The organism is Halobaculum saliterrae, from assembly GCF_009831625.1.
Taxonomy (GTDB): domain Archaea; phylum Halobacteriota; class Halobacteria; order Halobacteriales; family Haloferacaceae; genus Halobaculum; species Halobaculum saliterrae.
In genome coordinates this window covers 52,552-106,763 of sequence record NZ_WUUS01000010.1, presented here as the reverse complement: position 1 = coordinate 106,763, position 54,212 = coordinate 52,552, and the positions used below count along the sequence as shown (strand labels likewise).

The 54,212-nt window shown below is 69.2% G+C and carries 60 protein-coding genes and 1 other RNA gene (2 of these 61 only partly in view); 35 read left to right on the top strand and 26 right to left on the bottom strand.

All coding sequences use genetic code 11. The features are described 5' to 3' along the window. A protein-coding gene (locus GRX01_RS15480; RefSeq protein ID WP_159669600.1) for a carbon-nitrogen hydrolase family protein crosses the window boundary here: on the top strand, positions 1–179 show its 3' portion. Its footprint begins 601 nt before the window's first position; 179 of the gene's 780 nt are visible here — the last part of the coding sequence; its start codon lies off the left edge, out of view; its stop codon occupies positions 177–179. 120 nt (positions 180–299) lie between these two features. Continuing rightward, positions 300–848 (top strand): DNA starvation/stationary phase protection protein DpsA, encoded by a 549-nt coding sequence (gene dpsA, locus GRX01_RS15475; RefSeq protein ID WP_159669597.1) that lies wholly within the window; start codon positions 300–302, stop codon positions 846–848. A 124-nt stretch (positions 849–972) separates the two neighbouring features. On the opposite strand, the gene GRX01_RS18935 is transcribed toward dpsA, so the two are convergent. Further along, entirely contained in the window at positions 973–1,146 is a 174-nt protein-coding gene (locus GRX01_RS18935; RefSeq protein WP_201289620.1) for a hypothetical protein, read from the bottom strand. A 114-nt stretch (positions 1,147–1,260) separates the two neighbouring features. Then, complete coding sequence (locus tag GRX01_RS15470; protein ID WP_159669594.1) at positions 1,261–2,100, bottom strand: hypothetical protein; 840 nt, start codon at positions 2,098–2,100, stop codon at positions 1,261–1,263. A gap of 225 nt (positions 2,101–2,325) precedes the next feature. On the opposite strand from GRX01_RS15470, the gene GRX01_RS15465 reads away from it, so the two are divergent. Beyond that, positions 2,326–3,423: an NADH:flavin oxidoreductase/NADH oxidase gene (locus tag GRX01_RS15465; RefSeq protein WP_159669591.1), complete on the top strand. Its 1,098-nt coding sequence runs from the start codon at positions 2,326–2,328 to the stop codon at positions 3,421–3,423. Positions 3,424–3,502: 79 nt separating this feature from the next. Then, positions 3,503–4,519, top strand: a complete 1,017-nt coding sequence (locus tag GRX01_RS15460; protein WP_159669588.1) for a DUF7547 family protein — start codon at positions 3,503–3,505, stop codon at positions 4,517–4,519. A gap of 169 nt (positions 4,520–4,688) precedes the next feature. Here GRX01_RS15460 and GRX01_RS15455 read toward each other — a convergent pair whose 3' ends face one another. Beyond that, on the bottom strand, positions 4,689–5,126 hold the full coding sequence (locus GRX01_RS15455; protein ID WP_159669585.1) for a nucleic acid-binding protein: 438 nt from the start codon (positions 5,124–5,126) through the stop codon (positions 4,689–4,691). Then, on the bottom strand, positions 5,123–6,280 hold the full coding sequence (locus GRX01_RS15450; protein WP_159669582.1) for a thiolase family protein: 1,158 nt from the start codon (positions 6,278–6,280) through the stop codon (positions 5,123–5,125). The genes GRX01_RS15455 and GRX01_RS15450 overlap by 4 nt, the downstream gene beginning before the upstream one ends. 147 nt (positions 6,281–6,427) lie before the next feature. Here GRX01_RS15450 and GRX01_RS15445 point away from each other — a divergent pair, with 147 nt between their 5' ends. From GRX01_RS15445 to GRX01_RS15435, 3 genes are all read left to right on the top strand, one after another. Further along, positions 6,428–6,841 carry a DUF7548 family protein gene (locus GRX01_RS15445; protein WP_159669579.1) on the top strand — a complete coding sequence of 138 codons (414 nt, stop codon included), beginning with the start codon at positions 6,428–6,430 and terminating at the stop codon, positions 6,839–6,841. A 74-nt stretch (positions 6,842–6,915) separates the two neighbouring features. Beyond that, positions 6,916–7,230, top strand: an RNA gene (gene ffs, locus GRX01_RS15440) — signal recognition particle sRNA. 117 nt (positions 7,231–7,347) lie between these two features. Next, positions 7,348–7,620, top strand: coding sequence for a DUF7111 family protein (locus GRX01_RS15435; protein ID WP_159669577.1), 273 nt, complete (start codon positions 7,348–7,350; stop codon positions 7,618–7,620). A gap of 68 nt (positions 7,621–7,688) precedes the next feature. On the opposite strand, the gene GRX01_RS15430 is transcribed toward GRX01_RS15435, so the two are convergent. After that, a complete protein-coding gene (locus GRX01_RS15430; RefSeq protein WP_159669574.1) occupies positions 7,689–9,083 on the bottom strand; it encodes an NAD(P)/FAD-dependent oxidoreductase in 1,395 nt (464 codons plus the stop codon). Between the two features lie 134 nt (positions 9,084–9,217). Here GRX01_RS15430 and GRX01_RS15425 point away from each other — a divergent pair, with 134 nt between their 5' ends. After that, the gene (locus tag GRX01_RS15425; protein WP_159669571.1) at positions 9,218–10,222 is read left to right on the top strand and encodes a zinc-dependent metalloprotease; all 1,005 of its coding nucleotides are present in this window, start codon (positions 9,218–9,220) and stop codon (positions 10,220–10,222) included. A 68-nt stretch (positions 10,223–10,290) separates the two neighbouring features. Here GRX01_RS15425 and GRX01_RS15420 read toward each other — a convergent pair whose 3' ends face one another. Both GRX01_RS15420 and GRX01_RS15415 read right to left on the bottom strand, forming a co-directional pair. Beyond that, on the bottom strand, positions 10,291–10,512 hold the full coding sequence (locus tag GRX01_RS15420; protein WP_159669568.1) for a hypothetical protein: 222 nt from the start codon (positions 10,510–10,512) through the stop codon (positions 10,291–10,293). Continuing rightward, positions 10,512–10,904, bottom strand: a complete 393-nt coding sequence (locus GRX01_RS15415; protein ID WP_159669565.1) for a nuclear transport factor 2 family protein — start codon at positions 10,902–10,904, stop codon at positions 10,512–10,514. The genes GRX01_RS15420 and GRX01_RS15415 overlap by 1 nt, the downstream gene beginning before the upstream one ends. Before the next feature lie 101 nt (positions 10,905–11,005). Between GRX01_RS15415 and GRX01_RS15410 the strand changes: the two genes are divergently transcribed. Further along, positions 11,006–11,404, top strand: coding sequence for a hypothetical protein (locus tag GRX01_RS15410; RefSeq protein WP_159669767.1), 399 nt, complete (start codon positions 11,006–11,008; stop codon positions 11,402–11,404). Positions 11,405–11,589: 185 nt separating this feature from the next. Here GRX01_RS15410 and GRX01_RS15405 read toward each other — a convergent pair whose 3' ends face one another. The 4 genes from GRX01_RS15405 to GRX01_RS15390 all read right to left on the bottom strand — a co-directional run bounded on the left by GRX01_RS15405 (position 11,590) and on the right by GRX01_RS15390 (position 16,138). Further along, the gene (locus tag GRX01_RS15405) at positions 11,590–13,107 is read right to left on the bottom strand and encodes an RtcB family protein (protein WP_159669562.1); all 1,518 of its coding nucleotides are present in this window, start codon (positions 13,105–13,107) and stop codon (positions 11,590–11,592) included. A 35-nt stretch (positions 13,108–13,142) separates the two neighbouring features. After that, positions 13,143–14,318, bottom strand: a complete 1,176-nt coding sequence (locus tag GRX01_RS15400; protein WP_159669559.1) for a DoxX family protein — start codon at positions 14,316–14,318, stop codon at positions 13,143–13,145. Positions 14,319–14,389: 71 nt separating this feature from the next. After that, positions 14,390–14,869 (bottom strand): archease, encoded by a 480-nt coding sequence (locus GRX01_RS15395; protein WP_321168150.1) that lies wholly within the window; start codon positions 14,867–14,869, stop codon positions 14,390–14,392. Between the two features lie 36 nt (positions 14,870–14,905). Continuing rightward, positions 14,906–16,138: a DUF502 domain-containing protein gene (locus tag GRX01_RS15390; protein ID WP_159669556.1), complete on the bottom strand. Its 1,233-nt coding sequence runs from the start codon at positions 16,136–16,138 to the stop codon at positions 14,906–14,908. A gap of 139 nt (positions 16,139–16,277) precedes the next feature. Here GRX01_RS15390 and GRX01_RS15385 point away from each other — a divergent pair, with 139 nt between their 5' ends. Next, entirely contained in the window at positions 16,278–16,751 is a 474-nt protein-coding gene (locus tag GRX01_RS15385; RefSeq protein WP_321168149.1) for a GNAT family N-acetyltransferase, read from the top strand. 242 nt (positions 16,752–16,993) lie between these two features. On the opposite strand, the gene GRX01_RS15380 is transcribed toward GRX01_RS15385, so the two are convergent. Next, positions 16,994–18,106: a pyridoxal-phosphate-dependent aminotransferase family protein gene (locus tag GRX01_RS15380; RefSeq protein WP_321168148.1), complete on the bottom strand. Its 1,113-nt coding sequence runs from the start codon at positions 18,104–18,106 to the stop codon at positions 16,994–16,996. A 194-nt stretch (positions 18,107–18,300) separates the two neighbouring features. Here GRX01_RS15380 and GRX01_RS15375 point away from each other — a divergent pair, with 194 nt between their 5' ends. Together GRX01_RS15375 and asd are read left to right on the top strand one after the other, a co-directional pair. Further along, the gene (locus tag GRX01_RS15375) at positions 18,301–19,482 is read left to right on the top strand and encodes a cystathionine gamma-synthase (protein WP_159669547.1); all 1,182 of its coding nucleotides are present in this window, start codon (positions 18,301–18,303) and stop codon (positions 19,480–19,482) included. A gap of 189 nt (positions 19,483–19,671) precedes the next feature. After that, the gene (gene asd / locus GRX01_RS15370; protein ID WP_159669544.1) at positions 19,672–20,712 is read left to right on the top strand and encodes an aspartate-semialdehyde dehydrogenase; all 1,041 of its coding nucleotides are present in this window, start codon (positions 19,672–19,674) and stop codon (positions 20,710–20,712) included. A 21-nt stretch (positions 20,713–20,733) separates the two neighbouring features. Here the strand turns inward: asd and GRX01_RS15365 are convergent, their stop codons facing one another. The 3 genes from GRX01_RS15365 to GRX01_RS15355 all read right to left on the bottom strand — a co-directional run bounded on the left by GRX01_RS15365 (position 20,734) and on the right by GRX01_RS15355 (position 21,580). Next, positions 20,734–20,913 (bottom strand): hypothetical protein, encoded by a 180-nt coding sequence (locus GRX01_RS15365; protein ID WP_159669541.1) that lies wholly within the window; start codon positions 20,911–20,913, stop codon positions 20,734–20,736. A gap of 93 nt (positions 20,914–21,006) precedes the next feature. After that, the gene (locus GRX01_RS15360) at positions 21,007–21,330 is read right to left on the bottom strand and encodes a hypothetical protein (RefSeq protein ID WP_159669538.1); all 324 of its coding nucleotides are present in this window, start codon (positions 21,328–21,330) and stop codon (positions 21,007–21,009) included. A gap of 70 nt (positions 21,331–21,400) precedes the next feature. Next, a complete protein-coding gene (locus GRX01_RS15355) occupies positions 21,401–21,580 on the bottom strand; it encodes a hypothetical protein (RefSeq protein ID WP_159669535.1) in 180 nt (59 codons plus the stop codon). A 91-nt stretch (positions 21,581–21,671) separates the two neighbouring features. Here GRX01_RS15355 and GRX01_RS15350 point away from each other — a divergent pair, with 91 nt between their 5' ends. Then, positions 21,672–22,316, top strand: coding sequence for a CFI-box-CTERM domain-containing protein (locus GRX01_RS15350; RefSeq protein ID WP_159669532.1), 645 nt, complete (start codon positions 21,672–21,674; stop codon positions 22,314–22,316). A 28-nt stretch (positions 22,317–22,344) separates the two neighbouring features. Here GRX01_RS15350 and GRX01_RS15345 read toward each other — a convergent pair whose 3' ends face one another. The 4 genes from GRX01_RS15345 to GRX01_RS15330 form a co-directional block, all read right to left on the bottom strand. After that, a complete protein-coding gene (locus GRX01_RS15345) occupies positions 22,345–22,896 on the bottom strand; it encodes a hypothetical protein (protein WP_159669529.1) in 552 nt (183 codons plus the stop codon). Further along, entirely contained in the window at positions 22,893–23,351 is a 459-nt protein-coding gene (locus GRX01_RS15340) for a hypothetical protein (RefSeq protein WP_159669526.1), read from the bottom strand. The genes GRX01_RS15345 and GRX01_RS15340 overlap by 4 nt, the downstream gene beginning before the upstream one ends. A 97-nt stretch (positions 23,352–23,448) precedes the next feature. Continuing rightward, the gene (locus tag GRX01_RS15335; RefSeq protein ID WP_159669523.1) at positions 23,449–25,176 is read right to left on the bottom strand and encodes an Nramp family divalent metal transporter; all 1,728 of its coding nucleotides are present in this window, start codon (positions 25,174–25,176) and stop codon (positions 23,449–23,451) included. 161 nt (positions 25,177–25,337) lie between these two features. Further along, positions 25,338–28,376, bottom strand: coding sequence for an FAD-binding and (Fe-S)-binding domain-containing protein (locus GRX01_RS15330; protein WP_159669520.1), 3,039 nt, complete (start codon positions 28,374–28,376; stop codon positions 25,338–25,340). Between the two features lie 206 nt (positions 28,377–28,582). Here GRX01_RS15330 and GRX01_RS15325 point away from each other — a divergent pair, with 206 nt between their 5' ends. The 7 genes from GRX01_RS15325 to GRX01_RS15295 all read left to right on the top strand — a co-directional run bounded on the left by GRX01_RS15325 (position 28,583) and on the right by GRX01_RS15295 (position 35,351). Beyond that, positions 28,583–28,954: a VOC family protein gene (locus tag GRX01_RS15325; protein WP_159669517.1), complete on the top strand. Its 372-nt coding sequence runs from the start codon at positions 28,583–28,585 to the stop codon at positions 28,952–28,954. 101 nt (positions 28,955–29,055) lie between these two features. Next, positions 29,056–30,360, top strand: a complete 1,305-nt coding sequence (gene aceB, locus GRX01_RS15320; RefSeq protein ID WP_159669514.1) for a malate synthase AceB — start codon at positions 29,056–29,058, stop codon at positions 30,358–30,360. A 69-nt stretch (positions 30,361–30,429) separates the two neighbouring features. Then, positions 30,430–31,146: a fumarylacetoacetate hydrolase family protein gene (locus GRX01_RS15315; RefSeq protein WP_159669511.1), complete on the top strand. Its 717-nt coding sequence runs from the start codon at positions 30,430–30,432 to the stop codon at positions 31,144–31,146. A 74-nt stretch (positions 31,147–31,220) separates the two neighbouring features. Continuing rightward, on the top strand, positions 31,221–32,234 hold the full coding sequence (locus GRX01_RS15310; protein WP_159669508.1) for a GAF domain-containing protein: 1,014 nt from the start codon (positions 31,221–31,223) through the stop codon (positions 32,232–32,234). Between the two features lie 101 nt (positions 32,235–32,335). After that, complete coding sequence (locus tag GRX01_RS15305; protein ID WP_159669505.1) at positions 32,336–33,310, top strand: D-2-hydroxyacid dehydrogenase; 975 nt, start codon at positions 32,336–32,338, stop codon at positions 33,308–33,310. A gap of 63 nt (positions 33,311–33,373) precedes the next feature. Next, on the top strand, positions 33,374–33,916 hold the full coding sequence (locus GRX01_RS15300) for a helix-turn-helix domain-containing protein (RefSeq protein WP_159669502.1): 543 nt from the start codon (positions 33,374–33,376) through the stop codon (positions 33,914–33,916). A gap of 202 nt (positions 33,917–34,118) precedes the next feature. Continuing rightward, positions 34,119–35,351, top strand: coding sequence for an alanyl-tRNA editing protein (locus GRX01_RS15295; RefSeq protein WP_159669499.1), 1,233 nt, complete (start codon positions 34,119–34,121; stop codon positions 35,349–35,351). A gap of 86 nt (positions 35,352–35,437) precedes the next feature. Here GRX01_RS15295 and GRX01_RS15290 read toward each other — a convergent pair whose 3' ends face one another. Then, positions 35,438–36,763: a carboxypeptidase regulatory-like domain-containing protein gene (locus GRX01_RS15290; protein WP_159669496.1), complete on the bottom strand. Its 1,326-nt coding sequence runs from the start codon at positions 36,761–36,763 to the stop codon at positions 35,438–35,440. Between the two features lie 157 nt (positions 36,764–36,920). Between GRX01_RS15290 and GRX01_RS15285 the strand changes: the two genes are divergently transcribed. Further along, on the top strand, positions 36,921–38,084 hold the full coding sequence (locus GRX01_RS15285) for an acyl-CoA dehydrogenase family protein (RefSeq protein ID WP_233741062.1): 1,164 nt from the start codon (positions 36,921–36,923) through the stop codon (positions 38,082–38,084). Between the two features lie 4 nt (positions 38,085–38,088). Then, positions 38,089–38,616, top strand: coding sequence for an HAD family hydrolase (locus GRX01_RS15280; RefSeq protein WP_321168147.1), 528 nt, complete (start codon positions 38,089–38,091; stop codon positions 38,614–38,616). A gap of 37 nt (positions 38,617–38,653) precedes the next feature. On the opposite strand, the gene GRX01_RS15275 is transcribed toward GRX01_RS15280, so the two are convergent. The 3 genes from GRX01_RS15275 to GRX01_RS15265 are packed head-to-tail and all read right to left on the bottom strand — an operon-like array spanning position 38,654 to position 39,444. Then, complete coding sequence (locus GRX01_RS15275) at positions 38,654–38,890, bottom strand: DUF5822 domain-containing protein (RefSeq protein WP_321168146.1); 237 nt, start codon at positions 38,888–38,890, stop codon at positions 38,654–38,656. 23 nt (positions 38,891–38,913) lie between these two features. Further along, positions 38,914–39,210 (bottom strand): hypothetical protein, encoded by a 297-nt coding sequence (locus GRX01_RS15270; RefSeq protein WP_159669493.1) that lies wholly within the window; start codon positions 39,208–39,210, stop codon positions 38,914–38,916. Positions 39,211–39,261: 51 nt separating this feature from the next. Beyond that, positions 39,262–39,444: a type IV pilin gene (locus tag GRX01_RS15265; RefSeq protein ID WP_159669490.1), complete on the bottom strand. Its 183-nt coding sequence runs from the start codon at positions 39,442–39,444 to the stop codon at positions 39,262–39,264. 114 nt (positions 39,445–39,558) lie between these two features. Here GRX01_RS15265 and panB point away from each other — a divergent pair, with 114 nt between their 5' ends. Continuing rightward, positions 39,559–40,371: a 3-methyl-2-oxobutanoate hydroxymethyltransferase gene (panB, locus tag GRX01_RS15260; RefSeq protein ID WP_159669487.1), complete on the top strand. Its 813-nt coding sequence runs from the start codon at positions 39,559–39,561 to the stop codon at positions 40,369–40,371. Positions 40,372–40,548: 177 nt separating this feature from the next. Here the strand turns inward: panB and GRX01_RS15255 are convergent, their stop codons facing one another. After that, on the bottom strand, positions 40,549–41,319 hold the full coding sequence (locus GRX01_RS15255; RefSeq protein ID WP_159669484.1) for an alpha/beta fold hydrolase: 771 nt from the start codon (positions 41,317–41,319) through the stop codon (positions 40,549–40,551). Between the two features lie 168 nt (positions 41,320–41,487). Between GRX01_RS15255 and GRX01_RS15250 the strand changes: the two genes are divergently transcribed. The 3 genes from GRX01_RS15250 to GRX01_RS15240 all read left to right on the top strand — a co-directional run bounded on the left by GRX01_RS15250 (position 41,488) and on the right by GRX01_RS15240 (position 45,500). Then, positions 41,488–41,742 carry a DUF7127 family protein gene (locus tag GRX01_RS15250; RefSeq protein ID WP_159669481.1) on the top strand — a complete coding sequence of 85 codons (255 nt, stop codon included), beginning with the start codon at positions 41,488–41,490 and terminating at the stop codon, positions 41,740–41,742. Next, a complete protein-coding gene (locus GRX01_RS15245; protein WP_159669478.1) occupies positions 41,739–44,003 on the top strand; it encodes a CDC48 family AAA ATPase in 2,265 nt (754 codons plus the stop codon). Before GRX01_RS15250 ends, GRX01_RS15245 begins: the two co-directional genes overlap by 4 nt. A gap of 447 nt (positions 44,004–44,450) precedes the next feature. After that, positions 44,451–45,500, top strand: coding sequence for an NAD(P)/FAD-dependent oxidoreductase (locus GRX01_RS15240; RefSeq protein WP_321168145.1), 1,050 nt, complete (start codon positions 44,451–44,453; stop codon positions 45,498–45,500). A gap of 57 nt (positions 45,501–45,557) precedes the next feature. On the opposite strand, the gene GRX01_RS15235 is transcribed toward GRX01_RS15240, so the two are convergent. Both GRX01_RS15235 and GRX01_RS15230 read right to left on the bottom strand, forming a co-directional pair. Further along, positions 45,558–45,866 (bottom strand): hypothetical protein, encoded by a 309-nt coding sequence (locus GRX01_RS15235; RefSeq protein ID WP_159669475.1) that lies wholly within the window; start codon positions 45,864–45,866, stop codon positions 45,558–45,560. A 119-nt stretch (positions 45,867–45,985) separates the two neighbouring features. After that, a complete protein-coding gene (locus tag GRX01_RS15230) occupies positions 45,986–47,059 on the bottom strand; it encodes an Mrp/NBP35 family ATP-binding protein (RefSeq protein ID WP_159669472.1) in 1,074 nt (357 codons plus the stop codon). Positions 47,060–47,229: 170 nt separating this feature from the next. Here GRX01_RS15230 and moaA point away from each other — a divergent pair, with 170 nt between their 5' ends. The 9 genes from moaA to GRX01_RS15185 all read left to right on the top strand — a co-directional run. Then, complete coding sequence (gene moaA, locus GRX01_RS15225; protein ID WP_159669469.1) at positions 47,230–48,240, top strand: GTP 3',8-cyclase MoaA; 1,011 nt, start codon at positions 47,230–47,232, stop codon at positions 48,238–48,240. 132 nt (positions 48,241–48,372) lie between these two features. Next, entirely contained in the window at positions 48,373–48,666 is a 294-nt protein-coding gene (locus tag GRX01_RS15220) for a 50S ribosomal protein L21e (protein ID WP_159669466.1), read from the top strand. Positions 48,667–48,670: 4 nt separating this feature from the next. Then, positions 48,671–49,027, top strand: coding sequence for an RNA polymerase Rpb4 family protein (locus GRX01_RS15215; RefSeq protein WP_159669463.1), 357 nt, complete (start codon positions 48,671–48,673; stop codon positions 49,025–49,027). A 105-nt stretch (positions 49,028–49,132) separates the two neighbouring features. After that, a complete protein-coding gene (locus GRX01_RS15210) occupies positions 49,133–49,777 on the top strand; it encodes a DUF655 domain-containing protein (protein WP_159669460.1) in 645 nt (214 codons plus the stop codon). Between the two features lie 92 nt (positions 49,778–49,869). Next, complete coding sequence (locus GRX01_RS15205; protein ID WP_159669457.1) at positions 49,870–50,730, top strand: 16S ribosomal RNA methyltransferase A; 861 nt, start codon at positions 49,870–49,872, stop codon at positions 50,728–50,730. Continuing rightward, positions 50,727–51,974, top strand: a complete 1,248-nt coding sequence (locus GRX01_RS19530) for a mechanosensitive ion channel domain-containing protein (RefSeq protein ID WP_159669454.1) — start codon at positions 50,727–50,729, stop codon at positions 51,972–51,974. The genes GRX01_RS15205 and GRX01_RS19530 overlap by 4 nt, the downstream gene beginning before the upstream one ends. Then, complete coding sequence (locus GRX01_RS15195) at positions 51,967–52,596, top strand: HemK2/MTQ2 family protein methyltransferase (protein ID WP_159669451.1); 630 nt, start codon at positions 51,967–51,969, stop codon at positions 52,594–52,596. The genes GRX01_RS19530 and GRX01_RS15195 overlap by 8 nt, the downstream gene beginning before the upstream one ends. A 55-nt stretch (positions 52,597–52,651) precedes the next feature. Beyond that, on the top strand, positions 52,652–53,683 hold the full coding sequence (locus tag GRX01_RS15190; RefSeq protein ID WP_159669448.1) for a 5-methyltetrahydropteroyltriglutamate--homocysteine methyltransferase: 1,032 nt from the start codon (positions 52,652–52,654) through the stop codon (positions 53,681–53,683). Further along, positions 53,680–54,212 carry the 5' end (the start) of a methionine synthase gene (locus GRX01_RS15185; protein WP_159669445.1) on the top strand. It continues 550 nt past the right edge of the window, so the window shows 533 of its 1,083 coding nt (coding positions 1–533); it begins with the start codon at positions 53,680–53,682; its stop codon lies off the right edge, out of view. Before GRX01_RS15190 ends, GRX01_RS15185 begins: the two co-directional genes overlap by 4 nt.

Sequence of the window (54,212 nt, the reverse complement as noted above, 5' to 3'; positions counted from 1 at the left end):
GCGACGTGGCCGAAGCCCGATCCACGGAGTACGCCGGGCGGTCGGCGGTCGTCCGTCCCGACGGACACGTCACGGCGGCGCTCAACCGAGACGAGCGCGATCTGATCGCGGAACTCGACCCCGAGGTGCTCGCCGACCAACGCGAGTTCATCCCAGTGCTGGACGACCACAGCGAGTGAGGGAGCTCCGCCAACGCCCATCGTGGTATTTCTTAACACGAAAATAGATTTTGCCATACCGAAAAAGAAGTTCACTTACACCGGGTTTTATGAGGGTCCGGCCCGTATCTATGAGTACAGATGAGCACTCAGAAACGCGTACTCAAGTCGGCAGGGGAAGTCGAGGGAAGCGAGGCGCTCCGGATGGACGCCGAGAAGGCCGAACAGATCGTCGACGCGCTCAACACCGATCTCGCGGCGACGTACGTCCTGTATCACCAGCTTCGCAAGCACCACTGGAACGTCGAGGGCGCGGAGTTCCGCGACCTGCACCTGTTCCTCGGCGAGGCGGCCGAGAACGCGGAGGCGTTCGCGGACGTGCTCGCCGAACGGCTGCAGGCACTGGGCGGCGTCCCGCACGCGTCGATGGCGACCTTGGAGTCGGAGTCGCCGGTCGAACCCGAGGACGAGGACGTGTACGACATCCGCACGTCGCTGGCGAACGACATGGAGATGTACGGCGACATCATCGAGACGCTCCGTGAGCACGTCGAGCTCGCGGACAGTCTCGGCGACCCCGCTACGGGCGAGATCCTTCGCGAGAACATCGTGCAGGTCGAGGAGGACGCCCACCACATCGAGCACTACCTCGAGGACGACACGCTCGTCACCGAGGGCGCGATGCAGTAAGCCGCGGCGAACGACGAGCGTTCGACTCCCCCCAGTCACTTGATTTTTGAGAGTCCGCGTGAGGACGCGGGTGAGAAGCCAGCAGGCAAGAGACGTCTCGAAAGCGGTTCGAGGGGTCGCGCGTCTACCGTTCGAGGTCGACCGTCAGGTCCGTCGATATCCAGCCGTCGGCGTTGCTGTTCTCGGAGAACACCGTCCTGTCGGGACACGTACGGAGGGCGGCGACGTCCGTCTCGGGGGAGCGGTCACGCTCCGGGGTCTCCGTCTCCTCCCGACCCGCGAGCACATCGTGCGTCATTACAGGTGTCTCGCGCCCCCGAGGGCATATAGGTTTTGGTAGCCCTAAACGGTAGGCCGGCCTAAACGATCCGTGACGACCACCGCGTATCGCGCCCGCGATCCGCCGTACGGGTCACTCCCCGTGACCGATTCCGCACCCGGAGATCGTGTCGCACTCGACGCCGCGCTCCTCCAGCGCGTCGATCACCGCGTTCATGCCGATCGCGTCGCTGGCGATGTGCCCGGTGACCACGAGGTTCTTCGCCTCGCCGGCGAACTCCTCGCGCAACTCGTCCGTGTCGCCGGCGCCGACGTGGATGTAGAGGACGGTATCGACGCCGTGCTCGAAGTACGCGCGGGCGACGGACGCGCCGCCGTTCGTTCCCGCGGCGTGGTGGACTGCCACCTCCCCCAGATCGTTCTCCCGGTCGCCGAGGCGGAGCAGTACGTCGGTCTCGGCGGCGTCGAGTTCGGGGATCTCGCCCAGTGCGTCGACGAAGTCGCCGGCGGTCGCGTCGTCGGCCAACCCGTCGGCGACCTCCCGGAAGACGCGCCGGCCGTACTCGTCGGGCGCGAGGTGCGTGTTGAGGTACGGCTGGTCGAGCAGTTCTGCGACGCTCGGATCGTGGCGGTAGTTGCTGGAGTGACCGCCGTGGTCCATTCGCGATCGGAGGTCGGCGACGGCCTCCTCGGCGACCTCCTCCGGGACGCCGTGATCCGTCATGAACTCCACCTGTGTGTCGAGCACCTGCGGGAAGTCGAGGCGGGCGGACATCCCCGTCGGATGGTGCGCAAGCGCCAGATCGTAGTCCTGATCGTGGGCCAACTGGATCTCCGGCGACTCGAGGTCGATGCCCACGAGCGCGGTCTCGATGTCCTCGCCGGGGACGTAGACGGTGCTGTCGGCCGGCGTATCGTCCCAGTCGACGAGGTCGAGGCTGATCTGCATGATCTCGTCCGTGGAGAGTCCCATGGCCCCTCAGAGACCGACCGCGATTGAAAAATCGAGGGAACCGGAAGCCCGGACGGCGTCGGGATCATCGGCGGCGGCGACTCTCCGGCCGCGGTCGTCGACGCCCGCGACTCCTCGGTCGAGACCGACGCCGGCGTCGACGGCTCGTGCTCCCGTCGCTCGCCGAAAGTGGCAATCCCCTCTGTCGTCGCCAGCCGTTTGTACCGACGCGGCTGTACCGTGGACATGGTCGACCACCTGTTCTCGCCGCTCACGCTGCGGGACACCGAGATCCCCAACCGCGTGTTCGTCTCGCCCATGTGTCAGTACTCCGCGACCGAGGGCGTCCCGACCGACTGGCACCTCGTCCATCTCGGCTCTCGGGCCGTCGGCGGCGCCGGGCTGGTGATGGCCGAGGCGACCGCGGTCTCGCCGGAGGGTCGGATCACGCCAAACGACGTGGGCATCTGGACCGACGAGCAGGCGGACGAGTGGGCCGGGATCGCCGAGTTCGTCCGTGGACAGGGATCCGTGCCCGCGATCCAGCTGGCGCACGCCGGTCGGAAGGCGTCGACGCACCGTCCCTGGGACGGCGGCGACCCCGTTCCCCTCGACGAGGGCGGCTGGGAGGTCGACGCGCCGTCGGGCCCGTACCCACGCGACGGCGACGAACACCCGACGAACGGCCTCTCCGTTACGGAGATAGACGGCGTGATCGACGACTTCGCCGCGGCCGCCGAGCGCGCGCTCGACGCCGGCTTCGAGGTCGCGGAGGTGCACGCCGCCCACGGCTATCTGCTGCACGAGTTCCTCTCGCCGGTCGCCAACGACCGCGACGACGAGTACGGCGGCTCCTTCGAGAACCGGACCCGGCTCGTGCGCGAGGTGACCGAGGTCGTCCGTGAGGTGTGGCCCGACGACAAGCCGGTGTTCGTGCGTATCTCCGCGACCGACTGGATCGACGACCGCGAGTCGTGGGACGTGGAGCAGTCGGCGCGGCTCGCCCCGCTGCTGGCAGAGGCCGGCGCCGATCTCCTCGACGTGAGTTCGGGCGGCATCTCGCCGGCACAGGAGGTGCCGTACGCCGGGCCGAGCTACCAGCTCCCGTACGCGGAGACGATCCGCGAGCACGTCGAGGAGGTCGGCGCCGACATGGCCGTCGCCTCGGTCGGCGGCATCACCGAGCCGACGCAGGCCGAGGAGATCGTCGCGAACGATCGCGCCGACGCGGTGCTCATGGCCCGGGAGTTCCTCCGCTCGCCGTACTGGCCGCTGCACGCGGCGAACGAACTCGGTGAGGATGTCGAGTGGCCCGTGCAGTACCGCCGCGCGAAACCGCGCTGACTGATCCACCCGTCCCGTCCACCCCCGGATCAGTCGACCGAGTGAACGCTTTTCACGGCACGCGCTCAACCTCCACCTCATGAGCGATCCCTCCCGCGACCCGGACGACGCCGAGGAGCTCGCGGCGCTCGTCTCCGAGTTGGAGACGACGCTGTCGGACCTCCGTGCGGAACTCCGCGAGCACGAGCGTGCGGACGACCGCGACGACCGAGCCGCGGGCGATCGCGATCGACGGCCAGCCGCGGATCGCTGGGACCGGCGCGGGCGCGGTCGCAGTCCCCCTCGTCCGCCGGCGCCGGGGGAGCTGTTCCGTTTCACGAGCGACTACACCATCCCGACGGTCGTGGCCGTCCTCGAGGCGACGATCGAGACGCTCGAACTCCTCCGCGGAGTCATCGACCTCGCTGCGCCCGGCGAGGCGCCCGCCGACCGGCGTCGCGGACGCGGTTCGCGCCGCACCCGTCGGGACGCTCGCGGCCTCGCCCGGTCGGTGTTCTCTGACGCGCTGGGCGAGGGCGTCACCGCCGCGACCGACCGTGCGGCCACCGACGCGTCGGACGCGCTGGAGCGCCTCCGCGAGACGCTCTCGGAGGCGGACCTCCCAGAGGACGAGGGAAGCCGCGACCTCGTCGCCGACGCGCGCGAGTTGAGCGCCGAACTGGAGCGCCGCGTCCGCGAGTCGCGGGAGGTCGTCGACCGCGAGCGCGACCGCGAGCGCCGGGCGGGCCGCGGACCTCGGGCTGACCGCGAACCTCGAACGGATCACGGCCACGACGACGGCCCGGTCACCATCGAGGTCGGGGACCCGGACGAGTCGGGTGACGACGGCGACGACGCGTCCGAAGGTGACTCCGGCGACGCCGACAACGACACGAACGACGCCGACGGGGGCGACCCGCATCCGGAGGTCGACGTCGACTCCGAACTGGAGTCGATCAAACGCGAGCTCCGGGACGACGCCGACGACCGCGCGGCGGATGCCGCCGACGCCGACGCTGACGGCCGCGACGAGAACTCGGTCGACGGCGACGACAACGGCAACGGCGCCGATGCCGCCGACGAGGACGACAGCGACGGCCAGAAGGATCGCGACTGAACTCGTAGGACCCCTTCTCGCGACCCCGTGATCAGGTCGCGTCTCCGCTCCGATATCGGCGGTTCACGGAGGACCCGATCGCGCCACCGGCGACCCCCGCGAGGACGACCCCGGTTCCGCCGGAGACGCCGTTCTCGCTGTCGCTCCCGGGGCGGCCCTCATGGCCCGATCACTCGACGGGTCGGAACCGGAACCCGTCCCACTCCTGGCTGGCAGGTTCACGGATCCCGGCCGCCGGATCGCGGAGCTGATCGCAGTACACCGGCTCGACCTCGTCGCCGATGTCGACGTCTCCCGTCGTGACCTGTCCGATCGCGCGCACGGGTTCGCCGTCCACGTCGAACTCGACGATCGCGACGTGGTTCGGCTCGCGCACGCCGGGCGGCGTCGCCGTCGACGTGGTCCACGTGATCACCTCGGCGGTGTGCTCGTTCAGGTCGACCGTCCCGACAGGCGCCTCGCCGTCCGGCCCGACCGGGTGGGCGGGATAGGTGATCGAGCCGTCCGGGTAGCGGGCGGCCTCGAAGGCGGGCGCGTCGTCGCGGGTCGGTTCGCCCCCTGCTCCGTTCGTGGACTCGCTCCGCTCGTCCGCGCGCTCGTCGCTCATGCGTCCACCCCCTCGAGGATCGCGGTGGTTACGCAGTTCCCGAACCCGCCCACGTTGCACGCGAGTCCCACGTCGGCGTCGACCTGCCGTTTCCCCGCGTCGCCGCGGAGCTGCTGGACGATCTCGTACGCCTGGGCGACGCCGGAGGCGCCGAGCGGATGTCCCTTCGACTTCAGCCCGCCGGAGGTGTTGATCGGGAGCTCGCCGTCGCGCTCGGTGCGCCCCGACTCGATCGCCCTCCACCCCTCGCCCTTCTCGGCGAAGCCGAGGTCCTCGAACTGGAGGAACTCGAGGATCGTGAACATGTCGTGCAGTTCGGCCACGTCCACGTCGTCGGGCGACAGGTCGGCCATCTCGTAGGCGCGGTCGCTGGATTCGACGACGCCGCGCATGGTCGTCGGGTCCGCGCGCTCGTGGACGACGTGCGTGTCCGTCGCGCCCCCGATGCCCGAGACGCGGACGTACTCGTCGGCGTGCTCCTCGGCGACGGAGACCGGACAGAACAACAGCGCCGCCGAGCCGTCGGTGATCGGACAGAAGTCGTACAGCCGTAGGGGGTCGGCGACGATCGGCGAGTCGAGTACCGTCTCCAGATCGACCTCCTTGCGGAACTGTGCGTGCGGGTTGTCGACGCCGTTCCTGTGGTTCTTGACGGCCACCTTCCCGAGGCTCTCACGCGGGGCGTCGTAGGTGTCGAGGTACAGGCGCGCGGTGAGGCCCGCGAAGCTCGGGAGCGTGAGCCCGTGTTTGTACTCGCAGGGGTGCGTGAGCGAGGCGATCACGTCGGTCGCCTCCGCGGTCGTGCGGTGGGTCATCTTCTCGCCGCCGACGAGCAGCGTCACCTCGGAGGCGCCGGATGCGACCGACTGCCAGGCCGCGTAGATGCCCGCGCCGCCCGAGGAGGAGGTCTGGTCGATGCGGGCCGTGTACGCGGGCACCGCCTGCAGGTCGTGTGCGAGCGCGTTCGGGACGCCCGTCTGTCCCTCGAACTCGCCGCTGGCCATGTTCGAGACGTACAGATGGTCGACGGCGTCTGCCGACATCCCGGCGTCCTCGAGGCACGCCTGTCCGGCCTCAGCCAGCAGCTCGCGGATCCACGCGTCCCGCTGCCCGAACCGGGTCATGGACGCGCCGATGATTGCCACGTCTTCCATACCTGCCTCTCCGCGGGGGAGCACTTCGGCGTTCCCCTTCGGGCGATCCGGATTCCCCCCGGTGGAACCGGCACGCCCTCCCCGTCCCGTTCGTCGAGACGACCGATCGCCGGACGTTAAGTGCGCGCCGGACGCTCATCCTGACATATGAACCTCGCCGACTCCGCGCCCGTCGCGGGCGTCGTCGCCTGCCTCGCGCTGCTGTCCGTGTTGGCCGCACCGCTCGTTCTCATCGCAGACGCCGGAACGGGGCTGGGCGTCTACTACTCCTCCGGACCCGTCGGTGCCGCCGGCGTCGCGTTCCTCGCCGTGCTCCTCGTCGTGGTCTTCCTGTCGGGACGACAGGAGCGTCGCCCCGCAAGCACCGTCGCGGGGATCGCCCTCGTCGCCGGCGTCGGCCTGCTGGCGCTCGCGACCGCGTGGGCGATGGCGGTCGACGTGCAGAACCTCTACTCGTTCCCGCAGTCGGCGACGTGGATCCTCTGGCACCGCTGGCTCGTCGTCGGCGTCGCGGCGCTCGTCCCGCTCAGCGCGGGGGCGTTCGCCAACGCGGTCGTCTGACCGCCGGCAGTCGATTCCGTCGACCTCCCGGAGCGCCGTACCGCAAGGGACTTAAGTCGAACCGAACTACCTCGGGGTGGACTAGGTCGGGCAGTTAGGCCCTGCTCGTCTCCCGCAATAGAGTCTTCAGCGGGGACCGAACGCCGGAGGCGTCCGGGGCGCCCGTCGCGGGCCTCGGAAGCTGACGGGGAAGCCTCGTCCGCCGGGGACGACGGTCCGCCGGGACGCACCCGCAGGGGTGCGCTCCCCCGGTTCGTCGGCGGAATCGGGTCAGGCGCGGAAGCGAGCAGCCCACCGCCGGACGTCCGTCGCTCGTCGGGCCGCGGGGCGGAGTCAGCGACCGGGATTCCCCACGGTGGAACCCCCGGGCAACTCCGGTCCGTCCGCCATTCATCTCGCTTTCACACCCGGAGCGGCCGCACCGCCGCGCCCGAACTCGGCCACCCGTCCCGCGACCGACGTGTCGCGACCGCAACCGCCGAGTACCTGCCGTCCCATGTTCGCGTATGAGCAGCGCCGAGGCCGACGGCATCACGGCGACGTACGAGGAGACCGACACCGAGCGACTGCTGACGGTCGAGCGCGACGGCCGCCGCGCGGCGATCGCGCAGAACGTCGAGGGGTACGCGATGCTGAAGGTGCGCGACGGCGGCGCCGCCGGCGACGAGTTGGAGCGGTACTACGGCTTCGACATGGCTCTGGACCACGTCGCGGAACTGCTCGGCGTCGCGGTCCACGACCTCCCGGTCCCGGAGGATGCGGCGGACATGGGGATGTAGGCGGATCCGGTCGCCGCGACGGACGCGGCAGCGACGCCCTCCGCGGGGGCGACGTCGTCGTCGTCGACTCAGTACGCGTACTCGTCCTCGGTCATCTGGACGTACCGACCGCCGCGGTTCCGCCACTTGATCCACTGGTACCGCAGGAGGAGCTTCGCCGCGCCCCAGCCGGCGCCGAACTTCCGTTCGAACATCCCGCGGTCGCCGTCGTCGGCGAGCATCTCGCGGCCGATGCGGAACGTGTCGTCCCAGTCGTCCGGGCCGTATCCGCGGCACAGTTCCGCGAGCGCGACGTTGCGAAGCAACTCGTCGCCGATGGCCTCCTTCCAGCGCTCGTTGTAGGCGGACACGTCGCCCTCGGCCGCCAGTTCGCCCGCGATGGCGCCTGTGCGAACGGCGACGTGATCGCCGCCCTCGTGGAAGGCGCTGGTGGCGCCCATCGCGCCGCCGGTCACGCAGATCCCGGCGTCGACGGGGCTCTCGATCGGGTTCGTCGAGGAGATGGGGTACGTCTCCGTGCCGTTCGTCTTGCCGGCGTCCTCGACGACCGGGAAGTCCTCCTCGATGTCGTACTCGTCGCCCCACTCGCGCTCCAAGATCCGGCGGACGTACTCCTTCCCCGAGGGGATCCGTTCGTCGTCATCGTGGATGAGCGCGTACTCCTCCCTGTCTTCGACCTCGTCGAGGTCCATCCCGATGGGCATCGTCAGCCCGACGCGACAGACACGGTCGGCGTTCGGGAACACCCATGGATAGGCGGTGTGGCCGGGCATGACGCCCCACCAGAACGTGATCGCGCCGTCGACCTCGTCGTACACCTCCGGCGGGAACCTCCGATACTCCTGATAGGCGATGTGGTTGTTCTCCGTCGACGCGAGGCGCTCGGAGGCCTTCCGCCCGTCGGGCAGGAAGCGATCGAGCACGCGGTTCGTCACCGTGCGCTGGGGGCCGTCCGCGAGCACGAGGAAGTCCGCGCCGACCTCGTCGCCGCCGGCCAGCGAGAGCACGTGGCGGGGGTCGTCGCCGCCGACGCCCGCCGAGAGGTCCGTCTCCACGTCCTTCACGGACGCCTTGACGCGGTACTCGGCTCCCGCCTCCTCCGCCCGATCGCGCATGAAGTCGTCGAAACGCGCGCGGTGCATGGTGTAGCCGAACCCGTCGTAGCTCGACTCGATGCCGGTCGAGCGGAGGGTGCAGGCCTCGTTCGGCCCCACGAACTCCGCGCGGTCGAGTTCGTCCTGAACGACGCCCTCGGGGAACTCGTCGGGGTGGATCCCCATGATGTCGACCCAGTAGTCGAGGATGCCCGCGGCGTCCGTCGAGTCCGGGCCGAGCCCCTGCCGGTCCGCACGGGGGACGCCCTTCTCGAGGACGACGGCGTCGGCCCCGCGGGAGGCGGCGGCGTGGGCGGCGGCCGATCCCGCCGGTCCGCCGCCGGCGATGGCGACGTCGACTCGTTGCATGCCCCGATCGGACCGCGGATCGCTCTTAAATCGCCCGAAGCACACCCGGACGACCGGTCGGGATACCGCGTCGGTCGACCAGGGGCGCGCTGCCTCGGGGGAAGGTCTATCCCGCCGGACGGCCGAGTCACGGTATGGATCTCTCGCGGAGCGTTCGCGCGATCGCCGGCGCGGCGGACCCCCCGGACGGCGTCATCGACTGGGACGCCGTCGCGGAGGCCGCAAAGGGCGGCTGTGAGCCCGGCGACCTGCGGATGGAGCCGGCTGAACGGGCGGCGATCGCCGACGACGTGCGGGCCGCCCGCGACGGCCTCCGGGAGGCCTCCGGCGTCGAGTTCGACCTCCCCGGGAGCATCGAGGTACAACATCGCCATCACTGGATCGACGCGAACGTCGACACCTTCCGGCGTGTGCTGCGCCCGCTGGACGACACCGTGACCGGCGGCGGGGTCCCGGGCGTGGCCCGTTCGTTGAACACCGGGACGATGGCCGTGACGGTCGCGTTTCTCGCGCGGAACGTCCTCGGGCAGTACGACCCGCTGTTGCTCGCGGATGCCGACCCCACCGATCACGGGCTGTACTTTGTCCGGCCGAACATTCGCGAGGCCGCGGTGGAGTTGGACGTCGGTTACCCGCGATTCCGTCGGTGGATCGCCTTTCACGAGGTCGCCCACGCCGCGGAGTTCGCGGCGGCGGCGTGGCTTCCGGGGTATCTCGAGGACCGACTGGAGTCGGGGATCGCGTCGATGACCGACGAGTCGTCGCTGCTCGAACTCGCCAGTCCCGGTCGCGACGGGAGCGGTCCGATCGACGCGTTCGCAGACCTCAACACGGCGATGACGGCCGTCGAGGGGTACGCCGAACTGCTCATGGACCGCGCGTTCGACGACGAGTACGACGACCTCCGCGAGAAGCTCGACGCGCGTCGACAGGGGGGCGACCCGATCACGAACCTGTTCAAGCGGCTGCTGGGGTTCGGGATGAAGCGTCGACAGTACGAGCGCGGCGCGGCGTTCTTCTCGACCGTCGCCGACCGCACCGACCTCCGGACCGCGTCGCTTGTGTGGGAGCGACCCGCGAACCTCCCGAGCGACGCGGAGCTCGACGACCCGGACGCGTGGGTCCGGCGAGTCGCCTGACTGCGGGTGACAGAACTACGGACGCCGGAACCCCGGGCGCGGCCGTCCGACTGACTCGGTCCGGCCGGCTACCGCTTGGGTGAGTACTCCTTCAGCGTCCGCACGACGAACCACGTCAGCGCCACACCGATGAGGAGCGAGACGCCGATGGCCGCGGCGATCTGTGCCGGCGTCGGGTCCGCCTGTAACGACACGAGTCCGCCCGAGACGCCGATGAGGAGCACCAGCCCGACCTTGAGCCGTCGGTTCGTCGCGTCGCGCTTCTCCTTCGTGATGCTCGGGCCGACCATCAGCGATCGATACCCGAATCGAGGTCGGTCCCGACCGAGACGTGCATCCCCGCGAACGCCCACCCGTCCTCACCGGGGAGAAGCGTCCCGCTCCAGCGCGTCTCGAACGAGCGCTCGGCGAACGCCTCGGCGTCGTACCACGACAGCGACACCGCGTCGGCGACGGCGGCGGCCCCGTCGCGTTCGACGACCTGCAGGTCGTGGCTCTGAACGCTCCAGTCTTCGGTCGTTCGCGTCTGCTCGCGCAGGGCGTTCGCGATCTCGGCGTACCCCACGAGCCGTTCGCTGATCCCTACCTTCACCGTCGCCGGCGACTCGACGAAAAACGGCGCGAGCGCCTCGCCCGCCCGGAGGGCGTCGTAGTACGCCCGTACCGTCTCCTCGGGTGTCATTGGATCCCGACTGGGGGTCCGGGGGCTTGAAATCCGCGTTCCGGGAGCCGCGGGACGACGCCGCCGACGGAGGCAAGTGCCGCCGGCCCCTCGGATCCGGTATGGGCTACCCGGTCACCTACTACTGTCCTCACTGCGGGACGCTCGTCGAACTGGAGCGCGACGGCTACCTCTCGGACAAGGCCGTCACGCCGTACCCGTTCGAGGGCTGGGAGTACGCCGATCCCGACGAGCCGTTCGAGGACGGCGCCGCCGACGGCGTCGCGTTCGTCTGCGGCGAGTGCCCGTCGCCTGCGGACGAGGACGCCGCGGAGGCAGAGGGCTGCGGGGAACGGTTCTACCTCTCGTTCGTGAAGTTCGAGGACGGCCGCGAGATCGACCCGCGACGCGCCGACACGGAGGGGGAACGCGTCGAACTCGCGGAGGGTCGCGGATCGAAGTCGCCCCCGGGGCCCGAGGAACCCGACGGTCCTTCCGGTCCGTCGAGCGGATTCTACTGACTTCGAACGCAGCATCCCCGCGAATCGATCGCGGTCGCCCGCGGGCCGAACGTTCAAATACGAACCCGGGACCATCGCCGTCGTGACGTGACGGTCACCACGGTGCGAGCGCGGGTGTGCGACGCCGCGTGCCGTGGACGGTGCGGGGCGTCGCCTGTCAGCCCCACCTCCGACGAGCGGAGCGGCTATCCCTTGATATTGCAGACGGGGAAGGTTCGAGCGACCTTGTCGCCGATGCCGAGCGCGTCGCTCACGCGGACGACCTCGTCGACGTCCTTGTACACGCCGGGCGCCTCCTCGGCGACCGTCGCGCCCGACTGTGCCTTCACGTAGATGTGGTCCTGGTCGCGCAGCTCGTCCTGCACGGTCTCCCCCCAGTACTCCTGCTTCGCAGCGGTACGGCTCATCACTCGGCCGGCGCCGTGAGCAGTCGAGCCGAAGGTCTGGGCGAGCGACTCGTCGCCGCCGACGAGCACGTAGCTACCGGCGCCCATGCTCCCGGGAATGATGACCGGCTGCCCCACGTCGCGGTAGGCCGCGGGAACCTCCTCGCGACCGGCCGGGAACGCGCGCGTAGCGCCCTTTCGGTGGACGTACAGCTCGCGCTCCTCGTGAGCGACGGCGTCCTCCGTGGGTACGGCGGTGCCGTCCTCGTCGACGCCGACCTCGTGGATTTCCTTCTTCGCGATATTGTGGGCCACGTCGTAGAGGAGTTCCATCCCGAGTTCGTCGGCGTCCGCGCGGAACACCCGTTCGAACACGCGGCGCGTCCGGTGGGTGATGAGCTGCCGGTTCACCCACGCGAAGTTGATCGCCGCGCACATCGCGCCGTAGTACTCGTCGGCGAGCTCCGAGCCGGCGGGCGCCGCCGCGAGCTCCTTGTCGGGAAGCGATTCGAGCAGGTCGCCGTGCCCTTTCTCGATCTTCCGGAGGTAGTCGGTGCACACTTGGTGGCCCAGTCCGCGCGACCCGCAGTGGATCAACACGACGATCTGATCCTCTTGGAGGCCGAACGAGTCGGCGATTGCCTCGTCGAACACGTCGGTGACGCGCTGGATCTCGAGGAAGTGATTCCCCGAGCCGAGGCTTCCGAGCTGGTTCCGACCGCGGTCCTTCGCCTTCTGTGAGACGAACTCCGGGCGCGCGTCGGGGCGACGACCCTCGTCCTCGCAGTGATCGAGGTCGTCCCCGGTCGCGTACCCCTCCGCGAGCGCCCACTCCATGCCGCGCTCGAGCACCGCCTCGACGGTGTCGGCGTCGCCCTCGACGATCCCGCCGCCGCCGAGCCCCGAGGGGACGTTCGCGAAGAGGCTCTCGACGAGTTCCTCCTCGTTGCCCTGTAGGTCCTCGTAGGTGAGGTTCGTTCGGATCATCCGGACGCCGCAGTTGATGTCGTAGCCGACCGCTCCGGGCGAGATACAGCCGTCCTCCGCGTCGGTCGCGCCGACCCCGCCGACGGGGAACCCGTACCCCTGATGCCCGTCGGGCATGCACGCGGCGTAGGTCGTGATCCCCGGCAGGTGTGTCGCGTTCCGCAGTTGCTGGAGCGTCTTGTCGTCGCCGATCTGTTCGAGGAGTGCGTCGCTCGCGAGCACGCGTGCGGGAGCGTTCATCCCTCCCTCCTGCGGGATCTCCCAGACGAACTCACGGACCTTGCGGAGTTCGATCCCGTCGTACTCGCGGGTTTCGGCGGTGTCTGTCATGTCGGTACCTCCCGTTGGCGAACGGAATAGCGTTACTACCGGTCGTCGTCGCCGAGGACCGATCCGGACACGTCGCCCGCGCTCGACGCGGCGGTGCGAACCGCGTCCGACCCGATGCCGGGTTCGCCTCGCTCGTTCGGCGCCCGGAAGACGGCCGTGTCGATCGAGAACGGGCCCGCGCCGGTGACGAGCAGCACCGAAACCAGGCCGAACAGCGAGATATGGGCGAGCACGGGGTCGTCCGCGAGTCCGAACAGCGTGGTCGTGAACACGAAGAACGCCGACGCGGAGGCCGCGCGCGTGAACAACCCGAGGACGAGCAGGACGCCGAGGAACAACTCGGTGACGGCCGCGCCGAGCACCCACAGCTCCGGCGGCACCGGAACCAGTGTCGACAGGCCGTACTGTTCGACGACCGCGAGCGCTTGGTCGGGCGCGAGGAGCTTCTCGGCGAGCGCCAGATACATGAAGACGATCCCCATCCCCACCCGGACGATCGTCGGGACGTACCGTCGGTACTCGTCGAGCCGGCTGCCGACGGGGACGGCGATCTCCCGGTAGAACGGGTCGTATCGGGAGTAGACCGTCTCCTCGTTCGCGGCCATCCTCGCGATGACGTGGTCGGCGCTCGGACGACCGCCCCCGACGAGCACGATCGCCAGCAACCCCGCGACGTACTCGAACGCGAAGAACATCGACGGATGGATCGGGAGCAACACGAGATAGGATACCAGCGCGGCGCCCGCGACGAACCGCGTCGCCAGCCCGAACAGCAGCGCGAAGCCGACGGCGACGCCGAACAGCCTGACGGGCACACCGGTGTCCGCCGCCGTGACCAACGGGGTGAACAGGTAGCCCGCGAACCCGGCGCCGACCATCGGCAGTCCGATCCCGAGGCGGAGCAGCCACGGCAACAGGTCGGTGTAGTCGGTCAGCGCCCGGCGTATCACGGAGATATCGCTTCGAAGCGGCTGAACCCGGAGATACGCCGCCATCGTGCCGACGACGGCGACGCCGCCGCCGCCGAGCGCCAGCACGACGATCGGCTCGGACAGCGCGGCCGCCATGAAGGCGATCGGGTCGCCGCCCTCCCCGTCAGTCACGTACTCTACGTGTGCGGCCGCGAGGCCTGACGCGCCCGCGATGACCGCGACGAGCGCGCCGACGTGCGCGACGGACGCGACGACAGCGTTCCGGGAACGGGATCGCATGGTGTTGACGCGCGTGCCCTGTGGTCCTAAATCCTGTGACCAACTCACACACATGTCGACGGGGGTCCCGTTCAGACGTCGAAGACCACGTACGCGCGCCACCCGTCGTCGGCCTCCGTGAGTTCCATCTCCGAGTACGTCACCGCCTTCACGTCGCGTGCGGTGACGTCCGCCAGAGGAACGCCGCGCGCGGTGGCCTCGACGACCCACTCCTCGCCGTCCCGGCGGACGGTCGCTCGGTGGTCGACCGGCAACACGCCGCGGACGTCCCGTTCGTAGATACAGTCGTCGAGGTAGTCGAACAGCGCCGCCTCCGGCGATTCCGACCGGGCGAGTATCTCGAACCGGTCGCCGGTCGTGGGGATCGAGTCGCACATCGCCGCGGTCAGCCCCTCGGCGACGGCGGCGAACACGCCCGCGAGCGAGTCCGCGGCCGCCGCCACGGCGACGTCGGCGGTGTGTTCTCGAAGCTCGAACCAGCGGCTGTCGTCGGCGCCGTCGTCCGCCTCGGCGGTGGCGTTCCGACCTGTTCGCTCTGTGTCCTCGCTCACGGGTTGGGTGTCGAGTTCGCGCCGCCGTCTGTTAACCTACTCGTTGTCCCCCTCACGCTCGTCGCCGCCGTCGCTTCCCTCGTCCCCGCCGTCTCGGGTGGGTTCGTCTGGCGGATCTGCGTCCGTCCAGGGCTCGGGTTCCGACCCCGACTGCGGTTCCGCGGCGGTCGGCGTATCGGCCCCGTCGCGGTCGGCCGCCGGCCTGTCCGCCTCGCGTTCCGGCACCCTCTCGCTCCCGTCGGACTCCACCTCGTACCGTCCGGCGTCCCGCGCGGGCGTCGAGGTCGCCTCCGAGCCACCGTACAACGAGTACTGCTGACTGTGGTCGGTCTTTCGCCCGGCGTCCTCCTCGGAAGCCTCCCGCTGTTCTCGGGTCCGCCGTGCGACGTCGGCCGGCGTCTCCGACTGTTTCGGAGCGACCTGTCGGTCCCATTGGTCGATCCGATCGGTCGACTCCGGCTCGGATCGCCGGACGCTCGGCGCGTCCATCTCGGGACTGAGTCGCTGATCCGCGTGTTCCACCCGGGAGAGCGTTCGGAGCTGTCGGGCGGAGAGCCCGTCGTCGCTCCCCTCCGAGCCGCCCGAGACCGCCACGCCGCTCGTGACGACCGCGCGTATCCCCTCCTCGACGGTCATGTCCACGTCCATCACGCGGTCGGCAGGCATGTGGACGAGATGCCCGCCCATCACCGGGTTGGGTGCCAGCGGGAGAAACAGCGTCAACATCCGCTCGTGTCCGGCGGGCTCGCGGAGCGCGTCGGGCGTCTCGGTCGTGAGGAACCCGAGCGTGTACGCGCCCTCGTGGGGGAACTCGACCAGCTTCACGTCGCGGAAGTTCTGTGCGTCCTCGTTGATCATCACGTCCGACATCTCGCGGAACGACTCGTAGACGGCGCCGATCCCCGGAACGTGTCCGACCGCGGCGTCCAGGTAGTCGACGGCGACCGCCCCGAACCGCGTCGCGTTGATGAACGCGCCGACGGTCAGAACGATCGACGCCAACACCACCGGCGTCAGGAGTTCGATCAGCGACTCCTTCGTCAGCGAGAGTCTGACGCCGGACACGGAGACGACGTACCGGGTGCCCGAGCTCAGATCGAGAACCAGCGTCGAGAACAGATCGAGGTACTGGTAGACGTAGCGTCCGGCGACCGCGAGGACGATGAGCGAGAGCAACAGCGGCACGACTACTGCCACCCCGGTGACGAACGCGCTCCGAACCGCCTCGACGACCGATCCGCTCCGCCGGTCGGGGGACCGACTCGACATTACCGACCCGGACGGACGAGGGAACCAAAAGCGGTGCCCCTTCGGCCGTCTCTGCGTCGTCGCGGTCTCCGAGCGTGTATCCGGCGTGGAGGCCCGCCGACGGTGGAGTTAAATGCGCCTCAGCAGTAGAACCCGTCACGTGAGCGTCAACGTCGAGAAACGCATGGACTCCCCGGGGGAGGCCACCCACGCCGAGGCCGCCTGGGCGCTGAAGGAGGAGATCCGCGAGCGAGACGGGGTGCTCAAGCAGCGCCGCGGCTTCTTCATGAACGCCTACAAGCGGGCGGAGTGCCACCTGCTCGTCGAGGACGACGACCTCGTCGGCTTCGCGGCGGCACGCCGCGACGGCTACATCCTCTTTCTGGCCGTCGCGCCTCGGGTTCGAGGGCGCGGCTACGGCGAGCGGCTCGTCGCCGAGGTCGCCGAGGCGAACCGCTCGGTGTCGTGTCACGCGCGAACGACGAACGAGGCGGCGCTGGACTTCTACGAGCACATCGGCTTTCAGGTGGTCCGCCGCATCGAGAACTACTACGAGGACGGCGGCGACGCGTTCTATCTGAAGCTGGGCGACGACTCGTCGCTCAGGGACCGGCTCTCGAAGTTCCTCCGGTAGCGGTTTGTACCGCCGCGTGCTAACGCGGGATGCGCGCCTTCAGTCCCCGCCCCAGTAGACCCGCCAGGGTGCGATGACGGTGCGGAGAACCCGGGCGCGCGACACACGGCCCGCCGCGAGCCGCGATCGCGGACGCCCGGCACGAGGGTTTACCGGCCGACGCGGCACGCCGCCACGGGATGACGCCGGCTCGTTAGTGTTCCGGGCGACACTCCACGTCGACGAGCGGCGCCCTCCGCGAACTACAGCCCCGCGACGTCCTCGATGGCGTCGGTGAGCGCCCGGATCGACTCGACGTCGTGCTCGCCCATGTGGCCGATGCGGAACGTCTCCTCGCCGAGTTGTGAGCCGTACCCGTTCGAGAACACCATGTCGTACTCATCGCTCACTTGGTCGATAGTCGCCGCCACGTCGATTCCTTGGGTGTTCTTGATGCACGCGACCGTCTGGGACTCGTACCCCTCCTCGGGGAACATGTCGAAGTGTTCGTCCGCCCAGTCGCGGGTGTACTCGGCCATCTCCCGGTGGCGGGCGTCGCGCTCCTCGTGCCCCTCGTCGAGCATGTGCTTCATCTGTTTTCGGTACGCGAGCATCACCGGGATCGCGGGCGTGGAGTGGGTCTGCCCCTTCCGGTCGTAGTAGTCCAGCGCGCGCTGGAAGCCGCCGTACCACGAGGCCGAGTCCTTCTCAAGCTCCCGGTCGTACGCCTCGTCGCTGACGACGCAGACGGCCAGTCCCGGCGGCATCGCGAACGCCTTCTGCGTGGAGTTGAAGATCACGTCGATCCCGTGGGCGTCGATGTCGACGCGATCGCCGCCGAGCGCTGAGACGGCGTCGACGACGAAGTACGTGTCCGGGTACTCGGCGATCACGTCGCCGATCTCCTCGATGGGGTTGCGGACGCCGGTCGAGCTCTCGTTCATCACGGTCGCGACCACGTCGTAGTGCTTGTCGCTCGCCTCGAGGTGCTCGCGGATGTCCTCGGGCTTGATCGCCTCCCCCCACTCGTATTCCAGCCGGTCCACGTCCTTGCCGAGTCGTTCGGCGACGTCGGCGTGGCGCTCGCTGAAGCTCCCGCACGTGGGAACGAGGATGTTCTCGTCGACGAGGTTGAGCGTGGACGCCTCCCAGAACTCCGTCCCGGAGGCCGTGAGGATCATCACTTCGTTGTCGGTGCCGAGGAACTCCTTGGTGTCCTCGACGATGGTCGTGTACAGATCCGTCATCCGGTCCATACGGTGGCCGAACATCGGCTGGGCCATCGCCTCGATCACGTCCTCGCGCACCTCCGTCGGGCCGGGGATGTACAGCGTCTTCTCGGGGTAGTCGTCCGTGTACTCGCGTTTCTCGGTCACGAAATCACCTGATACGCGTGACTTCGGGACTGGGCGGCAAGGTGTTTGTGATTCCCCCAACTCCGCCGTCGCGACGGCGGGGATCGAGGCCCCTGTCGACCCCAGACCAGCGAGTTCCTGTCGACCCTGGACCTGCGATGGGGAGGGACGCGCGAATGGCAAGAATCACCCCGACCGCCACCGTGGGTCCGCCCATGAGCGACGACGGCGACGCCGACGAGAGCCGATTCCGCATCGAGACGGCCGCGATCCACGCGGGGCAAGAGCCCGACCCCGAGACGGGCGCGCTGATGACGCCGATCCACGCCAACTCGACGTACGAACAGGACGGCCCCGGCGACCACCGCGGCTACGAGTACAGCCGCACCGGCAACCCCACCCGAACCGATCTGGAGGCCAACCTCGCGGCGCTGGAGGGCGGCGAGTTCGGCCGCGCGTTCTCCTCCGGAATGGGGTCGATCAACACCGTGTGTAACCTGCTGTCGGCGGGCGACCACGTCGTCACGGGCGACGACGTGTACGGCGGGACCCACCGGATCTTCACGCAGGTGTACGAGGAGTACGACCTGGAGTTCGACTTCGTGGACACGACCGACCACGACGCCGTCCGCGACGCGATGCGCGAGGAGACCGAACTGCTGTGGGTCGAGACGCCGACGAACCCGCTGATGCGCGTCAACGACATCGGGGCTCTCGCCGACATCGCCCACGAGCACGACGCGCTGTGTGCCGTCGACAACACGTTCGCGACGCCGTACCTCCAGCGCCCGCTGGAGCACGGCGCCGACATCGTCTCCCACTCGCTGACGAAGTACCTCGGCGGCCACTCGGACGTGGTCGGCGGCGCGCTCGTGACCGACGACGCCGAGTTGGACGAGCGCATCGGCTTCTACCAGAACTCGGTGGGCGCGACGCCGTCGCCGTTCGACTGCTTCCTCGTGCTCCGGGGGACGAAGACGCTGCCCGTGCGGATGGACCGACACTGCGACAACGCCCGCGACCTCGCGGCGTGGCTCGACGACCACGACGCCGTCGAACGCGTCTACTACCCCGGGCTCGACTCCCACCCGCAGCACGACCTCGCGGCCGAGCAGATGGACGACTTCGGCGGCATGCTCTCCTTCGAGTTCGACGGCACGCTGGAGCAGGCCAGCACCGTCGTCGAGGAGACGGAGGTGTTCACGCTCGCGGAGAGCCTCGGCGGCGTCGAGAGCCTCATCGAACAGCCCGCGGCGATGACGCACGCGGCCATCCCGAAGGAGGAGCGGGAGGCGGCCGGACTCACCGACGGACTCATTCGGGTCTCCGTCGGCGTCGAGCACGTCGAGGACATGAAGGCGGACCTGGACGCGGCGTTCGACGCGGCGCTGGAGTAGTCCCCCGCGGCGCCACACCTTCCCGGAGGCCGTCCCCGGGACGACCGAGGATCCGCCGACGATGGCGGGCACACGCCGACGAGTTCTCGTCGGCACGCGGTCGCCGCCGACGGACCGCGGCCGCGGCAATCCTCGCCGTTCCTCCGCGTATCCGAAGGGTCTTATTCGCGTATGCCACAGCGACACACAATGACTCATCGAGTCGGTATCCTCGGCGCGACCGGTGCCGTGGGCCAACGGTTCATCCAACTGCTCGACGGCCACCCGCGGTTCGAGATCGCGTGTCTGACCGCCAGCGAGTCCTCGGCGGGCGAACCGTACCGCGAGGCGGCCAAGTGGCGCCTCGACTCCGCCATCCCGGAGGCGGTCCGGGACAGCACCGTCCGCGAGACCGACCCCTCGGCGATCCCGGACGACGTCGACCTGCTGTTCTCGTCGCTCCCCTCGGGCGTCGCCGCGGAGATCGAACCCGACCTCTGTGAGGCGGGCTACGTCGTCTCCTCGAACTCCTCGAACGACCGCATGGCCGAGGACGTGCCGCTCACGATCCCCGAGATCAACCCCGGCCACCTCGACCTCATCGAGGTCCAGCGCGACGAGCGCGGCTGGGACGGCGCGCTCGTGAAGAACCCGAACTGCTCGACGATCACGATGGTGCCGACGCTGGCGGCGCTCGACGAGTTCGGCCTCGAGCGCGTGCAGGCGTCGACGCTGCAGGCGGTCTCGGGCGCGGGCTACTCGGGCGTCACGTCGATGGAGATCATCGACAACGCGATCCCCCACATCGGGGGCGAGGAGGAGAAGATGGAGACGGAGAGCCGGAAGCTCCTCGGCGAGTTCGACGGCGCCGAGCTGTCGCTTCACTCGGCGGAGGTCGACGCCTCCTGTAACCGGATCCCCACGATCGACGGCCACCTGGAGAACGTCTTCGCCGAACTCGCCGACGACCCCGAGCCCGCGGCCGTCCGCGAGGCGATGGAGTCGTTCCCGAGCGCCGATCTGCCCTCCTCCCCGGACCAGCTCATCCACGTCTTCGGCGACGACCAGCCGGAGCGTCCCCAGCCCCGGATGGACCGCATGCGCGGCGACGGCATGCAGGTCGTCGCCGGCGGCGTCCAGTCGACGGCCGCGGGTGTGAAGTACAACTGCCTCGCGCACAACACGATCCGCGGCGCCGCGGGCGCCTCGCTGCTCAACGGCGAGTTGCTCGCCGAAGAGGGCTGGATCTGAGCCCCCGCTCGGAAGCCTCGCTCACTCCAGCAGCGCCGCGTCCGTTATCCGCATGTACGCGAACACCGCGAGCACGCCCCCGAGCGCGAGCGCCGGCTGATAGATCCCCTCGGCGAGGAACCGCATCACGACCAGCACCGCGCCGACGAGGATCGTCCGGAGGAGAACGGCGCCGAGCAGTCCACTGACGGGGTCGGACACGACCGGATAACGGCGTGGACGAGCAAAAGCACACGGGCCGAACTGCGACCGCCCTCCGCCGCCGGGCTCGCCGTGCCCGGCGACCGACCGGGCTCACTCGCCGCGCCAGAGGAACAGTCCCAGCGCCACGAGCATCACGCCGACGGCGACCAACACGGGGCCGATCCCCCCGCTGGACCCGACGCCGCCGGCGGCCGCGTCCGCGGTTCGTGGATCGGTCAACAGCAGCAGCGCCTTGTCCTGTGGAAGCGCCGCCGGGTACGTCGTCCCCTTCGGAACCTGAAAGAACCTGACGAACGACGGCGTCGCGCTCGCGGACCCCGAGACGATCCCCGCGGACGCCCCGATCCCGGCCACGAGGACGCCGAGGAGGACGACGTCCAGCCCGCTCTCGCGCACGGATGAGAGATCGATCATCGTGAACGGTACGCGATCGAACGGTGTACGTGTTTGGGTGGTACAGCCGCTTCGATGGGCGTCGGGCCGCTCAGCGCATGAGGTCGGCGTCGGTGTACTTCAGGTACCCGAAGAAGATCAGCGGAAGCAACAGCCCGACCGCGGTGAGGACGATCCCCTCGCTCAGCAGCTTCGCCGAGACGGCGATCGCGGAGACGAATATTGTCTTGTTCAGAAGGTCTGCGAACTGTGAAGTCGTTAGCTCCGTCATCATGTCGTCGGAGTCGACAGACGGGGATAAGCCGAGCGACCCGATCCCGTACTGGGGGTTTTTGACACGCTGTGCGGTACCGGGAGCCACGATGGACGACGACACGGCGAACAGCGGGGCTGACGAGGAGGAGGCGACTCCCTCGGTGCCCGACGGCGGCGACGAGCCGGCGCCGCTCGCGGAGGAGGCGGTCGGCGACGGCCGGCAGAAGTACGTCGAGGTGGTGACGACCGAGGGCGACCGGCACGAGCACGGGGACTCGTACCTCCGCGAGACCGAGGCGGCGTTCCTCGTCTCGACGGACCCGGGATTCCCCGAGCGCGAGACGGTCACCTACCGGAAGCGCGACCTCGCACGCGTCTCCGTCGAACAGCACCACAGCTCCTGTTTCATCACCACCGCGGTGGCCGGCGAGGAGGAGACGCTGTCGGCGTTACGCGGGTTCAGAGACGACGCGCTGGCCCCGTCGCCCGCCGGGCGACCGCTCGTGTCGCTGTACGAGACCGTGTCGCCGCCGATCGCGGACACGCTCGCGGCCCGTCCCGACGGGATGACCGCCCGCGCGGTCCGGCGACTCGTGCGGCGCTGCGCGCGCTTGGCCCGCCTCCGAAAGCGCTCGTCGCCGCCACGCTCGACGGCGATCGGGGTGTTGCTTGTGGCGATCTACGGGTTCGGGATCGCCGTCGCCTCGGTCGGACACGCGCTCGCGGCCCTCGGCGTCGGCGACCCGGAGTGAGCGGCCCGCGGCGGACCCCGACGCGTCGTCAGCCGAAGAACCGATCGAGACTCTCCCGCGGTCTGTACCCCAGTCCGGACTCCGAGACGACCTCGAAGCCGCGATCCTCGCCGAGCTCCGACAGCTCGTCGACGAACGCCTCGGCGTCGAACTCGTCGTCGTGGATCCGGTAGGCGTGGGAGTCGCCGGTCTCGGGGTACACTCCCACGCGGGCGTTGCCCAGCCGTCCGCCGTCGCTCACGACCACCCGGTCGAGGCCGTCGTACGAGAGCCACGTCACCGCGTCCGAACGCGCGATCACCTCGTCGATCCCGTAGCGATCGAGCAGCTCGTTCATCGCGGCCGCCTCCCGTTCGTGCTTGCCGACGCCCAGCCCGAACAGCGGCGTGATCATGCCGTACTCCGCGAGGTGGACGCCGTCGGAGGCGAAGAACAGCTCGCAGATCCGGAGCGGGAAGGACCCCGTCATGCCGAAGTGACCGTGTACCTCGATCTCGATCCCGGAGTCGCCGATCTCGTCGTCCGTCCCGTCGTCGGTCGGGTCAGGGGCGTCCGCTCCGTCGGCGGCGTCGGAACTCATCGGTCACCCCAGTCGCTGTCGTATGCGAGATACGCGAACATGTACGAGCCGGCGACGAACAGCACCCCGCCGACCCGCGACACCTCCAGGGCGACGTACACGCCGATCGCCAGCCCGAGTACCGCCGCGGCGACCGCGACCCGCGTCCGGAGCGGGTAGCCATCGTTCGACGAGTTCGCGGTCGAGGCGTCCGCGCCGGGCGCCGATCTCGACGCCGGTGGGCCGCCCACGCGACGCTCTGAGAGGTACGTGACGATCATCAGCGCGACCACGGTGACCGTGAGGGCGGCCCGAACTGAAGCGGGCGTCGTCACCCCCGCGAGGCTCTGTAGCGCGAGCGGAGCGCCGATGACGGCGAGTCCGCCGAAGTAGACGAGGAGCCGATAGGCTACGAGCAGCGCGGCGACGTCCTCGGGGTCCTCGATGTCCTCGGGCGCGTCAATGTCGTCGGTCATGGTCGTGTTCGGTGTTCCGGGCATTCGTGAAATAACGTGCGGGCGATCCGCGATCGGTCGTCGCTCGATGCGATCTGAGAACGACGCGGCGGGGGCGTCAGGCCAGCAGGCCCGTCGCCTCCTCGGCGTTCTCGACAGTGTCGCTGGACTGCATCTTCCCCTGTGCCGAGCGGTACATGGTGTACACCTGCACCACGAGCGCCAGCACCCAGAGCACGTAGCCGCCGGGAGCGCTCCCGACGACGCCGATCGTCGTCTCGAAGACGTCGAGGCCGAACCGGCCGACCAGCTGACTGCTGATCAGCAGGATGCTGAAGTAGCCGAAGAACCCGGTCGCCCACCACATCGCGACGACGCGCGCCCAGCCCGGCTCGGTGTGCTCGGGGAGCCGCGTCGTGTTGAGGATCGTGACGAGGGCGTTGTACGGCCACATCATCACGCCGGCGATGGCCGCACCGAGCACGAGCAGGATCCACGGCTGCTGGAGCTGCAGGCCGATGATGGCGATCCCCCACAGCGTGAATCCGGTGAGCAGGCCGATGAACACCTTGTTCAGGTCCCAGCCGGCGCTACGCCCGTACATCTCGTACAGGATGTCGACGCTGTTCCTGACGAACGCCTCGAGGATGGCGTACTGCGTCGAGAACAGCGCGATGAACAGCACGATGAACAGCAGGGCCGCGCTCAACGGCCCGACGGCCGGGATCACCACGTTGATCCACATGTCGATGGCGCCGACGTCCGTGCCGGACGCGAACTCCGCGGTGATCGTCATCGCGACGGTCGCGACGACCAGCAGGCCAACGACGAACGTGAGGAAGTGCTCCTGCTGGCAGATCTTCCACCACGCTTTCCAGCGACGCATGTTCGTCTGGGTCGGTTCGAACGCGAACCCGCTCTCGTGGACGGTCTCGACCTCTCCCTCGCCGGTCTGGAGCGGGTTGAGGACGCGCCCCTGGTAGGTGGCCATCCCGTACCCCTTCTCGCGGGCCCACACTCCCTGCGCGAGGTTGATGTACCCGCCGGCGCCGGCGTACGCCAGCCCGCCGAGGAACACCGCGATGTCCATGTCCTGCGGGAGCGCGCCGAAGTTGACGGCCCCGCCGGGGACGTTCGCGAGTTGGCCGACCGAGCCCACGATGAAGATGAGCACCACCGCGCCCGCGATCGCCACGAACATCAACGCGACCTGGGCTTTCTCGATGATGTTGTACACGATCGGGCCGGCCTGATAGGACAGCCAGATGAGGATCATCAGCCCGATCCCGATGACGGGCCAGTTACCCCGGTCGATGCCGATGCCGGCCGCGAACATCTCCGCCGCGCCCGCGGCCCACCCGGGCCAGCCGACGTGGAGGAACCCCGCCACGAGGAAGAACCAGGGCCAGAACGAGTTCAGTCGCTCGAACGCTCGGAAGATGCTCTCCCCGGTGGCGATCGTCCATCGTTGGAGCTCGGTGTTGATGAAGAACTGCGTGATGACTCCCACCCAGAACGCCCAGTACAGTCCCCAGCCGTTCTGTGCGACCAGCGTCGGCCAGAACATCGTCTCCCCGCTGCCGAGCGATGCGCCGAGCATGATCGCGCTCGGCCCGACGATGTGGGACACCTTCGGCACCTTCGGCAGTTCCGCCAGCCTGAACCGGCCTTCCCCGTCCGTCTTCGGGTACTCGGCCGTCTCCGGTGCCGACTCCAGCGACTCGTAGTCGATATCGCGATACACCGTATCGCGGTACTGTTCTCCGACCTCGTCCTCGGCGAAGACGTCCGCGTCCTTGCCCGTCGAGGTGACGCCTCCGTCCGTGCGTGTCTCGTCAGGTTCCATGGCCTTGTCTTGCACCTCTTCGTGTCACGTCACCGTGTGTCAGGTCTCGTGCCACCGTACCACATGATACGTGCCACAGTAACCGACATGTTCGACTATGTAGTATAGTTTTATCGGTAAATCGATCCGGTACAACCCGGATAACGTCGGGAACGGACCGACTACTCGACCAGGGCGGCCGCCACCTTCTCGATCGGGTGGGGCGGCTGCTCGCTCGTTCCCTCCCGATCGCCCAGTTGGGACCGGCAGGAGGCCCCGGGGGCGGTGACCGCTTCCGCGGGGCTCTCGTCGACCTCCTCGAACAGCAGCGACCCGATCGCCTTCGATAGCTCGTAGTGTTCGGCCTCGTAGCCGAAGCTGCCGGCCATCCCACAGCAGGTGGTGTCCAGCGGGTCGACGTCGTAGCCGGCGCGTCGAAGCACCCCGACAGCGTGGTGGTCCTTGTTCAGCGACTTCTGGTTGCAGTGGCCGTGATACGCGACCGCCTCGCCGGCCTCGGGCGCCTCGCGGAACTCGATCGCCTCGTCGAGCCGGGTCGCGTCGACGTACTCCAGCACCCCGTAGCTGGCCGCCGACACCGCCTCGACGGCGTCCCCGTCAAGGAGGTCCAGATACTCGTCCTGGAACATCACGGCGTCGGACGGCTCGACGAACACGACGCTGTACCCCTCCGAGACGAGTGACTCGAGCCGCTCGACGTTCTCGGCGGCGCGCTCGCGCGCCTTCTCCAGGAACCCGCTCGAGAAGGCGGCACGCCCCGACGCCGCGAGGTCGTCGGGGACGCGGACGTGAACGTTCGCCGCCTCCAACACCTCGACGGCGGCCATCCCGGCGTCGGGCATGCTGTAGTTCGTGTACGTGTCCGGGAACAGGACGACCCGCGCGTCCGCCTCGGCGGCGCTCACCGCGGCGCCGCCGCGACGCTCCCACCGCTTCCGGAACGTGTCGCGCGTGAAGGTGGGAAGCTCGCGGTCGCTGGCGATCCCGAGCGTCTTCTCCATCACCGTCCGCGCGCCGGGCAGCTTCGTCGCCGCGTTGGCGACGGGCGCGAGCGCGCTGCCGATCCGGCTGGCGGCGTCGATGTCCGCGAAGACGCGCTCGCGGAGGCCCGCACCCTCCTCCTCGTGGTGCTCGTGTTTCACCTCCGCTTTGAGCTTCGCCAGGTCGACTCCGGTCGGGCAGTCGGACATACAGCCTTTACAGCCGACACACAGGCCGAGCACCTCCTCCTGGAAGCGGTCGGAGTGGATCTCGTCCTCGGACAACTCCCCGGAGATGGCCGCCCGGAGCATGTTGGCGCGCCCGCGGGTCGCCTGGATCTCCTCGCCCGACGCGCGGTACGTCGGGCACATCACGTCGCCCTCGGTCTCCCGGCAGGTGCCGCAGCCGTTGCACAGCTCGACGAGGTGGGAGAACCCGCCCTCGTCGGAGAAGTCGATCGCGGTTTGGGGCTCGATGGACTGGTACTCCGCGCCGTAGCGGAGGTTCTCCCGCATGTCCGTGTCGGCCGCGGAGTCGGGGTAGCCACGCTCGTCGGCGGTGTCGCCGTCGACGTAGACGACCTTCCCGGGGTTCATCCGCCAGTCGGGGTCGAACGTGGACTTCAGCTCCTGGAACGCGCCCCACAGGTCCTCGCCGTACATCTTGGGGTTGAACTCCGTGCGCGCGAGGCCGTCGCCGTGCTCGCCGGAGAACGCCCCGAAGTGGTCGAGCACGAGGTCGGTCACGTCGTCGGTGATCGAGTGCATCTTCTGGATGCCCTCGTCCTGCTTCAGGTTGAGGATGGGCCGGATGTGGAGCGTCCCCGAGCCCGCGTGCGCGAAGTACGCGGCGGAGGTACCGTGGTCGTCGAGCACGTCCTCGAACTCCCCGACGTACTCGGCCAGCTCCTCGGGCGGCACCGTCGCGTCCTCGATGAACGGATACGGCTTCGGGTCACCCTGCAGACTCATCAACAGGGGGATCGCGGCCTTCCGGAGCTTCCAGAGGTCGCCCTGTTCCTCCTCAGTGTACGCCTCCAACACGTCGAAGGCCGTGCCCGACTCGAGGAACTCCTCGTGGGTGTCGGCCATCGCCCCCTCGAAGTCGTCCACCAGCTCCGAGTCCCACTCCAGCATCAGCGCCGCCGCCGCGCCGTCCGGGATGGGTTCCTCGTACTGGGCGTATTCGGTCGACTCGCGCGCGAGGCGGAACACCTCGTCGTCCATCAACTCGACCGCGCTCACGGGGTACTCCAGCGCGACCGGCACGGCCTCCATCGCGTCGACGAGGTCGTCGAAGCAGTACAGCGCGAGCGCCGTCTCCTCGGGCTTGGTGACCAGCGAGACGGTCGCCTCGACGATCGTGCCCAGGGTTCCCTCCGCGCCGACGAACAGCTTCGAGAGGTTGATGACCTCCTCGCCGGCGTCGGTCTCGTAGATCACCTTGTGGAGGTTGTACCCCGACACCGACCGCTTCAGGTTCGGGTACTTCTCGTCGATCTCCGCCTCGTTGTCCCGGACGAGTCGCTCGACGGTGCGGTACAGTTCCGCCTCGATACCCCCGCCGTCGAGGAGCTCCTCGTGCTCCTCGGAGCCGAGGACGACCTCGCGGGTGTGGATCCGGGTTCCGTCCGCGAGCACGACGTCCAACTCCTCGGTGTAGGCGTCCGTGATCCCGTATCGCACCGAGTGGGCGCCCGTGGAGTTGTTGCCGATGCCGCCGACGACGGTCGCACGGCCCGACGAGGCGGGGTCGGGCGCGAACTTCAGGCCGTCCTCAGCCAGCCGCGCGTCGAGGTGGTCCTGTACGACGCCCGGCTGGACGGTCGCCTCCTGCGCCGCCGGGTCGACGTCGACGATGTCGTCCATGTGCTTCGTGGTGTCGAGGACGACACACCCCGGCCCGACCGTCTGTCCCGCCAGCGACGAGCCTGTCCCGCGCGGGAGCACCGGGACCCCGTGCTCGGCGGCCACCTCGTGAGCCGCGACCACGTCGGCGGCGTCGCGGGGGCAGACGACGCCCGCCGGTTTCGCCCCGTAGATGGAGCCGTCGGTCGCGTACAGCACCTGCGCGTACTCGTCGAACTGGACCTCGCCGTCGACGCGGTCCCGCAGATCTGACGCCAGTTCGGCGTACTCCCGCACGTCCGGCCGATCGTGGCCCAGCGATGCGGCGGATGTCTCCCATCGTTCGTCGACCCCTAGGTCCTGGGTTGCCATAGAGGACTCAAAGGAACAATCGTGTAAAAGGCCTTTGTCAACATTTGCCATCCGGCGGTCGGTCGCCGATCCACCGCCCAGCCGTCCGGACCGTGCCGGTGCCCACGTCGTACCGACACCCTCGCCGACGCACCGAGGCCCGCGACCTACGCGACCGGGTTGCACCGACGCGAACGGTTATGTCCGTGGGTGCGCGGATCGCTCACATGGCGTTCATCCACGTCTGTCTCAACGTCGCCGACGCCGAGCGCGCGGCCGACTGGTACGCTGAGAACCTCGGGTTCGAGCGCTCGTGGGAGTTCACGACGCCCGACGGCGACACCCGAAACCTCTACGTCGCCGACGAGAACGGCGTCGAGCTCCAGCTGTCCGACACCGAGGGCGACGACGAGTTCGAGGAGGGCACCGCCTACGACCACTTCGCGGTGAAGGTGGACGACGTCGACGCCGCGTTCGAGCGCATCGACGACCACGGCGTCGTCTCGGAGCCGGCCGACCAGCCCGCGGCGGGCGCGCGCACGGCGTTCCTGAAGGACCCCGACGGGCACACCGTCGAACTGGTCCAGCCGCTGGAGTGAGGTGAGACGGATCGGGCGCACTCGGGAGCGTCCTCCGTGGGCAATACTGTGTCTGGGACGAACGTTTATGACACTACCGTGAGCACGTGAAACCTGCATACATGAGCGTACAACGGAATTACGAACGGGAGTTCGTTCGAACGTTCTTCACGTCGCCGACGGCCGTTCAGGGTGAGGACGACTCGGCGAAGATGATCCGCAGCGCCGCCGGACTTCGCGGTATCCAAGCGCCCGACGTGTGGGTCCCGGACAACGAGGACGCGACGGCGCCGTCGATGCGCGACGAGGGGGTGCAGAACATCATCGAGGTGGTTGCCGAGGAGGGAGCGGACTTCCCCGGGGAGATCCACCCGCGCGTCGTCTGGCACCGCGACGACGCCGAGAAGCGGCTGGCCGGGTTCGAGTACATGCGCGAGATCGCCGACCCCGAGAACGGCGCGGTCGACCACATCGACGGCTTCGTCATCCCGGAGGTCGGCGACATCGACGACTGGAAGAAGGCCGACGAGGCCTTCCAGCAGATCGAGGCGGACCACGGACTGGAGGAGGGAAGCCTCTCGATGTCGGTGATCGTCGAGTCCGGCGAGGCCGAGATCGCGCTGAACCGCATCCGCGACGAGATGGGCAAGCCCTCGAACACGCTGGAGCGCATGTTCATGCTGGTCGACGGCGAGGTCGACTACACCAAGGACATGCGCGCGATGACGCCCACGGGCGAGCTGCCGGAGTGGCCGGAGCTCCGCCACAACACCTCGAAGGGCGCGAGCGCCGCGGGCCTGATCGCCGTCGACGGCCCGTACGACAACATCCGCGATGTCGAGGGGTACAAGGAGCGGATGGAGGCGAACCGCGCGAAGGGAATGACCGGCATCTGGTCGCTCACCCCGAAGCAGGTGGAGGTCGCAAACAAGGCGCCGCTCCCCCCGAAGACCGGCACGTGGCTGCTGGAGGTCGACGGCGAGGACGTCGAGCTCACGAGCGAGGACGGCCGTGAGGTGTACGACGGCGACGACGTGTCGCTGTCGGAGTCGAGCGGCTCGTACGCGCTCACGATCGACGGCGACGAGCACGAGTTGACCGAGGACGAACTCCGCGAGGAGCTGCTCGACCGGACCTCCTACGTCCCGAGCATGGACGACATCGTCGAGTCGATGGAGGAGTTCGAGGCGGCCAAGGAGGCCGGCAAGGGCGCCATCGCGATGACGCAGTCGGCGACGCTCGCCATCGACGGCGTCGAGGTCGACGTCAGCAAGGACCGTATGTGGGACGAGGCGACGTATCAGGCCGCACAGACGCCGATCACGCTGTTCCAGGACGTGTACGAGCACCGCCCGGACCAGCACGACGAGCTGGCGGAGATCTACGGCTCGGACGTGGTCGAGCGCGCGACGCAGGTCGGGAACTGACCGGCCGCACTCCGGACGGCGTCCGCGACATCCGCCCGTTTTTTCGACCCCCGGCGCGCAGACGCACCCATGCGACTCGCACGCGCGAAGACGCCCGACGGCGTCCGTGGGGGGGAGTACCGGAACGGAACGCTCGTCGCCGACGACGCCGAGTATGAGGTGGACGAGGGGGATCTGCTCCCGCCCTGCGACCCGGACGCGCTGTTCTGCGTCGGCCGGAACTTCGCGGCGACGCTCGACCAGATGGACTACGAGCGCCCCGAGGAGCCCGACTTCTTCATCAAGCCGCCGCACTCGGTCGTCGGTCACCGCGACCCGATCCCGTACCCCGACTGGACCGAGGAGCTCACCTATGCGGGCGAGCTAGTCGCCGTCATCGACGAGCCGTGTTCGGATCTCGCGCCCGAGGAGGTTCCCGGCGCCGTCCGAGGGTACACGATCATGAACGACGTGGACGCGCTCGACCAACAGGGACGGACGGCGCGCAAGGCGTTCACCGCGTCGGGGCCGCTTGGGCCGTGGATCGAGACCGACGTCGACCCGACCGATATGGACATGTACACCGATGTCGCGGGCGAGCGTCGACAGGAGGCGAACACCGAACTGATGCTGTTCGACCCCCACGAGGTCGTCTCGTACCTCTCGAGGCGCTTCGAGTTCCGCGCGGGCGACTGCGTCGCGTTCGGGTCGCCGGCGAACCCCGGACTCGTCGAGCCGGGCGACGCCGTCGAGATCACTTACGAGGGCGTCGGAACGCTCGCGAACGAGGTCGTCGACAGAAGCTGAAGTGGCCACAGAACGATATCGATCCCGATATTTTGAGGGCCACGTTTAGGTCAAGAACGGCTCGTTGTCCGGGCATGACTTCGGGTGGGACGACCGACGAGGACGTGGGTGTCACCCGCGACACGCCCGAGGACGCGGTCGAGCGCTTCGTGGTCGTCAGCGACGATCGGGACTGGATCGACAGGTTCGCCGCGGCCGCCGGGCCCACGGTCGACCGAGTCCCGAGCGAGCGGGCCGACGACATCGGATCGATACGGAGGGGCTATCCGGCGGCGGTCGTCGTCGACGGCGAGGCGGCACCCGACCCGATGGTCCCGTTCGTCGAGGCGCGGGAGTCGTGTCCGGACGCCGCCTGCCTGCTCGCGGGGGGTGCCGGCCGCCTCGACCCCGATCCCGGCTCGGAAACCGGTCCCCGGTCGATCGTGTTGGAGTACCTGCCAGTCCGCGAACCCGAGTCGGTCGCGGCGGCGGCGGAGACCGCCGTCGAGGGTCGCACCCATCGGGGGTATCCGGTCCCCGACCGCGAGGACGACCGCGTCGCGACGGCCCGCGCGATCAGGGCGGGGCGCCTCGACTCCGCCCGCGCGTTCGACGAACTCGCGGACGCGACGGCCCGCGCGATCGGCGCGGAGGCCGCGACCGTCTCCGTACTCGGCGACTATCGACTCTGGCACGTCGGCCTGGCCGGCGAGCGGTTCGAGGAGATGGCCGACCCCATTGAACCGACGGTCGATCGATCTCGGACCGTTTCGACGTACACGGTCCTCGAGAACGGCGTGCACGCGGTCCCGGATCTCGCCGACGACCCCCGGTTCGAGACCGCCTCGCGCGCGCTGGAGCTCGGGCTGCGCTCGTACCTCGGCGTTCCCCTGCGCGTCGACGGCCACGCCGTCGGGACGCTCTCGGCGTTCCGCAGCCGACCCGGATCGTTCGGAGACGGGGCGGGAGCCACGCTCCGATCGCTCGCGGCCGTCGGGGAGGAACTCCTCGCGGCCGCCGTGGTCGCCGACGCCGACCCCGACCGTCCCGGCCGGGCGACCGGAATCGTGGACCGGTCCGCGGAGGCCAGCCCCGTCGGAGAGGACTGAGCGACCGAACACACGGACCACCCGACACGCGTCGGCCTCGTCAGCTGCCCTCCCCGTCCGCCCTCGTCGTTGTTAAGTACGGGCCATCCGTGCGCCCGCCCATGCGCATCGTCGTCACCAGACAGAAGATCCACGGCCACCCGGCCGCGGAGTACGTCGATCTGCTCCGCGAACGACTCCCCGGCCACGAGGTCGTCCTGGCGGACACCCCGGAGGAGGAACGCGAGCTGATCCGAACCGCGGACGTCGTCACCGGCGAGGGCGCGGCCGCGGAGGAACACCTCGGGCAGGCGGAGTCGCTTCGACTGTTCGCCGGCGTGTACGCGGGCGTCGGCCACCTCGACCTCGACGCCTTCGAGGACGCCGGCGTCGCCGTCACGAACGCCTCCGGCGTCCACGCGCCGAACATCTCGGAGTACGTGATCGGCGCACTCGTCTCGCTCGCGCGCGACTTCCGCCGGGCGACCCGCCAGCAGGACCGCCGCGAGTGGCGCGCGTATCGGACGCGCGAGCTGTACGACTCGACGGTGACGGTCGTCGGACTGGGCGCCATCGGTACCGCCGTCGCCGAGCGGCTGGAGCCGTTCGGCGTCGAGACGCTGGGCGTGCGCTACACGCCCGAGAAGGGCGGCCCTGTCGACGAGGTGTACGGATTCGACGACCTCCACGAGGTGCTGGCCCGCACGGACCACCTCGTGCTCGCGTGCCCGCTGACGGACGCGACGGAGGGGCTGATCGACCGCGAGGCGCTGCGGACGCTCCCGCCGCACGCGACGCTCGTGAACATCGCCCGCGGCCCCGTCGTCGACACCGACGACCTGGTGCACGCACTGCGGTGGAACCAGATCCGCGGGGCCTTCCTCGACGTGACCGACCCCGAACCGCTCCCGGAGGACCACCCGCTGTGGGGACTCGACGACGTTCGGATCACCCCGCACAACGCGGGGCACACCCCGCGATACTTCGCACGCGTCGCGGACATCCTCGCCGGCAACGTCGAGCGGTTGGCTGACGCCGACGCGACCGGCGACGCCGGCGCCGCCGACGATCTCGGATTGGAGAACCGAGTCGTCTGATCCGGGTTCCCGTCGCCCGCGGACGGAACACGGTTTTATCCCTCGGCGGACGTAGCAGAGGGCATGGCGAAGTACTCCACCGGAAGCGGCGGTGGCGGCGGCTCCGGCGACGCGTGCGAACTGTGCGGACGCGAGGACACCAGCCTGTCGGAGGCGAACGTCGCCGGCGCGCGGCTGTCGGTCTGCTCGGACTGCGCGCCCCACGACGACAGCGCTCGAAGCGGCGGCTCCGGCCGCGGCGGCGGGGGCGGCGGGGGTACCGGAGGCGGCGGTCGCGGCGAGGACGAGCCGAACCGGAAGAAGCGCGCGGCCCAGAACGTCGCGAAGGCGATGGACGCCTCAACGGGCGACTCCCGTCACTGGGAGGAGGAGGGGACGGACTACGAGGAAGACCGTCTCCCGTACCTCGTCAAGGGCTACGGCGAGGTCGTCACCGAGGCGCGTCAGGACGCGGGACTGACCGCCGAGGACCTCGCGGAGGAGGTCGGCGTCGACGCCGAGCAGGTCCACGCCGTCGAGGACGGGCGGGCGGCTCGCGGCGGCGTCGGCGGATCGACTGTTCGCGGTATCGAGCAGGCGCTCGACGTGACCCTCGTCGACGAGTAAAGCGAGGAAGGCCGCAGGGAGGCCTCGGATCACGGCGGCGAGCTTGCGGGCGAGCCGCCCATGAACGAAGCGAGCGTCTCGAACCACGGCGGTGCTGTGCCCGGACGCTCCGTCCGAAACGTGTGCCCTACGAAGCGACGCTTCGTCCGTCGACGGCTGCCGCGGGCACACGCTTTTTCGCCCCCGGCGTCGACCACCGGCCATGAGCGAATCGCTCGCGCCGGCCAACCCGGAGGTTCGGGAGTTCGAGGCGACGGTCGGATCGGTCGACGGACGCGACGTGACGCTGTCGGAGACGTACTTCTACCCGGAAGGTGGCGGCCAGCCCGCCGACCGCGGCACGCTCGGCGGCGTCGCCGTCGACGACGTGCAGTCCCGGGCGGACGCGGTCGTCCACACGCTCGCGGAACCGCCCGGGTTCGACGCCGGCGACACGGTCGCGGGCGTCGTCGACGACGACTTCCGGACGTACTGCATGCGCGCCCACACCGCGAGCCACGTCCTCTACGGGGCCGGTCGGCGGCTCCTCGATGACCTGGGATACGGGGGGTTCGGGATAACCGACGAGAAGGTCCGCGTCGACTTCGAGACCTCGACCGACATCGACGACGACGTGCTCGTCGACCTCGAACGACTCGTGAACCGCGCGGTCTGGGACTCGCGTCCCGTCTCGTGGGAGACGCGCGCCGTCGAGGACGCCCGCGGCGACGACGGAGTCGCGTTCAACGACAAGACGGAGGCGGACGTGATGGCGGACGCCGACTCGGTCCGCGTCGTCACCGTCGAAGGGTGGGACGAGGCCGCCTGCGGCGGGACGCACGTCTCCAACACCCGGGAGATCGGACCGGTGACGGTGCTCGATCGCTCGAACCCCGGCGAAGGCCTCACGCGCGTCGAGTTCGCCGTCGGTCCGGTCGCCATCGACCGGCGGACCGAGACGCACCGCGAACTCCGCGCCGCCGCCCGGGAGGCGGGCGTCGCCGTCGACGGCGTCGCGGACACGGTGTCCCGGCTCGCCGACGAGCGCGACGACCTCGGGGACGAACTCGCGTCGCTCCGGGAGGAAGTGCTCGTCGGGCGGATCCGCGACCTCCCGACCGTCGACCGCGACGGCGATAGTGACACAGACGGCAAGGACGCAGACTGGCGGGTCGGCGTCGTCGAGGGCTTCGACGCGAACGCGGTCGGGGAGGCGGCACAGACTGTCGTCGGCGACGGCGCGGACGCGCCGGACGCGGTCGCCGCGGTCGGCGGCGGCCCGGCGCCGTTCGTCGTGGTGGCCTCGACGGGGGGCGTCGACGCCGGCGAGGTCGTCGACAGGGTCACCGCCGAGTTCGGCGGCGGCGGGGGCGGCGCGCCGACGTTCGCGCAGGGCGGCGGGATCGACGCCGACCCCGACGCAGTCGTGGAGTTCCTCGCCGAGACCGAGGAGTAAGCTACGAGCGATATCGCGACGCTGTGGTCCTCCGTGTCCGACGCGCCGAGTGCCCCACACCGGTCAGTGCGCCGCGTCTGCGAGCGTCACTCGTCGCGCCTTCTCGCGGCGAGGCCGACCGCGAGCGTCAACGCTGCGAACGCGACGATCGCCGAGATCGGGGTGAAGCCCGGGAAGCTGACCCCCGTGTCAGGTTCGGTCGTGTCGGTCGAAACGGGCGTTGGAGTCGGCGATGCGGTCGAGGTCGCCGTGGGAGTCACCGTCGCAGTCTGGGTCGGCGTCCGCTCGCGGACGACCGCGATCGTACGGGGAGCGGAGGTCAGTTCGTCCGTCTCCGCCACGAGCGTTCGGTTCCCGGCGGAGTCGAGGCGGACGGTGAGCGTCCCGTCGCCCCCCGTCCGACCGACACCCTCGCCGTCGACGAGTATCCGCGCGTCCGCCACCGGGTCGCCGTACGCGTCCGTAACCGTGACGACGTTGCGCTCGCCGACGAGGACGCGGTCGTTCACCGTCGTGACGTTCAGTATCGGGGTTCGCGTGATGTTCACCGCCACCGACCGCGCGGACTCGCCGACGCGAACCGTTCGAGAGACCGTCTCGTAGCCATCCTTCGTCACCTCCAGCTCGAGATCTGCGTTGACGGGCACCTGGGCGGTCGCCTCACCGTTCTGGAGCGTCCGGAACGTGCCGGTCGTCTCCAGCGTCAACTGCGCGTTCGCGACGGGCTCCGGCGGGTCGAGCCGATCGTCCCGTACCTCGAACGAGAGCGTGACCGACCCCTGCTCGAGGCCGACAGTCTCACGGGAGGAATCTCCCACGTCAACGTCGCGGACGACGCGATAGTAGCCCTGCTTGACCACGGTGAGGCTGTAGGAACGCTGTTCTATCGTCCCGGAGGTGTAGCGACCGTCGTCGTTCGTTCGCCCGTTGACGACGACCTCGCCGTCGGCTCGCATGATCACGCGCGCATCCTCCACGGGGTCGCCACGTTCGTTCTCCGCGCGGACAGTGAGGCTCCCACGCTGCCGGACTGTCACCGAGACGGTCTCCTCGTCGGCCGATTCGACGACGAACGGTGTGTTCCGGACGTACTCCGGGTGGTCGATCCCGATCTCGACGGTCGAGCCGGCCGGAACGTCGACGAGCGCGCGGCCGTTGCTCGCGGTCGTCGCGGTCGCCGAGCCGTTCTCCCAGGAGGCGGTGAGGTCCGCCCCGGAGACGGGATCGTCCGCGGGCGTTCTCACCGCGACGGTGAGCGTGACAGTCTCTTCCTGTACAGTGGTGTCGGCCGCATCGACGCCGGCGGCTGGCTCGGCACTTCCGTCGCCGATCGCGCCGATCGCACCGACAGCGGGCGCGAGCACGAGGAGCACCACCGTCGCGATGAGCAGCGGTCGCGTGTAGGGACGCATCGAACGTGGGATCGCGATCCTTACGGAAAGGTAAGCGCGACTTTCGTGTCGACAAGGGGTCGATAACCGGTGTCGTTGGTCCCGTCGTCTCTTCTTACGGAACGCCGGGCACCGGCGAGTCAGACACGCTTAACCCCCGCGCGGCGAACCCATCGATATGGCACACGCGAACGCGGACGCGTACGCGCACTCCCCGTCGATGTTGAACGACGAGGAGCGCGCGATCCGCGAGGTGGTGCGCGAGTTCGCCGTCGAGGAGCTCCGCCCGGGCGCCCGGGAGGCAGACGAGACCGAGACGTTCCCGGAGGAGGCGTGGGACAAGCTCGCCGACCTGGATCTGACGGGGTTGGCCGTCCCGGAGGAGTACGGCGGCTTCGACGCCGATCGGTCGACGTACGCGGTCGTCAACGAGGAGCTCGCGTACGGGCAGCTCGCCGTCGCGACCGCGCTGTCGGTGCACTGCCTCGCGACCTCCTGTATCGCGAACTTCGGCTCGAAGGCGGTTCGAGACGAGTGGCTTCCGGAGATGGTGGACGGCCGGCCGGTCGGCGCCTTCTGTCTCTCCGAACCCGGTGCGGGCTCGAACCCGGCGGAGATGACCACGATCGCCGAGCGGGACGGCGACGAGTACGTCCTGAACGGCGAGAAGCAGTGGATAACGAACGGCGAGCGCGCCGGCGTCTACATCGTCTTCGCGAAGACCGATCCGGCGGACGACGGCTCGATCACCCAGTTCCTCGTCCCGGCCGACCTCGGCGGCGTCGAGGTCGGAAAGAAGGAGGAGAAGCTCGGGCTGCGCGCCTCCGACACGGTCGGGATGCAGTTCTCGGACGTTCGCGTCCCCGAGAAGTACCGCCTCACGGAGGAGGGGAAGGGCCTGTCGGCGGCGTTCAAGACGCTCACCGGCGGCCGGATCGCGATCGCCGCGCAGGCGGTCGGGCTCGCGCAGGCGGCCTTCGACGAGGCTCGCGAGTACGCACACGAGCGCGAGCAGTTCGACGCCCCGATCGCGGAGATCGAGGCCGTACGTAACAAGTTCGCCGAGATGGCGACGAAGGTACAGGCGTCGAGACTGCTCGTTCGCGAGGCGGCCCGCCAGTCGGACGCGGGCGAGGACCCGCGGCTCGCCGCGTCGATGGCGAAGTTCTTCGCCAGCGAGTCGGCCGTGGAGGTGACCAACGAGGCGGTACAGATCCACGGCGGCTACGGCTACATGAGCGAGTTCGACGTGGAACGGTTCTACCGGGACTCGAAGATCACGACGATCTACGAGGGGACGACCGAGATCCAGAAGACGATCATCGCCCGAGAGCTGTTGTAGACCGGTGACCGACGACTACGCGGACTACGACGCCGTCGTCTTCGACCTCGACGGCACGCTCGTCGACCTCGCGGTCGACTGGGACGCCGCCGCGAGCGACGCCATCGACCTGTTCGAGCGAAACGGGCACGACGTCGCCGGCGCGGATCTGTGGGGACTGCTGGAGCGCGCGGACGACGCCGGACTTCGACCGGAACTGGAGTCGGTGCTCGCTGATCACGAGACCCGAGGCGCGACCGAATCGACCCGTCTTCCCCACGCGGATCACCTCCCGCTGCCGGTGCCGGTTGGAGTGTGCTCGCTCAACTGCGAGACGGCGTGTCGGACGGCGCTCGACCGCCACGACCTGGCACCCCACGTCGGCGCCGTCGTCGGGCGGGACTCGGTGGCGACGTACAAGCCCGACCCGGCACCGCTGGTGGCGACGCTTCGGGACCTGGACGTCTCCGAGGAGCGGGCGTTGTTCGTGGGGGACTCCGAACGCGACGCGGTGACCGCACGGCGGGCCGGCGTGGACTTCCGGTGGGTGTAGCGTCGCCGTACGTGGCGCGATCGGCGGGTTCGGACGCCTACGCCGCACGGACGTTCCGCTCGTAGTAGTAGGCGGCCAGCGCGGTCACGATCCAGACCGCCGCGCCGACCCGGATCGCGAAGCTCGCGCGGGCGGCCCAGGTCGGGAGCGTCACGAACGCCGACAGCGCTGCAATGAGTATCGAGCCGGCGGTCACCGTGACGACGAACGTGATCTGCATGACCCATCCGTAGTCGACGCCCTCCGGGTCGGCCGACTCGACGCGTTCGGGCACGTGCGTCGGTTCGTGTCGATCGGCTAAGCCGTGTCGATCCGCCGAACAGCCGGATCCAGGACCGAGATTCCCGGGTCCTGGCCTCGATCAGCATCCAACGTTCTGGGGCGGGTGGGAACGGAGACCTCGTGGACGTGTACGGTTCGGCCGTCCCTCCGGAACACCACGGAGTAGGTCTGTCCCTCCGCCGACAGCACGTCGAGCGTGCCGTCGCTCCCGCAGCCGTCGATGTGGGCGTACGATCCCGGGCCGACGGTCGCGCCGGCGGTCCAGACGTCGCTCCATGCGATCTCGTTTCCGGACTCGTCGCGGATGAACACGGCCGTTCCGTCGGCGATGTCGCCGGCGCGGTGATGGACCTCTAGGTACGGTCAGTCGCCGTTCCCGCTCCCGTCGGCCGAGTACGTCGTCACATCGAGAACGATCCGCGGCGTCGGATCGGTCAACTGATCGTCGAACCCGAGCGCGAGCGACCCGACGACGACCCCGAGGAGGACACCGATCGCCACTAGCAGTGTGACGCCGACCACTGAGGAGACAGCTCGATCGGTCACTGTTTCGACGTGGATCGTCCCGGTAATTAACAGCTCACTCCCGATTATCATCGCCGGAACGTATCGCTCCCGGATCAGACGGATTAATCGGTGGCCGGCGCCGATCCCCTGCGCATGGTAACCACACGGGACATCCGAAACCGTGCTGAGGACGACCCCGTCACGATGCTGACAGCCTACGACGCGCCGACCGCTTCCGTCGTCGACGAGGCGGGGATCGACGTGATCCTCGTCGGGGACTCGATGGGCAACGCCGTGCTCGGACACGACTCGACGCTTCCCGTCACGCTCGAGGAGGTACAGAGTCGGACCGCCGCCGTCGCCCGCGCGGCCGATGACGCCCTCGTCGTCGCCGACATGCCGTTCCTCTCGTTCGGCGTCGACGAGAGCGACAGCGTCGAGAACGCCGGGCGGATGCTGAAGGAGGCCGACGCCGACGCCGTGAAGATCGAGTCCGGGCCGCACACGGTCGAGTTAACGCGACGGCTCACGGAGGTCGGCATCCCGGTGATGGCACACCTCGGCTTGACGCCCCAACACGTGAACCAACTCGGCGGGTATCAGCGGCAGGGGACCGACCCCGAGGCGGCCGAACGACTGCTGGAGCTGGCGACGGACCACGAGGAGGCCGGCGCGTTCTCGCTCGTGCTCGAACACGTTCCCGCGAACCTCGCCGCGCAGGTGACCGAGGCGCTCGACATCCCGACGATCGGGATCGGCGCCGGTCCGGAGACGGACGGCCAGGTGCTCGTGATCACGGACGTGCTCGGCCTCGACGAGTGGTCGCCGCCGTTCTCGAAGCAGTACGCCGACCTCCGGGGAGAGATGGAGTCGGCCGTCGAGGCGTACAAACGGGAGGTCGAGAACGGCGAGTTCCCCGCGGAGGAGCACGGTCACGTCGAGGACGCCGTCGACGACGTGTACTGACCCGAGTCCGGCTGGCTGTGGCGGACAGGCGACTCGCTTCGCTCTCGGGTCGATGAGTCGCACACCCGCTGAACGACCCGAGCGTCTCAGTTCGGCACGGAGACCCTGGTCCCGGTATCGTATTTGAACGTTCGGCGACCCACCGTTCAGTCGACTGAATGGACCAACGCAGGGTCGTTACAACCCGTCGAGGAACGACGAGACGGCGTCGTTGAACGCGTTCGGTCGCTCGATCATCGTCAGGTGTGCGGAGTCGTCGATCACCGCGAGGTCACACTCCGGGATCTCCTCGGCGAGGTACTCGTGATACCGCGGCGGCGTGAGCCCGTCGTGTTCGCCCACGACCGCGAGCGCGGGCTCGTCGATCTCCCCGAGGCGATCGCGAACGTCGAACTCGTGGCAGGTCCGGAAGTCCCGCTCGACGACGGCGGGCCCGGCGTCGCGCATGGTCGCGCGCGAACGTTCGACCGCCTCCTCGCCCGCGTCGTGGAACAGCCGGTCCGCGCCGTGAAGAAAGTCGACGGCGCGGTCGAAGTCGTCGCGCAGCCACACGAGCAGGTCGTCGAGCACGGCGAGCTTCGCGCCGGTGCCCGCGAGAACGAGCCCGTCCAGCGGGAGCTCGCGCTCGAGAGCGACCCACATCGCGACCGCGCCGCCGAGGGAGTTGCCGACGAGCACCGACGAGTCCGTGGCGTTCGCGACCGCGACCACGTCGTCGGCGTACGCCTCGAGCGCCTCCGGACCGGGCTGGGCGTCGACGTCGTCGCTGTCGCCGTGGCCGCTGAGATCCAGCGTCGTCACCGGGGTTCGGTCCGTGAGGCGGGACTGCCCCGTCCACACGTCCCCCGTTCCGCCGCTCCCGTGAACGCACACCAGTCCCGGACCGTCCGCCGTCGCGCCGCGGGTCCGATACGTCGTCTCCCGGCCGTGGTGGGCCACCGTGTTCATGATACACTCTCGCGCGGGTGGGAGTATAAATCGGCCGGGGGCGCAGGCAAGTGTCAGGGCCGAGCTGATGAACTGCAAACACATGTTCTCGACCCACACCCCGCGCCGTAATGCGATCCACTGGCGATATCTTTATATACTTACGAGCATTACCTGTTGTTAGGACAAATGAACCAACGCAACACCGTCGACCGGCGCGGACGGTTCCTTCGCCGGTACGACTACGACGACGCGACCGTCATCGCGGCCGACTTGAACGCCGCCGACGACGACGTGACGGTCGACACGGTCGACGGGACCGCGATCGTCGTGATCGCCCCCGAGGGCGATCGCGACGACGAGGAGTTCGAGTTCGAGCTCCCCGGCCCGGCCGCAAGTGTTGACATCGAGAACGGCGTACTCACTATCGAGGTCCACGCATGAAACTCACCGTCAAACCGCTGAAGCAGAAGGACGCCGGTCGCCGCCTCGCCGCGATCGACCGGGTCGCCGCCGAGGAGCTCGACCTCTCCGGGGGCGACTACATCCGCATCGAGGGCGATTCGACCGGGATCGCTCGCGTGTGGCCCGGGTACCCGGAGGACGACAACACGGGCGTCGTCCGCATCGACGGCCAGCTCCGCCAGGAGGCGGGCGTCGGCATCGACGACCGCGTGACGGTCGAGCCGGCGGACGTCGAGCCCGCCGAACGGATCACGATCGCGCTCCCCCAGCAGTTCGGGATCCGCGGCAACATCGGCTCGATGATCCGGGACAAGCTCTCGGGACAGCCGGTCACGCAGGGACAGACGATCCGCTTCCCGCTCGGGCTGGGACTGATGGGCGGCGGGTCGCAGGCGGTGCCGCTCAAGATCGCCTCGACGAGCCCGACCGGGACCGTCGTCATCACCGACTCCACCGAGGTGGAGATCTCCGAGAAGCCGGCCGAACAGATCGCCGAAGCCCAAGAGGCGGGCGGCGCCGCCGAGACGCCGGACGTGGCCTACGAGGACATCGGCGGGCTCGACGACGAGCTCGAGCAGGTCCGCGAGATGATCGAGCTCCCGATGCGCCACCCGGAGCTGTTCAAGCGCCTCGGCATCGAGCCGCCGAAGGGCGTCCTCCTGCACGGCCCGCCGGGGACCGGCAAGACGCTCATCGCGAAGGCCGTCGCCAACGAGATCGACGCGCACTTCCAGACGCTCTCGGGCCCCGAGATCATGTCGAAGTACTACGGGGAGTCCGAGGAGCAGCTCCGGGAGGTGTTCGAGGAGGCCGCCGAGAACGCCCCCGCGATCATCTTCATGGACGAACTGGACTCCATCGCGCCCAAGCGCGAGGAGGCCGGCGGCGACGTGGAACGCCGCGTCGTGGCCCAGCTGCTCTCCCTGATGGACGGGCTGGAGGAGCGCGGCGAGGTCGTCGTCATCGGCGCGACCAACCGCGTCGACGCGATCGACCCGGCGCTGCGCCGCGGCGGTCGTTTCGACCGCGAGATAGAGATCGGCGTTCCGGACCGTGACGGCCGCAAGGAGATCCTGCAGGTCCACACCCGGAACATGCCGCTGTCGGACGACATCGACATCGACGAGTACGCCGAGACGACCCACGGCTTCGTCGGCGCCGACATCGCGAGCCTCGCGAAGGAGGCCGGAATGAACGCCATCCGGCGCATCCGCCCGCAGATCGACCTGGAGGAGGACGAGATCGACGCGGAGATCCTCGAGTCGATCGAGATCACGAGCCGCGACATGAAGGAGGCGCTGAAGGGGATCGAACCCTCGGCGCTCCGGGAGGTGTTCGTCGAGGTTCCCGACGTCACCTGGAACGACGTGGGCGGCCTCGACGACACCAAGGACCGCCTCCGCGAGACGATCCAGTGGCCCCTCGACTACCCCGAGGTGTTCGAGGCCATGGACATGGAGTCCGCGAAGGGCGTGCTCATGTACGGCCCGCCGGGCACCGGGAAGACCCTGCTCGCGAAGGCCGTCGCCAACGAGTCCGAGTCCAACTTCATCTCGGTGAAGGGGCCGGAGCTGTTGAACAAGTTCGTCGGGGAGTCGGAGAAGGGCGTCCGCGAGGTCTTCAGCAAGGCCCGCGAGAACGCGCCGACCATCATCTTCTTCGACGAGATCGACGCGATCGCGACCGAGCGCGGACGCAACTCCAGCGACTCGGGCGTCTCCGAACGGGTCGTCTCCCAGCTCCTGACGGAGCTGGACGGCCTGGAGACGCTGGAGGACGTGGTCGTCATCGCGACGACGAACCGTCCGGACCTCATCGACAGCGCGCTGCTGCGGCCGGGACGCCTCGACAGGCACGTCCACGTGCCCGTGCCCGACGAGGAGGGTCGCCGTCGGATCTTCGAGGTCCACTCCGGCCACAAGCCGCTCGCCGACGACGTCGACCTCGACGAACTCGCGAGCCGCACTGAGGGCTACGTCGGCGCCGACATCGAGGCGGTCTGCCGCGAGGCCTCGATGAACGCCTCCCGCGAGTTCATCCAGTCGGTGTCGCCCGAGGAGGTGGACGATTCCCTCGGCAACGTCCGCGTGACGATGGCCCACTTCGAGGAGGCGCTGGGTGAGGTGCACCCCTCCGTCACCGACGAGACGAGGGAGCGCTACGAGGAGATCGAACAGCGGTTCCGGAGCAGCGAACCCCGCGACGACTCCGGGGGCGAACTGGGCCGGACGTTCCAATGAACCTCTTTTAGTGGGGGCATGTCCTCGCGGGCGGCGAAGCCGCCCGTGGTTCGAGAGACGCCGCCGGCGTCTCTCGTCATCACGAGAGGCGCTTCGCGCCTCTCGAACGACTGCGGCCAGACCCCCGCTAAAACCCGTTCATGCCAAAACCGCCGCTCGCTCGGGCCTTCGGACCTCGCTCGCGGTCGATTCGCTGGTGACTCCGCACCGCTTCCGTGACCGCGACTACACCGCTTCACGACCCTATTCCGGCCGTCTTTCGAGAACGACCGTACCCGTCGATTCCCGAAAGGCAAACGCGTGACCGTGTGCTGCCTTCTCTCGACCGATCCGCCGTACCCTCCGCGGGGTTCGGCGGCATCGTCGGCCCGGTGGTGACGGTGGCGAAACGGGGATCGCCGCACGGCGGGTCCACCCGTTTTACTGCTGGCGCCCGTAGTGACCCCCGTGACCCGAATCGGCATCGTCGGCGCCGGCGCCGGCGCCGCCGCGGCGACGTTCGTGCTCGACGAGGCGCTGCCCGACGCGACCGTCACCGTGTTGGAGAAGTCCGGCGGCGTCTGCGGCCGCGCGGCGACGCGACGACGCGACGGCCACACGTACCGCTACGACTACGGCGCCAATTACGTCAAATCCGAGGACGAGCGCGTGACCGAACTGCTGACCGAGACGCTCGATGCGGAGGGGCTGGTCGACGCCAGCGACCCGGTCTGGACGTTCACGGCCGACGGCGACGTCTCAGAGGGCCGCGACGCCGACGAGCACAAGTGGAGCTACACCGAGGGGCTCACCCAGATCGCCAAGCGCCTGTTCGCGCGCACCGACGCGTCCGTCCGTCGGCGGACCCGGATCGAGACGATCCACAGGAGGGACGACGACACGTGGACTGCGACCGACGCGGCGGGCGACGATCACGGCCCGTTCGACGTCCTCGTCCTCAACCCGCCGGCGCCGCAGACGGCCGAACTGCTCGGGCAGGCCGACTGGGACGACGAGCGCCGCGACGCGCTCGCGGCGGCCGTCGGGGCGGTCGACTACCGCAGCGTCTGGACCGCCGTGTTGGGGTACGGGTTCCGGATCGACCGGCCGTACTACGCGCTGGTCAACACGGACAAGGAGCACGCTGTCGGGTGGATCTCCCGCGAGGAATGCAAACGCGGGCACGTCCCGGACGGCGAGTCGGTGTTGATCGTGCAGGCGAACCACGAGTGGTCCGTCGATCGCTACGACGACCCGCCCGCGGAGAACGTCGCCGCGCTCGCGGAGCACGCCGCCGCGATCCTCGACGACGACCGACTCGCCGACCCGGACTGGACCGACCACCAGGGGTGGCGGTACGCCATCCCGGAGTCGGGACCGGAGGCGCCGGGCGCCTTCCGCGAGGCCGCCGGGGCGGGGCTGTACTGCGTCGGCGACTGGATGGCCGGCGAGGGGCGGCTACACGCGGCCCTCCGGAACGGCCTCGACACGGGGGAGGAGATCGCGCTGTCCCTGTAGACGGGCGGGATGGGCCCGTCGGAGTCGACGTTCGCCCGCTCTCACGACGCGGACTCGTTACTCCCGCTTCAGTCCGCCCCGCTCCTTGATCTGCATGATGCGCCGGACGTTGAGATAGATCTCCTCCGGCGAGGTGTCCTCGTCGGGGTCGTACAGGTCAGACACGCGATAGAGGATCGCCGAGAGCTGCTTCGACTCGCCGGAGTCGCCGCGGACGTCCTCGGCGACGGCGCGGAGGAGCTCCCTCGTCTCCGCGTCGGCGGCGAACTCCTCCTCGGAGTCCGGCGCGAGCTGCCAGTCGGGCTCGTCCTCCCGGAGCGCGTCCGGGTCGTCGTCCGCGTTCGCGGCTCCGTCCTCGTCGGTCATGTTGCGGACTCCGCGGGCCCGAGGCTAATCACTTTCCGACTCCGTCGACCGCTCCGAACAGCGGTCCGGTCGCCACAGGGGCGCCGAGGGTCACCGCGGGGTCGCCGTTCCGGACCGGACTACTGCGTCGGCGTGTTCTGCTGCGCGCGGCGGCTCGCCTTCCGCCGCTGGACGACGCCCACGTTGTTGGCGACGTTCTCGGTGACGAGCTTGAACGCGTCACCCACCTCGCCCGGCTCGTCGTCGAGGACGACCGGTCCGCCGTCGTCGCTGCCCGTCCGCACCGATGGGTCCAGCGGGATCCCCCCGAGGAACGGGAGGTCGTTGTCGGCGGCGAACTGCTTGCCCCCGCCCTTCCCGAAGATCTCGTGCTCGCCGCCGCAGTCGGGGCAGACGAACCCCGACATGTTCTCGACGATCCCGAGCACGTTCGTGTCGTGCTTGCCGAACATCCGCAGTCCCTTGTTGGCGTCGTCGAGCGCGACCTCCTCGGGCGTCGTGACGATCACGGCCCCCGTGAGCGGCAGCGTCTGGAGGATGGTGAGCTGGGTGTCGCCCGTTCCCGGCGGCAGGTCGAGCACGAGGTAGTCGAGCGCCCCCCACTCCACGTCCTCGACCAGCTGGGTGAGGAGCTTGTGGACCATCGGACCGCGCCAGATGACGGGGTCGTCCTCGCCGACGAGGAACGCCATGCTCATCAGCTTCATCCCGTATTTCTGGGGCGGGATGATGGTCTCCTGGTCGGTCGCGTGGGGCGCCTCGTCGGCGTCGACCATCCGCGGCACGTTCGGCCCGTAGATGTCCGCGTCGAACAGCCCGACGCGGGCGCCGAGCTGTGAGAGCCCGGCCGCGAGGTTCACCGCGACGGTCGACTTCCCGACGCCGCCCTTCCCGGAGGCGACGGCGATGACGTTCTTCACGTTCGGGAGCACCTCCTCCCCGGCCGAGAGATCGGACTCGACGTTCGCGGAGATGTCGAGCGCGTAGTCCGTGTCCGCGAGCGCGTCGCGGACGTCCTCGGCGATAGCCGTCTCGGTGGGGGCGTACGGCGCGCCGAGCGCCAACGACACGCGGATCACGCCCTCCTCCTCGTCGACCTGTACCGCGTTCACCAGGCCGAGCGAGACGATGTCCTCCCCGAGGTCGGGGTCGGTGACGCCCTCGAGTCGCTCGCGTACGGCGGCTTCGTCCATGGCTTGCAGTCGGCGAGCGCTCCGAATAAGGGTTTCCCACGGGCCGCTCCGCGCCGTGCTGAACGCAATCGTTGTATCTGAATAGATACGTCGAAGGTAACCTCAAACAGTTACAATTCACCTTCTGCGTCCCACACGTTAAAGTACATCCGAACGAAGGACGCTACATAATGCCGACACCGCTGGTCGACGACTTCGGGCGGGAGGTGACGGGGGTTCGCGTCTCGCTGACCGACCGGTGCAACTTCGACTGCGTCTACTGCCACAACGAGGGACTGGGGGACACGCGCGGCCCGATGGACGCGCAGGACGACGAGATGTCCACCGACGACGTGGTGCGCTTCCTGGAGGTCGCCGCCGACTTCGGCGTCGACGCGGTGAAGTTCACCGGCGGGGAGCCGATGTTGCGCGACGACCTCGAGGAGATCGTTCGCCGCACGCCCGACTCGATGGAGACCTCGATGACGACGAACGGCACCTTCCTCCCGGGCCGCGCGGAGGGGCTCGTCGAGGCGGGACTCGACCGCGTCAACGTCTCGCAGGACGCGCTCGATCCCGACGCGTTCGCCGAGATCACCAAGTCCGGCGCCTACGAGAAGGTGCTCGAGGGGGTGCGATGCGCCGTCGACGCCGGACTCGCGCCGGTGAAGCTGAACATGGTCGTGTTCGAGCACACCGCCGGCTACGTCGAGGGGATGGTCGACCACGTCGCGGAGAACGACGGCCTCCAGCTCCAACTCATCGAGTACATGCCGGAGCTGACCGGGAAGCCGGAGTGGAACATCGACATCCAGCGCGTCCACGACTGGCTGTCGGACATCGCGGTTCGCGTGGAACACCGCGAGATGCACGACCGGAAGCGCTACTACGTGGGCGACGCCGACGCCGCGTCCGCGGAATCCCCGGACGCGGCCGGCCTCGGGATGGTGGAGATCGTCGATCCCGTCGAGAACGACGACTTCTGTGCCAACTGCGGTCGCGTCCGCGTCACCCACGAGGGGTACCTGAAGGGCTGTCTCAACCGCAACGACGACCTCAAGTCGATGGGCGAGATGACGACTCCGGAGATCCGCGAGGCGTTCCGCGAGGTCGTCGCGGACCGCGTGCCGTACTACGGGGAGTACCTCGTGGAGAACGACCGTGGCGAGTGGGAGATCAACGAGGACTACATCGGCGCCTGAGCGGTCCCGAACGCGTCGCTCGGCCGCTCCGGCGGACTCGAACGGTCGTGCCCGCCTCCGTGTGAGTCGGCCTCACCACGATCGCGGAACGCACCATTTATACCCGCGACAGGTGAAGACGTGCGCACGACTATGCCGAGCTCGAACGGACCCCTTCACAGCACGCGCGGAAAGCTCTCGAACGACCCCCGTGACCGCGGTACCTCGCCGCCCCAGCGCGCGATCGCCGACTACGACGAGGGACAGAAGGTCCACCTGAAGCTGGACCCGTCGGTCAACGACGGCCGGTTCCACGCCCGATTCAACGGCCACACCGGCACCGTCGTCGGGAAGCAGGGTGCAGCGGTCAAGGTCGAGATCGTCGACGGCGGCAAGACGAAGACGATCCTCGCCAAGCCCGCGCACCTGAAGGCGCAGACCGAGTGACCCGATGACGATCTTCAAGGAGAAGCTGAGCGAGGAGTTCCTCACCGTGTCGCAGGCGAAGGAGCTGCTCGGCGCCGTCGAGGACGACCGCGCGACCGAGGAGGACCGCGAGATGCGCTACGAGCTGGCGCGCGCGGTCGATCACATCAACCGGTTCGCCTTCCTCGACGCCGACGAGTCGCTGGAGCTCGTCGAGGAACTGCTCGAGCTCGAGAAGGTCGACGAGCCCCAGGCGTACAAGATCGCCGACCTCCTCCCGCGCGACCGGACGGAGGTCCGCGCCGTGTACGCGCAGGAGCGATACGCGCTCGACGGCGACGAGCTCGACGCCATCCTCGACGTCGTCGCAAAGTACGCGTAACCCCGGTCCTCGGCTCGGCGACACCGTGGTCGCCGCCGGCTCACGCTCGCCGGATCGCGGCGACGGCGACGACCTTTTATCACCACCGACGACCTATCGCGTCGCATGAACGACGACCCCGACCCGGACGCCACGAGCGATCCGCCCGACCAGCCGGGAGACGCCGCCGACCGCGACGCCGCCGACGGCGTTCACGCGTACATCCTCGAGTATCTCCCGCACGGGCGTGCGGACGACGACCGGCCCCAGCACCGACGCCCCGCGGTGGCGTACGGGCTCGGCGAGCGGGACTTCCGGCTGTTCGAGTTCGAGCTGACCGACGACGCCGAGTTCGGCATCGACGACCGGGTTGCGATCGAACCCGAGACCGCGCCCGGCATCAAGCGGGCCCACCGGGTGGACTACGAGGACCTCAACCGAGGCGCGCGACAGGAGCTGGAGTACGTGGTCGAGGACATCATCGAGGCCGACGAGAGGCGGTTCGTCGACTTCTACAACGACGCCGAGCCGATCTCGCTTCGGCTCCACCAGCTCAATCTCCTCCCCGGGATCGGCAAGAAGCTGCGGAACAACGTCCTCGACGCTCGCAAGCGTGGCCCCTTCGAGTCGTTCGAGGACCTGAGCGGGCGGGTCTCGGGGCTCCACAGCCCGAAGGAGAAGCTCGTCGAGCGCGTGATGGAGGAGCTGCGCGACGACGACCTCAAGTACCGGATCTTCGTCGGCGTCGACGCCCCCACGGCGAACAAGTAGCCCCGACGACGGCCCTCGCGTCCGCGTGGGGCGACGACGGGGATTCGGGTCGAATGAACGGATTTACCGCCGCCGACGGTCAACGAGGGGTAATGACAGACGCTACCCCGGAGTTTCGCGATCCCGACGACCTCCGGCGGCGTGCCGGCGTCCGCGGCGACCCCGACCGCGATCAACACTTCCTCGTCGACGACCGCGTGCTCGATCGGCTGGCGGGCTACCTCCCGGACGACGCCGACCGCTCGCACCTCCTCGAGATCGGCGGCGGCACGGGCGCGCTCACGGACCGGCTGCTCGCGGCCGGCGACCGAGTGACGGTCGTCGAACGCGACCGCGACCTCGCGGCGTTCCTCCGCGAGGAGTTCTCCGAGGCCGTCGACGCCGGCACCCTCGACGTGGTGACTGGCGACGCCCTGGACGTCGAGCTTCCGGAGTTCACCGCCTCCGTCTCGAACCTCCCGTACGGGGTCTCCTCGGAGGTCGCGTTCCGCCTGCTCCCCCTCGGTCGGCCGCTCGTGTTGATGTTTCAGGCGGAGTTCGCCGACCGGATGGTCGCCGAACCGGGGTCCTCGGAGTACGGCCGCCTCTCGGTGTCCGCACAGCACTACGCCGACGTGGAGATCGTCGAGCGGATCCCGCCCGAGGCCTTCGACCCGCAACCCCGCGTCGAGAGCGCGGTCGTCCGATGCGTGCCGCGCGATCCCGACTACGCGGTCGACGACGAAGCCTTCTTCCTCCGGTTCGTGAAGGCGCTGTTCACCCAGCGGCGGAAGACCGTCCGAAACGCGATACGGAACACCGCCCACATCTCCGGGATCGAGGACCCCGACGCGGTCGTGGCGGCGACCGACGGGGACGTGCTCTCCCGGCGCCCGGGAGCACTCGCCCCGGCGTCGTTCGCGGCGCTGGCACGGGTGGCGTGGAGCGCGAGCGAGGTCGGTCCGGGACAGTGACACAGGACGGAACGACCACGCCGGCGGGGGGAACCGCGACGCCCGGTGTCCCGGGCGGCGAGGCGGCCGCGACGACGGCGGCCGACCTCGTCTCGTGGATCCAGTCGCTGTTCCCAACGACCGCCGGGAAACTGGCGGCCACGATCCTCGCGACGGTGGCGCTGGTCGCGCTCATCGCCGGGATCCGCCGGGCCGGTCATCCCCTCAAGGATCGATTCGACGACCGGGACCTCGCGATCGAGTCGCTTCAGGCGGCCGCGGTCGTCACGACGGTCGTCGCGTTCGGGCTGTTCGTGGTGGTCGTCTGGCGGGGCGTGTCGCTGCTCGACACGGCGGTTCCCACCCAGGTGTTCTCCGGCCGCAACGTCGCCCGGACGGTGTTGACGATCGGCGTTCTGGGCGCCGCCACGCTGATCACCCGCATGACGAAGCGGACGATCCGCCGGCTCGGGATGGAGCGAAGCGCGCTGTCGGACCACCAAAGCGAGATCGCCCACCACATCGTCCAGGTCGCGGTGTACGCGATCTCGTTGGTCGTCGTGTTCGCCGTCTGGGGGGTCAACCCCGGCAGCCTGCTCGTCGGCGCCGGGTTCGCCGGCATCGTCCTCGGGCTCGCCGCGCGCCAGACGCTCGGGGCGGTGCTTGCCGGGTTCGTCGTCCTGTTCTCCCGGCCGTTCGAGCTGGGCGATTGGGTCGTGATCGACGACCAGGAGGGCGTCGTCACCGACATCACCATCGTCAACACGCAGATCCGGACGTTCGACGACGAGTACGTCATGATCCCCAACGACCTCGTCACCGACACCGACGTGGTGAACCGGTCGCGGAAGGGTCGCCTCCGGCTGAACGTCGACGTCGGCGTCGACTACGACACGGACCTCGACGAGGCCATCGAGGTCGCCGAGGAAGCCATGCGCGACCACGACCTCGTCCTGTCCCCGCCGGAGCCCCACGCCGTGCTCACGGGGTTCGACGAGTCGGAGATCGGCATGCGGCTGCGGTTCTACATCAGCAACCCCAGCGCGCGGAAGATGTGGAAGGCGCGAACCCGGGTGACGCTCGCGGTGAAGCGGGCGTTCGAGGACGCCGGGATCAAGATCCCGTTCCCGCAGCGGGAGCTGTCCGGGCGACCCGACTCCGACGACCGCCGGGTCACCGACAGCGGTGTTCCCCGCGAGGACGTGGGACACGGTGACGACCGCTCGGGCGTGAACGAGGGAACCCGGGGGACCGACGATGCCTGAGGACCCCGAGGAGTCCCGGGGACCGACTGAGACACGCGACGCGCTCGCCGAGCGCAGAGGGCAGAACGCGCCGGTGTACGAGCCCGCTGAGGACTCGAGCCTGCTCGCCGAGGCGGCCGTCGAACACGCCCGCGGGGTCACGCTCGAGGTCGGCACCGGCTCGGGATGGGTCGCACAGCGGGTCCGTGCCGAGGGCGATGCCACGCGAGTGATCGGCAGCGACGTGAACCCGCACGCGGTCCGTCGCGCCCGCGACCGGGGCGTCGAGGCCGTCCGCGCCGACCTCCTCGCGCCCTTCCGCGACGGCGCGCTCGACACCGTCCTGTTCAACCCGCCGTACCTCCCGACCGACCCGGACAACGAGTGGGACGACTGGCAGGAGGTGGCGCTGTCGGGCGGGGAGACCGGGCGCGAACTGATCGAGCCGTTCCTCGACGACCTCCCGCGGGCGCTCGCTCCTGACGGGGTCGCGCTCCTGCTCGTCTCCTCGCTGACGGGGTTCGCGGAGGTGGTCGAGTACGCCGTCGACCGAGGCCTCCGCGCGGAGACGGTCGCGGAGGAGTCGTACCCGTTCGAGACGCTGTCGATCCTCGCGTTGCGACACCGGGCGCCGGATAACTGATAGGCATTGTTCGGAACAAGAAGTATTATGCCCCGGCATTTCGTACCGTCTACCGATGACTGACGTAGTCGCCACCACGCCGGGGCTGTATCCGCTCCCGGACTGGGCGAAGGACGACCTCTCGAACCTGAAGGGCCACCAGAAACACGACCTCATCGACGGCGACGAGGACGCCGCCGTCGCGGACGCGTACGGCGACGTGCGCGCGGAGTTCGTCGCCGACCAGCGCGACGCCGGCCTCGACCGGATCGTCGAGGGGCAGGGCCGCTGGGACGACATGCTCGCGCACCCGCTGACCGTCCACGACAGCGTGGAGACGGGCGGGATCGTGCGGTACTACGACAACAACAACTTCTATCGCGACCCGCGAGTCGTCGGCGACCTCCACGCCTCCGGCGACGTGGCAGCGGAGCTGTCCGCCGCGGCCGACCTCCTGGCCGACGGCGACGCTCTGCAGGCCGTGCTTCCCGGGCCGTACACCCTCGCGGACCTCGCGAGCGACGAGCACTACGGCGACGAGGCCGAGTTCCTCGACGCGGTCGGCGACTACCTCGCCGACGAGGTCGACGCGTTCCCGGCCCACGAGACGCTGTTCCTGCTCGAGCCGTCCTACGTCACGAACGCCCCGGACGACGACCTGAACGAACTGGCGAGCGAGACGATCGACCGCGTCGCAGCCGCGACGGACGCCGACGTGGTCGTCCAGACGTACTGGGAGGCGTTCGAGGAGACGCCGTACGCTCACCTCATGGACGCGGACGTGGACGCCGTCGGCTTCGACTTCGTCGCCGCCGACCGCGATACCAACCTGGAGTACATCAACGAACTGGGGACGAAAGCCGATATCGCGCTCGGGTTGGTCGACGGACAGAACACGCTCGTCGAGGACGCCGAGACGGTCGCCGAGCGCGTGGGCTGGGTTCACGACCAGATCCCCGCACAGACGTTCGACACCACCTACGTGACGCCCAACACCGAGACGTTCTACCTGCCCGTGAACAAGCATCAGGCGAAGCTGTCGGTGCTCGCCGAGGCGGCCGCGATCGCCGGCGACGCTGACGCCGCGGAGACGGAGGTGGAGGCATGAGCCGGAACCCCCAGAACCGCGAGCAGTTCCGCCCGGAGGGTCACGAGAGCGACCACTTCCTGCTGACGACCGTCGTCGGCTCGTACCCGAAGCCGAAGTGGCTGAACCGCGCACGCGACCGCTTCGAGGACGACGACCACTCCTTCGGCGAGTCGGAGTGGGCGGAGGCGACCGACGACGCCTCCCGCGTCATCACCCACGAGCACGAACGTGCCGGCCTCGACACCGTGGTCGACGGCGAGATGCGCCGCGAGGAGATGGTCGAGTTCTTCGCCGAGCGCATCGACGGCTACGAGTTCAACGGACCCGTGAAGGTGTGGGGCCACAACTACTTCGACAAGCCGTCGGTCGTCGAGGGCGTCGAGTACGACGAGCCGTGGCTGGTCGACGAGTTCGAGTTCGTCGACGACGTGGCCGAGCGGCCGGTCAAGGTGCCGATCACCGGCCCGTACACGCTCGCGAACTGGGCGTTCAACGAGGCGTACGACGACGACGAGGCGTTGGCGTACGACCTCGCCGACCTGGTGAA

What these genes read in the sequence shown, in the direction of transcription:
- dpsA (WP_159669597.1), top strand. Translation starts at nt 300, where the DNA reads ATGAGCACTCAGAAACGCGTACTCAAGTCGGCAGGGGAAGTCGAGGGA.
- GRX01_RS18935 (WP_201289620.1), bottom strand. Translation starts at nt 1,146, where the DNA reads ATGACGCACGATGTGCTCGCGGGTCGGGAGGAGACGGAGACCCCGGAG.
- GRX01_RS15470 (WP_159669594.1), bottom strand. Translation starts at nt 2,100, where the DNA reads ATGGGACTCTCCACGGACGAGATCATGCAGATCAGCCTCGACCTCGTC.
- GRX01_RS15465 (WP_159669591.1), top strand. Translation starts at nt 2,326, where the DNA reads ATGGTCGACCACCTGTTCTCGCCGCTCACGCTGCGGGACACCGAGATC.
- GRX01_RS15460 (WP_159669588.1), top strand. Translation starts at nt 3,503, where the DNA reads ATGAGCGATCCCTCCCGCGACCCGGACGACGCCGAGGAGCTCGCGGCG.
- GRX01_RS15455 (WP_159669585.1), bottom strand. Translation starts at nt 5,126, where the DNA reads ATGAGCGACGAGCGCGCGGACGAGCGGAGCGAGTCCACGAACGGAGCA.
- GRX01_RS15450 (WP_159669582.1), bottom strand. Translation starts at nt 6,280, where the DNA reads ATGGAAGACGTGGCAATCATCGGCGCGTCCATGACCCGGTTCGGGCAG.
- GRX01_RS15445 (WP_159669579.1), top strand. Translation starts at nt 6,428, where the DNA reads ATGAACCTCGCCGACTCCGCGCCCGTCGCGGGCGTCGTCGCCTGCCTC.
- GRX01_RS15435 (WP_159669577.1), top strand. Translation starts at nt 7,348, where the DNA reads ATGAGCAGCGCCGAGGCCGACGGCATCACGGCGACGTACGAGGAGACC.
- GRX01_RS15430 (WP_159669574.1), bottom strand. Translation starts at nt 9,083, where the DNA reads ATGCAACGAGTCGACGTCGCCATCGCCGGCGGCGGACCGGCGGGATCG.
- GRX01_RS15425 (WP_159669571.1), top strand. Translation starts at nt 9,218, where the DNA reads ATGGATCTCTCGCGGAGCGTTCGCGCGATCGCCGGCGCGGCGGACCCC.
- GRX01_RS15420 (WP_159669568.1), bottom strand. Translation starts at nt 10,512, where the DNA reads ATGGTCGGCCCGAGCATCACGAAGGAGAAGCGCGACGCGACGAACCGA.
- GRX01_RS15415 (WP_159669565.1), bottom strand. Translation starts at nt 10,904, where the DNA reads ATGACACCCGAGGAGACGGTACGGGCGTACTACGACGCCCTCCGGGCG.
- GRX01_RS15410 (WP_159669767.1), top strand. Translation starts at nt 11,006, where the DNA reads ATGGGCTACCCGGTCACCTACTACTGTCCTCACTGCGGGACGCTCGTC.
- GRX01_RS15405 (WP_159669562.1), bottom strand. Translation starts at nt 13,107, where the DNA reads ATGACAGACACCGCCGAAACCCGCGAGTACGACGGGATCGAACTCCGC.
- GRX01_RS15400 (WP_159669559.1), bottom strand. Translation starts at nt 14,318, where the DNA reads ATGCGATCCCGTTCCCGGAACGCTGTCGTCGCGTCCGTCGCGCACGTC.
- GRX01_RS15390 (WP_159669556.1), bottom strand. Translation starts at nt 16,138, where the DNA reads ATGTCGAGTCGGTCCCCCGACCGGCGGAGCGGATCGGTCGTCGAGGCG.
- GRX01_RS15375 (WP_159669547.1), top strand. Translation starts at nt 18,301, where the DNA reads ATGAGCGACGACGGCGACGCCGACGAGAGCCGATTCCGCATCGAGACG.
- asd (WP_159669544.1), top strand. Translation starts at nt 19,672, where the DNA reads ATGACTCATCGAGTCGGTATCCTCGGCGCGACCGGTGCCGTGGGCCAA.
- GRX01_RS15360 (WP_159669538.1), bottom strand. Translation starts at nt 21,330, where the DNA reads ATGATCGATCTCTCATCCGTGCGCGAGAGCGGGCTGGACGTCGTCCTC.
- GRX01_RS15355 (WP_159669535.1), bottom strand. Translation starts at nt 21,580, where the DNA reads ATGACGGAGCTAACGACTTCACAGTTCGCAGACCTTCTGAACAAGACA.
- GRX01_RS15350 (WP_159669532.1), top strand. Translation starts at nt 21,672, where the DNA reads ATGGACGACGACACGGCGAACAGCGGGGCTGACGAGGAGGAGGCGACT.
- GRX01_RS15345 (WP_159669529.1), bottom strand. Translation starts at nt 22,896, where the DNA reads ATGAGTTCCGACGCCGCCGACGGAGCGGACGCCCCTGACCCGACCGAC.
- GRX01_RS15340 (WP_159669526.1), bottom strand. Translation starts at nt 23,351, where the DNA reads ATGACCGACGACATTGACGCGCCCGAGGACATCGAGGACCCCGAGGAC.
- GRX01_RS15335 (WP_159669523.1), bottom strand. Translation starts at nt 25,176, where the DNA reads ATGGAACCTGACGAGACACGCACGGACGGAGGCGTCACCTCGACGGGC.
- GRX01_RS15330 (WP_159669520.1), bottom strand. Translation starts at nt 28,376, where the DNA reads ATGGCAACCCAGGACCTAGGGGTCGACGAACGATGGGAGACATCCGCC.
- GRX01_RS15325 (WP_159669517.1), top strand. Translation starts at nt 28,583, where the DNA reads ATGGCGTTCATCCACGTCTGTCTCAACGTCGCCGACGCCGAGCGCGCG.
- aceB (WP_159669514.1), top strand. Translation starts at nt 29,056, where the DNA reads ATGAGCGTACAACGGAATTACGAACGGGAGTTCGTTCGAACGTTCTTC.
- GRX01_RS15315 (WP_159669511.1), top strand. Translation starts at nt 30,430, where the DNA reads ATGCGACTCGCACGCGCGAAGACGCCCGACGGCGTCCGTGGGGGGGAG.
- GRX01_RS15310 (WP_159669508.1), top strand. Translation starts at nt 31,221, where the DNA reads ATGACTTCGGGTGGGACGACCGACGAGGACGTGGGTGTCACCCGCGAC.
- GRX01_RS15305 (WP_159669505.1), top strand. Translation starts at nt 32,336, where the DNA reads ATGCGCATCGTCGTCACCAGACAGAAGATCCACGGCCACCCGGCCGCG.
- GRX01_RS15300 (WP_159669502.1), top strand. Translation starts at nt 33,374, where the DNA reads ATGGCGAAGTACTCCACCGGAAGCGGCGGTGGCGGCGGCTCCGGCGAC.
- GRX01_RS15295 (WP_159669499.1), top strand. Translation starts at nt 34,119, where the DNA reads ATGAGCGAATCGCTCGCGCCGGCCAACCCGGAGGTTCGGGAGTTCGAG.
- GRX01_RS15290 (WP_159669496.1), bottom strand. Translation starts at nt 36,763, where the DNA reads ATGCGTCCCTACACGCGACCGCTGCTCATCGCGACGGTGGTGCTCCTC.
- GRX01_RS15285 (WP_233741062.1), top strand. Translation starts at nt 36,921, where the DNA reads ATGGCACACGCGAACGCGGACGCGTACGCGCACTCCCCGTCGATGTTG.
- panB (WP_159669487.1), top strand. Translation starts at nt 39,559, where the DNA reads ATGGTAACCACACGGGACATCCGAAACCGTGCTGAGGACGACCCCGTC.
- GRX01_RS15255 (WP_159669484.1), bottom strand. Translation starts at nt 41,319, where the DNA reads ATGAACACGGTGGCCCACCACGGCCGGGAGACGACGTATCGGACCCGC.
- GRX01_RS15250 (WP_159669481.1), top strand. Translation starts at nt 41,488, where the DNA reads ATGAACCAACGCAACACCGTCGACCGGCGCGGACGGTTCCTTCGCCGG.
- GRX01_RS15245 (WP_159669478.1), top strand. Translation starts at nt 41,739, where the DNA reads ATGAAACTCACCGTCAAACCGCTGAAGCAGAAGGACGCCGGTCGCCGC.
- GRX01_RS15235 (WP_159669475.1), bottom strand. Translation starts at nt 45,866, where the DNA reads ATGACCGACGAGGACGGAGCCGCGAACGCGGACGACGACCCGGACGCG.
- GRX01_RS15230 (WP_159669472.1), bottom strand. Translation starts at nt 47,059, where the DNA reads ATGGACGAAGCCGCCGTACGCGAGCGACTCGAGGGCGTCACCGACCCC.
- moaA (WP_159669469.1), top strand. Translation starts at nt 47,230, where the DNA reads ATGCCGACACCGCTGGTCGACGACTTCGGGCGGGAGGTGACGGGGGTT.
- GRX01_RS15220 (WP_159669466.1), top strand. Translation starts at nt 48,373, where the DNA reads ATGCCGAGCTCGAACGGACCCCTTCACAGCACGCGCGGAAAGCTCTCG.
- GRX01_RS15215 (WP_159669463.1), top strand. Translation starts at nt 48,671, where the DNA reads ATGACGATCTTCAAGGAGAAGCTGAGCGAGGAGTTCCTCACCGTGTCG.
- GRX01_RS15210 (WP_159669460.1), top strand. Translation starts at nt 49,133, where the DNA reads ATGAACGACGACCCCGACCCGGACGCCACGAGCGATCCGCCCGACCAG.
- GRX01_RS15205 (WP_159669457.1), top strand. Translation starts at nt 49,870, where the DNA reads ATGACAGACGCTACCCCGGAGTTTCGCGATCCCGACGACCTCCGGCGG.
- GRX01_RS15195 (WP_159669451.1), top strand. Translation starts at nt 51,967, where the DNA reads ATGCCTGAGGACCCCGAGGAGTCCCGGGGACCGACTGAGACACGCGAC.
- GRX01_RS15190 (WP_159669448.1), top strand. Translation starts at nt 52,652, where the DNA reads ATGACTGACGTAGTCGCCACCACGCCGGGGCTGTATCCGCTCCCGGAC.